Origin of the sequence: Kitasatospora sp. NPDC058032 (assembly GCF_042885845.1) — a bacterium.
GTDB lineage: Bacteria > Actinomycetota > Actinomycetes > Streptomycetales > Streptomycetaceae > Kitasatospora.
In genome coordinates this window covers 301,504-359,174 of the sequence record NZ_JBHVRK010000007.1, presented here as the reverse complement: position 1 = coordinate 359,174, position 57,671 = coordinate 301,504, and the positions used below count along the sequence as shown (strand labels likewise).

Genomic DNA, 57,671 nt, shown 5'->3' with positions numbered 1-57,671 from the left:
GGTCGGCATGCCGGTGAAAACCGGTGGCCGGGCGCGGCCGGCCGTCGCTACCCTCCGCGCATGCGCCTGTACCTCTCCTCGTTCCGCCTGGGGGACCACCCGGACCGGCTGCTCGCGCTGCTCGGCGGACCGGGCCCGGCCCCGGTCGCGGTGATCGCCAACGCCATGGACGCCGAGCCGCGGGAGGCCAGACTCGCCGGTGTGCGGCGCGAGTTCGACGCCCTCGGCGGGCTCGGGCTGCGCCCCGTCGAACTCGACCTGCGGGAGTTCTTCGACCGCCCGCCGGAGGAGGTCGGGCAGACGCTCGCCCGCTTCCCGGCGGTCTGGCTCCGGGGCGGCAACGTGTTCATGCTGCGCTACGCCCTCGCCCGCTCCGGTGCGGACACGGCGCTGCTCGACCTGCTGCGCCGCGACGCACTCGTGTACGCCGGCTACAGCGCCGCCCCGTGCGTGCTCGCCCCGAGTCTGCGCGGCTTCGATCACTGCGACGATCCGCGCGTGGTCCCCGACACCTACGGGGAGCCCGCGGTCCGGGAGGGCCTCGGTGTGCTCGACCACGCGGTCGTGCCTCACGTCGACTCGCCCGACCACCCCGGGACGGCGGCCCTGGGCCGGGTCGCCGCGGGCTACCGGGCCGACGGCACCCCGCACCTCGTGCTGCGCGACGGGCAGGTGCTGGTGATCGACGGTCAGGACGTCCGGGTGTACTGAGCGGTGGCCGGACCGGACCGGACCGGGAAGGAGCGGTCGCCGGGGAGCCCGCCTGAGCACCACCGAACCGGCGGCGCGCGGGCCACGGCTTCTTCCGTGCCACGGGGCTGGGCCCGGAGACCTCCTGAACGGTCGCCCCCGCGGGAGGGGCCGTCGGCCGAGCGAGGGCTGGGGCGACGGTTCGTCATGGTCCGTGAAAGGACGCTTAGTTCGGGACAACCGGCGCTCACCAGGAAAGGTGTGGACCAATCCAGACATTCCCTATGCTCTCACCCTGATCGACTGATCGGAACGCGGTGGGGAGCGGCAGTGCGCATCAATCTGCTCGGACGGTTCGAGCTGCAGGACGACCACGGCAGGGCCCTGCCGCAGCCCGGCCCCAAGCGGCGCGCGCTGCTCGCCGCACTCGCCCTGGACCTCGGCCGGACCGTCCCCGCCGAGCGGCTGGCCGCCCTGCTCTGGGGCGGCGCCCCGCCGGCCACCGCCCGCTCCGCCCTCCAGGGCCACGTCACCGGCGTGCGCCGACTGCTCGTGGCCGCCGCCGACGGCGCACCCCCGGCCGGCTCCATACCCGAGGACCCGGACGGGCTCCACCTGGTCACCCGCGACGCCGGCTACGCGCTGCTCGGCCACCCCGACGCCGTCGACGTCCACCGCTTCGAACGGCTGTGCGCCGCCGCCCAGGGTGAACCGGCCACCGCCGGGGGCCTGCTGCGCACCGCCCTCGCGCTCTGGCGCGGACCCGCGCTCGACGGGTGCGGCTCCGCGCGGCTCGCCGCCGAGGCCGGGCCGCGGCTGACCGCCGCCCGGTGGCGGGCCGTCGAGCGCCTCGCGGTCGAAGCGCTCGCGAGGCGGGGCGAGGGGAACGGGCTGATGCCGGACGCGGTGGGCGAGTTGAGGACGCTGGTCGCCGCCGAGCCGTGGCGCGGGAGCGCCGTCACCCTCCTGGCCCGCTGCCTCGAACGGGCGTTGGCGAGCGGCGAACTGTCGCCCGGCCCGGTCGAGTTCACCGGGTGCGCCGGTGAACTCGCCCGCCTCGACGCGGCCGCCGCCACCGCCGACGGCCGCCCGCTGCTGCTCACCGGCCCCGTCGGCGTCGGCAAGACCGGCCTCGCCTGCGCCTGGGCGGACCGCCGCGCCGACCTCTTCCCCGACGGCCGCCACACCGTCGACCTCCGCGGCGAGGACGGGGCCGCCGCCGTCACCCCCGCCGCGGCCCTGGCCGTGCTGTTGCGCGGTCTCGGCGCGGACGAGGGTGAACTCCCGGACGGCACCGCCGAACGCGCCGCCCTGCTCGGCAGGTTGACCTCCGGTCGCCGTCTGCTGCTCCTGCTCGACGACGCCGGCTCCGCCGAGCAGGTCGAACCGCTGCTGCCCGGCCACCCCGAGGTCCTGGTCCTGGTCACCGGCCGTGCCGAGCGGCTCACCGCCGACCTGGTCGCCCGGCAGGGCGCCGTCCCGCTGCCGCTCGGCGCGCCGGCCCCCACCGAGGCGGTCCGCCTGCTCGCGGCGGTGGCCGGCGCCGGCCGGGTCGTCGCGGGCCGGGGCGTCGACCGGGAGCCGGAGGCCGCCGCGCAACTGGTCGCGCTCTGCGATCAACTGCCGCTCGCGGTAGGGCTGATGGGTGCCCGGCTGGCGAACGGCGGTGGGAGCGTCGTCGCGCTGGCGGAGGAGCTGGCCCGGGCGCGCACCGCGGGCTCCGACGGGGTGGCGGCAGCCGTGGAGGTCGGGTGGCGGGCCCTTCCGGCGGAGGCCGGGCGGGTCCTCGCGCTGACCGGACTGGTGCCGGGGGCGGTCCTCGACGCACACGATGTCGCCGCGCTCGGCGGGGTCCCGGTGCCCCGGGCGTGCGAACTGCTCGCGGCCCTCGTTTCCGCGCGACTCGTCGAGCGGACCGGGCCCGGACGGTTCGACCGGCCGGGCCCGGTGCGCCGGTACGCGGCCGAACTCGCCGCCGGTCTCCCGGCCGGTGAACGGGCCGCCGCGTTGGGCCGGTTGCTCGGCCGGTGGGCGGAGACCGCCGAGGCCGCCGCCGGTGCGACGGCCTGGTTCCGCCGTGCGCGGCCCGCCCTGGCCGCCCTGGCCGGCGCCGGCGCCGCGCACGCCCTCGACGCGGAGGTGTGGCGGCTCGCCCACGCCTGCGGGCCCCTGCACTACCTCGACGGCGCCCACCTGGAGGAGTGGGAGCAACTGGCCCGGGACGGCCTGGCCGCGGCCGAACGGCTCGGGGACCGGGCCGCCCGGCTCCGGCTGCGGACCGACCTGGGCCTCGCCCTGGTCTCCCGGAAGCGCTTCACCGAGGCCGCCGCCGTCGCCGCCCGGGCCGTCGCCGAGGCGGAGGGCGTCGACGACACCGCCGTCCGCGACCAGTGCCTCACCGCACTCGCCGGCACCCTCGCCGCGTCCGGCCGGGGCTACGCGGCCATCGCCGTGCTGGAACGCGTCGTCGCCTCCTGCGAGGCCCGTGGCGACGCCGGGTCGACCGCCCGCGCGCTGGACCGCCTCGCCCACTGCCTGCACCGGGTGGGCGAGGCCGAGCGCGGCCTCGCCCACACCGACCGCGCCCTCGCCCTCGTCCACGGCAGCCCCGACGACCCGCTGCAGGGAACCCTCCGCTTCAGCCGGGCCGAGGCCCTGCGCGTCCTGGGCCGGACGGAGGAGGCGCTCACGGCGTCCCGCGCGGCACTCGCCGCCGCCGAGCAGCACGGTGACACCCGGCTCACCCTGCTCACCCTCGACTTCAACGGCGCCCTCCTCGCCGAACTCGGCCGCCCCGAGGAAGCCGCCCACTGCCGGCGCCGCGCCCTCGCCCTGCACACCGCCGAGGGCCGCCCCGACCCGGCCCTGGAACGCCGTCTCGCCGCCCTGGAGGAATGAGGGGAGGGCGGAGCGGTGCGGGCGGCCGTGGGCGGCCCGCACGGCGGGCGCGGACCTCGCCGACCGCCAGGACGGGGCGGCGAAGTCCGATGTCCGCCATCCGGGGGGAGTTCCTCCGGAGGTCAGTCGCGTCTGCGCGGACGCGGGTCAGGGCACGGCCATCTTGACCAGATGACCGCCCTTTCGATGAGAGACCTGCTGCTGCGCGCGCAACATGACGCGGCCTTCGCCGAACTGGCCCGCACCGACCCCGATGCCGCTGCCGCCGACTACGACCTCGCCCCCGAGGAACTGGAGAGCCTACGCCGTGGGGACTGGGACCTCTACCGCTATCTGGTCGGCAGCCTCAGATCCGACGACATGACACTGCCGCCGACCACCCTCGTCGAGCCCATGCACCTGACCTACCACTCGTTCGGGGAAATGGTCCGGGAAGGTACGGAGGTCGAAGCGGCGGAAAAGCGCAGGGAACTGGTGGAATCCATCGCGACGCTGAGCGGCGAGGAGCGTCGCGGCAAGCTCGAAGAACTGATGGAGTACGTGTGAAGAACTCCAACGCCCCGCGTCGGCCGGTCGACATCTACATCACCGGTCTCGGCATCCGCAACGTCTCGCAGATCACCCGCGAGGCCGAACAGGCCATGCGTCTGAGCAGAAAAGTCTTCACCGTGGACGCCGGGTTCGGCATCGACGAATACCTGAAGACGCTGTCTCCCGAGGTCCACAGCATGCTGGGCCACTACCAGGAGGGCGGGGACCGGCTGCGCACCTATCGGGCCATGGCGGCCGAGGTGGTGCACGCGGCTCTCGACGCCTCCCCGGTGTGCTTCGCGACCTACGGGCACCCCAAGGTCTATGTCTACCCCACCGACCTGATCGAGAAGGCCGCGCCACTGCTGGGCCTGACGGTCAGGACCTTGCCCGGCATCTCCGCCTTGGACACCATCATCACCGACCTTGATCTCGACCCGGGACCGCGCGGTCTGCAGATGTACGAGGCGACCGACCTCCTGGCCCGCGAGCGGCCGCTTCAGCCCGACGTCCCCTGCCTGCTGTGGCAGGTCTCGGCCGTCGAAACCGCGATGTACTCCACCAAGCGCGGAAACTCCGAACGGTACCGCCGTCTGCAGGACTACCTGCTGCGCACCTACCCGGCCGGCCACCAGGTGACCATGGTGCTCAGTTCCACCTATGCGCTCCTGGAACCCCTGAAGGAGACCTTCTCCTTGGGGGAACTCGCGGATCTTCTGGCGCGCGGCCTCCAGGTAGGGACCCTCTACATTCCGCCCGCGGAGGAACGGCCGGTACGCAACCCCGACATTCTTCGCGATGCATTCGACGCCAAGCACCTCCAGCGCATCACCGCGTCGGCTTGAGGCAGGGCAGCGGGCGGCTCACCGGCCGGGCAGGCCCTTCCGGTGTGCCGCCCGCGACGACGATCGCGGGATCCGGGTTGCGGACCCGGCTCAGGGATCGAGTCCCGAGGTCAGCGGCGGCCGGGGGTGGTGAGGAGGGCGAGGGCGAGGGTGAGGACGGCGAGGCCGGACCAGGAGGCGGCTGGGAGGCGTTCGCCGAGGGCGGCGACGCCCAGGACGGCGGCGACCGCGGGTTCGGCCAGGGTGAGGGCGGTGGCGGTCTGGGCGGAGGTGTGGCGCAGGCCGCGGCCGAACAGGCGGTAGGCGAGGAAGGTGGTGACCACGCCCAGGTGCAGCACCACGAGGGCTCCGCGCGGTGCGGTCAGCCAGTCGGCGGCGTCGCCGATCAGCGGCACCGGCAGGACCAGGACGGCCGCCGCGCCGAACATCGACCCCATCACCCCGGCGGACGGGTGGCCGTGGGCGATGAGCCGGCCGCCGACCAGTGAGTAGACCGCGTAGGAGAGCCCGGCGAGGGCGGCCAGCAGCACGCCGGGGAGGTCCATCGCGGTGCCGGCGCCGCCGAGTTGCGGGCCGAGCACCAGCAGGGTGCAGCCGAGGACGGCGGTCGACGTGGCGCAGGCCCAGCGGGCGGTGGGCCGGGAGCCGCCGGTGATCCAGGCCAGCAGGCCGGTGAAGACCGGTGCGCTGCCGAGGGCGATCACCGTGGCCACCGCCACCCCCGTGCGGGCCACGGCGGGGTAGAAGGTGACCGGGTACCCGGCCACCGCGAGCGCGCCGAGCAGCAGCAGCCGCCGTTCGCGGGGCGTGCACGTCCTGGGCAGGGAACGGGCGGTGCGGTCGGAGAGCAGGAGCAGCAGCCCGCCGAGGGCCAGTCCGGCGCAGCCGATGCCGGCCGCCGGGGCGGCGGCGGGGGCGAGCGAGCCGGCCGTGCCGGTGGTGCCCCAGAGCACGGCGGCGGCGAGGACGGGCAGCGGACCGGCGAGGGCGCCGGGGCGTCGGGCCGTCGGGGTCAGGGGTGCGGAGAGGGGCGTGGAGGTACGGGTCGGCACAGTCGTGGACTTCCGTTGTCGAATTCCTGGATCCGGATTCGGAACGGGCGCACGGCACGGACCCCCGGCGCCCTTGCGGGCCGGCCGGGGCCGTGGGATCGGTCTTGCCGGTGTGTGCGCCCGGTCAGGCGGACAGCGGTGGCAGCACGACGTGCCAGTACGAGGTCATGCGGCGATGCTACCGCCCGCCTCCGTCGGCCCGGCCGGGGCCCGGTCCCGCGGCCGGCGGTGAACGCCGGGCGGGGCGGCAGCCGTACTCGTCAGCGTGACGGTGATGACCACGGGACGTGGTGCTGGCAGGCTGGCCGCCATGGCGGAAGCGGTGGGTGAGACGGGGGTCCGGGAACTGGTCGCGGGGTGGCTCGCGGCCGAGCGGCCCGGCGAGGACGGGTGGGCCGACGGTGACCGGGGCGGCGGCGGGTGGGCGGTGCCCCCGGCCGACGGTGCGGTGGTCGTCGCGGCGGCCCGGCGGCTGGCCGTGGACGGCCTGGGACGGCGCGGGCCCCGGACGCCGGTGCCGGACGGGCTGCGGATCATCGCCGAGGCGCTGGTGGTCGACGAGCATCCCTCGGCGGCGCGGTGGACGCCGCTGGAGCGGGCGCAGGCGGTGGAGTGGGTGGCGCTGCTGCTGCACCGGGTCGGGGAGGACGGCGTGACGGCGTTGACGGCGGAGCTGGTGCGGGAATCCGAGCCGGGGGACTCCGGGGTGGGGGACCCGGAACCCGAACCCGGGCGGTCCTCAGCCCGCTAACGTCGCCAGCCGTTCGTCCAGCTCGCGGACGACGGCGGTGTCGCCGAGCCGCCCGTACAGGCCGCGTGCCGAGCGCAGGGTGCCGACGGCCTCCGGGGCGCGGCCGGCCGCCAGCAGGAAGTCGGCGAAGTGGCGTTCGGCCACCGCGTGCAGATGGACGGCGCCGGCGAGCCGGCAGCGTTCCAGCGTCTGCCGCCAGGCCGTCTCCGCCTCCGCGGACCGGCCGAGCAGCTGGAGGGCGTGCGCCTCGTTGATCATCGCGGAGAGGTGGAAGACGGCCATCGGGTGCTCGGCGAGCAGCGCGCGGGCCTCCCGGGCGCGCCGCAGCGCCCGCTCCGGCTCGCCCGCGAGGCCGTAGAGGCCGGCGGTGTTGCTGAGCGCGTAGGGGGCGTGCTCGGCATGGCCGTGCGCCTCCGCGAGGGCGATGGCCTGCTCGCCCAGCCGGACCGCCTCGGCCGGCCGCCCGCCGGCCGCCGTGGTCACGGCGAGCACGGTGAGGGCCTGCACCCGGACGGTGTCCTCGCTCCCGGAGGTGCGCTCGACGGCGCGGCGGGCCAGCCGGTGGGCCTCCGCCGTCCGGCCCCGGCCGCTCAGGGCGCGGGCCGTCACGGCCTCCATCGCGGCGACGGCCGCCGGGTCGCCGGTGCGGCCGGCCGCGTCGAGCCCGGTCCGCAGGCAGGCGAGCCGGTCGGCGGGTCGGCCGACGCTGTAGTAGAGCCCGTCGGTGCGGTAGGCGAGCTGCCAGGCGCGATCGGCGTCGCCGTCCTCGGCGGCGGCGGCGACCAGGCCGCGGACGGTGGGCTCCTCGGCCTGGAACCAGTCCAGGGTCGAGCGCACGGAGGAGAACCGCGGCCGCCCGGCGCGCCCGCTCCGGGGCGTGGGGACGGACCCGGTGCCGGGGACGGCTCCGACGCCCGGGGAGGGCTGGAGCAGGGCGGCGCCGTGGACCACCGTCGTGAGGTAGTGGTCGGCCAGGGCCGCGGTGGCGGCGGTCCGCTCCGTCGCGGGCCGTGCGTCGAGGAGTTCGGTGCCGTACAGCCGGATCAGGTCGCAACGGCGGTAGCGGCCGGGGGAGATCTCGGTGAGCAGGTGGTGCGCGGCGAGGGCGGCGAGCGCGCCGCCCGCCTCGGCGGGGCCGGCGCCGAGCAGCGCGGCGGCTGCCGGGACGTCCGTCTCGGTGCCCGGGTGGACGGCGAGCAGGGCGAGCAGCTGGGTGGCGGCGTCCGGCATGTGGCGGACCGTCAGATCGAGGGCGGACCGCAGACTGGTGCTTCCCCGGGTGTCCAGGGCGTCCAGCCTGGTCCGCTCGTCGGCGAGTTCGGGCACCAGATCGGCGATCGCCCAGCCGGGACGGGTCGCCAGCCGGGCGGCGGCGATCCGCAGGGTGAGCGGCAGCCGTCCGCAGAGCTCCGCCAGCCGGTCGGCGGCCTCGGGCTCGGCGTCCACCCGGGCGCGGCCGAGCAGGTGCTCCAGCAGGCGGCGGGCGTCCTCGGCGGGCAGCGGGCCGAGCCGCAGCGGGGCGGCGCCCTCGGTGGCCACCAGGTCCTCCAGGCTGCTGCGGCTGGTGATCACGGCGGCGCCGTGCGGGCCGGAGGGCAGCAGGTCGGTGAGGTTCCGGGCGTCGCGGACGTTGTCCAGCACCACCAGCAGGCGGCGCTCGCGGGTGAGTGACCGGTAGAGCGCGGCGCGGGCCGCCCGCTCGGCCGGCAGCTCGGCCTCCGGTACCCCGAGGGCGCGCAGGAGCCGGCCGAGCACGGCGGCCGGTTCGACCGGCCGGCCGGGGCCGAAGCCGTTGAGGTCGGCGAAGAGCCGCCCGTCCGGGAAGGCGGCGGACGCGTCGTGCGCCCACCGCACGGCGGTGGCGGTCTTCCCGGTGCCGGGCGGGCCGACCAGGACGGCGAGGCCTCCGGGGGATCCGTCGCTGCTGTCCGCACGCAACTGCTCGCCCAGCCAGCGGAGTTCGGCGGAACGGCCGACAAATCCGGCGGTCGGGCGCGGGAGTTGGTCGGGGCCGGGGATCGGAGCGGTCGACGGCGTGCGCCCCGGCCGGACCGCGAACACGGCGGCGGGTCGCGGGAGTTGCCGGGACTCGGCGGAGGCGCCGCGCGCGGTGGCCGGCTGCGGGGCGGGCTTGCAGCTCGGGAACAGCGTCGATGCGGCGCGCTGCGGTCGAACGGCGGCGGGCGCGGCGGGCGCGGTGCCGACTGCGCCGCCCCCGGTGCTCCCGCCGGGCCGGGGGAGCCCGATGATGCGGGTGGGGGCCGTGGCGGTGGCGCCGGTCGGGCGTCGCGCCGGCTCGTCGGCGAGGAGCCCGGACACCGCCGACCGCAGGGCGACGCCCGGGCCGACGCCCAGGTCCGCGGCGAGCCGGCGGCGGGTCCGGTGGTAGGCGTTCAGCGCGTCCCAGGGGCGCCCGGCCTGGTTCAGACAGAGCACCAGCAGGGCGGCGAGCGCCTCGTTCCAGGGGTCGGACTCCAGTGCCCGGTCGAGGTCGGACACCGCGTCCGCGCCGAGGCCGAGCCGCAGCAGCCGGTCGGCCCAGGCCTGCAGCGCGAGCGCCCGGTCCTTGCGGAGGCGGTCGGCGAGCGCGTCCCGGAGGTCGCTCTCGGGCAGGTCGGCCAGGGCGTCGGGACCGTGCCACAGGTCGAGCGCCCGGCGCAGCAGACCGGCCGCCGCCCGGTCGCCCTCCGGGGCGCTCTCCGCCGCGGCACGGGCCGTCAGCCGCTCGAACAGCGACGCGTCGACCGCGTCCGCCGGGCCGTCCAGCCGGTATCCCGGTGGACGGGTCGACAGGACGAGTTCGGAGCCGGCGATCAGCTTCCGCAGCGCCGCGATGTGGCCCTGCAGCGCCGCGCGGGCCCGGGCCGGAGGCTCGTCTCCCCAGAGCAGTTCGAAGAACCGCCCGACCGGAACGGTGCGGCCGAGTTCGAGCGCCAGCAGGGCCAGCGCGGCGCGCCGCTTGGCGGCGGCGGGCTCGACGGACCGGCCGTCGGCGGTCCGGAGTTCCACCGGGCCCAGCAGTCGGACGAACACGGATTCTCCCTGGTGAGAGTGGGTGGATGTGGGCCTCCACCCGATGCGGGGCGCAGTCTAACCACGCTGGACGTACGGTTTGTGACGGTTGGTGTGCGGTGCGGGGAAGGCGGGGAACCGCCGGTCCGCGCGGGCGACGGGCCCGGTCCGCCGCCACGGCGGTGGTGGGCGGGCGCGGCTCCGTCGTCTGCCATGGACAGACCAGGGGCGCCGTCCGGTTGCGGTGCGGGCGGCAGTGCCGCCGCCGGGCAGGGGTTTTCCGGGTGCGGACCAGAACGGTTCCCGGGCCGGGTGCCGACGGGCCGCGCGGCCGGGCGCGGTGACCGGGACACGTGGTGCGGCCGGGCCTGGCTGTGGCGCGTGGTGCGCCGGGGGGCTCGCCGGGCCGGGCGGGCCGCTGCGCGACGGGTCGGCGGGTGCGCCCGGCGGTGCGGGAGGTGTGCGCGATCGGGAGCGCGGTGCTGCCCGAACAGACATGCGCGCGGAACCGCCGGGGCGCGGTGTCGGAGCCCGGGCGCCGTGCGCGCAGGCCGTGTGCGCCCCTGGCGGGAACCGCCCGCCACCGATGGTCAACGGCTACGCCGCCGGGGACGGTTCACCGGCCGCCGTGCTCCGGCGGACGCGGCGGGCACCGGGGCGGGAACCCGTGAACCCGGCCGTTCGGACGCCCCGTGGAGCAGGACGCGGGGCCGTGTCGGTTCCGCGTGCTTCGACCGCCGGGAAGGGCGATCATGCTGCGAATGAACGGGCCGCTGCAGATCACGGTCCTCGACAAGGACGCCTACTACGAGCAGCGCGCGGTGGTCCGGACCCCGTACGGCACCTTCGTGCTGGAGGGGCGGATCGGAGCCTCGCTGGACGTGCGGGCGGACGAGTGGGAGCTGGAGCTGCAGCACTGCGTCCCCGGCGTCGGCTGGCGGCCCAACGTCCGGGTGCTGCCGTTCCCGTGGCAGACCTCGTCGGGCGGCGTGCGCAGCCGGATCGTGCGCAGCAAGGACTGCGACTGGCCGAACGGCGACCCCACCGAGCGCAACTTCGTCCTGCGCCTGTCCGCGACGGTGGCCGAACGCCCGGTCCGGGCGCCGGCCCCGGTGGAAGGCGTGGGACCGGCCACGCGCGGAGGGATGCGGACCAGTTCGGGGACGGTGGGCGGTGCGATCCCCGCCGTGCAGGGGACCGTGCCGGGGCCGGACGCCCAGCTCCGGACGGCCCGCCCGGCGATGGGCCGGGTGCTGCCGGCGGAGTCGACGGTGCCGGCGGTGCCCGTCGCCCCGGTGGCCCCGCCCGCGACGGCGGCCTCCGAGGCGTGGGGCCGTTAGGGCGTGCTCAGAGCTCCCAGGACCGGGGCCGCTCCAGCGCCTCCCACTCCGGGCGGAGCAGGGAGAGCATCGCGACATCGTGCCGTCGCCCCCGGTGGAGGCAGGCGGCGCGGCGGACGCCTTCACGGGTGAAGCCGGCGTGGGCGAGGACGGCGAGTGCCGGGGCGTTGCCGGTGTGGGGGAGCGCTTCGAGGCGGTGCAGCGGGAGTTCGCCGAACGCGAGGTCGGCCAGGGCGTCCAGGGCGGCGTGACCGTAGCCGCGGCCGCGGTGGTCCGGGTCGACGAGGAGGCGGACGGTGGCGGTGCCGTCGGACATGTTCTGCTCGGTCAGGGCCGCCGCACCGACCGGAGTGCCGTCCGGGAGCAGGACGAGGAAGCCGTCGTGGTCGGCGTCGTCGACGTCGCGTTCGATCTGCTCGCGCACCGCCGAGAGCGGACGCGGCCAGTGGCCCAGCTCGTGCGCGGCCACCGGTTCGGACCGCCACGCGTGCAGCAGCTCGGCGTCGTCCACGTCGAGCGGGGCGAGGGTGACGGTCGGGGTGGCGTTCTTGCTGGTCATGGGCGGATGGTAGATCATCTCCGGCCCGGGGCGGGGCCTCAGGGGTGACCGGGGGTCCCCCCGGGCCCGGGCGGGTCGAGGGCGACACCCGGGGTGAGGTGGAAGCGGTCGGGGGAGTCGGCCCGGGGGCGTTCGGCCGGGGGCATGGCGGCACGGCGCTCCAGCCAGGCGCGCAGCCGGGTGAGGGCGTTGCGGTTGCGCTCGGAGGGGTCGCCGCCCGATTCGCGCAGCAGGACGCAGGCCGGGCGGTCGCCGTCGGACGGGACCACGCCGACGACGGTGAACGCCGTGCCCGGCGGGAAGACCGCCTGCGCCGGGCCGTCGGCGGAGTCGAAGACGGAGGTGCGCCGACCGGTGGCCGACCAGACGAGGAACTCCACCGAGGAGCCGGGGAGTTCGGCGCCCGGTGCGGTCAGGCCGGAGAGCGGGGCGGGCTCGCGGAAGTGCCGGCCGGTCGGGTAGTGGGCGAGGACGGCGTCCGGATCCGGACCGGCGGCGGCACCGAGCAGCACGGCGCCGTGGTGGCTCGGCAGGCGGCGCAGACCGGCACCGAGGCAGCGCAGGAACGGCTGCAGCGCCGGGTCGCCGGAACGCGCGGCGGCCACCAGGGCGGCGCGGGTCGTCGGCACGCCGGTGTCGGTGTGGTGGAGCAGGACGGCGGCCAGGTCGGGCTTGAAGTCGTCCTGGGAGGTGGACCGAAGGCCCGGGAGCCGGGTGGCGAGCTGTTCGAGACGGCCGGTGCAGCGGTGGTAGTGGTCGCCGAGCAGCGTGCGGACGGCGTCGCGCTCGGCGGGGCTGGTCGCGGTCACCGGTGCCGGGGAGTCGTCGAGGCCGAAGTGGCGGGCGGCCGTCGGTCCGGGGCTCGGCGGGCGGGGGGACGGGGCGGAGGCCTCGGCCGGTTCGTTCGTCGGCTCGCTCGCCGGCTCGGGTCCGGGGGCCGGTGCCGTCGGCGCGGCGGTCGGGGGCGGCGCCTCGTGGTCGGGCTCGGCGGGCGGCTCGACCGGCGGGACCGGCGGGACCGAGGGGACAGCGGGGAGCGGGGGGACCTCGGGGGTGCGGAACGGAAGGGCCGCGCCGCTGGTGGCGGTCCGGGTCGGCGGGCCGGCCGGGTCGCCACCGGCAACGGTGGTGCCTCCGAGGGCGGGCGTCGGGGCGGGCGACTCCTCGGCGGCGAGCGGCGCCCGACGGGACGGCACGGCGGCCCCGGCGGAGCTGCCGGTGGCGGGGGCGGCGGTGGCCCGGACGGGGGTGGGCGGCGGGACCGGCAGCGGGCCCGGCTCGGGTACCGGGGGCACCTGGTGACGTGCCGTCGGTGCGGTCCCGGTCGCCGGAACCTCCGAGGCGGCCGGAACCACCGGAACCTCCGGTACCCGCTGAGCGGCCGGGAGTTCGGCCCGCGCCTCGGCCCGGGCGGCCCGTCCGAGTGCGGCCGACCGGGGGGCGGACGGCGCAGCCGTCGCCGGGCGCGGTGCGGCCGTCGGGCGCCCGATGCCGTACGACACCGGGGCCACGGCGGGCGGGCCGTTCAACGGCTGTTCGGCGCCGAGCCATTCCAGCTCGTGCATCCGGGCGACGAACCGGCCGACCCGTTCGGCGGTGGGTTCCAGCAGCCCGTGGACCAGCAGGCCGAACCCCTCGGCCCCGGCGGCCGGGAGCCGGTCCAGGAGGGTGCCGAGCTCCTCGAAGGCGTCGGCCGGCACCGGGCGGTCGCGCTCCCCGACGATCAGCAGCGGGCGGGCCGCCTCGGGGCGCCGGAAGCGCGGGGTGAGCACGTGCGGCGGTTCGGGGCGCAGCCAGAGCCCGGCGGGGACGGCCTCCAGGGCCCAGTACGGGAAGGCCCGGAACACCGCGGGCCCGTCGGTGCGCCAGTCGGCGCCGCCGTTGCGCCAGGCGGCGGGGGTGGCGGGGGCGCCGGGCGAGGTGGCCAGGCGCAGCAGGAACGGCTCCCAGCCGGCCCGGCCGTCGCGGTCCAGGACCCGCGAGGTGGGGCCGCCGGGGCCGAGGACGGGCAGCCCGATCGCGGCCTGCACCGGCCGGGCCGTGCGGGCGGCCAGTGCGCCGGTGAGCGCGGCGAGTTGGTCGGGGGCCGCCCACGGGGCGCTGACCAGCGGACGGTCGGTGCCGAGCGGCAGGGAGAGCACGGCCTCGGCGAAGTCCTCGGGCAGCAGGACCGGCCGGGCCGGGGTGCCGATGATCACCACGGCGTTGCCGGGCGGGGCGGCGGCCAGCCGGAGGTCGGGCAGCGGGGCGGTGGACGGGTCGGCGGGGTCGGTGAGCCAGAAGCCGGCGGGCAGCCGCAGGACGCGTACGGCGTCGGCCCGGCCGCCGACGACCGGCGCGCCCGCGGAGGGCGATCCGGGTCGGGGCGCGGGCGCGGGCGAGGTGACGGGCGCGGGCACGGGCGCGGTGACGGATGCGGCGGCGCCGATCGTGTCGTTGAGCCGGCGGGGCGCCTGGCCCGGTTCGCAGCGCCACCAGGAGGACGCCTCGACCGCGCCCGCCGGGTCGGTGACCTTGAGGTTGCCGCCCGGGGTGATCTCCACCAGGCCGTCCGGGGCGACCACGGGCACCCCGGCGCGTTCGGCGACGACCTCGGCCGGCCGCCGTCCGTTGGGCGCGAGCGCGGCCAGCCCGGAGGCGGCCAGCACCAGATGGGCGGCGCCCCGGGCGCGGGCGATCACACCGAGGTCGGCCATCCGGTCGCGCAGGATCTTCGCCGAGTCGGGCGCGGCGGCGACCACCACCACGGCGTCCGGGACGGGCCGCAGGGCGCCGATCGCCGCCGTCAGGTCGCCCTCGCGGGCGGTGGACGGCGCGATCACGAAGTGCGGGCCGACCGCGCGGAGCACCGACGAGCCCGGTGCCGACGCCGAGCCCGCCGCCGGTGCGGGCGCCGGGGCCGGCACGGTGGCCGGCAGCGCGGCGCGGACCGGCTCGGCGACGGGCGCGGGCACCGCGGCGGGCGCGGTCGCGGCGGGCAGGGCGCGCTGCGGCCCGCGCCGGAAGCCGAAGCGGCGGCGGGGCTCGGCCGGGGGTGCGGGCTCGTCGGAGCGCGCACCGGTGCGGGAGAGGCTCATCGTCCTGGACTACGGCCCCCGCCGCGTCCCCGGTTCACCGGTGTCCGGCCGGAGGCGCCCACCGCCGACGCCCGCCTACGCCCGTGCCGCCCGCTCGGGCTCGGATCCCGGTCCGGCCTCCGGCTCGGGCTCCGGCATCAGCCCCGTCTGCACCTGCACCGTCCGGCGCCGGGTGATGTGCAGCGCGCGGCCGGGCGGCAGCACCCGCGGCTTGACGCTGCCGAACAGCGTCCCCTCGCTCGGCGGGCAGGACAGCAGCGTGACCGGGGTGTTGACGTCCTGGAGCCGGCGCAGCAGCTGGTCGCTGTACGCCCGGCCGATCCCGTTGGCCGAGCGGGCGACGATCAGGTGCAGGCCGAGCTCGGTGCCCTGCGCCAGGTGTTCGAGGAGCGGGCCGAACGGGCTGCCGCTCGACTGTCCGGGGACGAGGTCGTAGTCGTCGACGACGACGAACAGCTCCGGCCCCGTCCACCAGTCGCGCAGCCGCATCCGGGCCGGGCTGATCTCCTCGCCGGGCAGTCTGGCCTCCATGGCGCGGGCCGCGCCCGTGACGACCTGCCGGAGCACGTCCACCGAGACGGCGTAGCCGAGCCGGTACTCCTCCGGGACGCTCTCGTAGAGCCCGCGCCGGAAGTCCACGAGCATGATCCGGGCCTCCGCGGGGGTGTAGGCGGAGGTGATCCCGGCGACCAGCAGGCGCAGCAGGTTGGTCTTGCCGCTCTCGCTGTCGCCGACCACCAGCAGGTGCGGCGACTCCTCGAAGTCGTGCCAGAGCGGCGCGATCGCGGTGTCCTCCAGACCGATGGCGACCCGCAGCCGGCCCTCGGGCGCGGGCAGCGCGGCGGAGTCCAGCAGCAGCGGCAGCATCCGCACCTCCGGCGCGCGCGGGCCGCTCCAGTGCTCGTTGACGGCGTCGACGAGGTCCGCGACGCCGTCGGCGAGGTCCTCGGCGCCGCCCTGTCCGTCGATCCGGGGGAGCGCGCCGAGGAAGTGCAGCCGCTCCTTGGTGAGGCCGCGGCCGGGGCTGTGCGGGACGGTCTCGGCGGCCCGCATGTTGATCATGGAGTCGATGGGGTCGCCGAGCCGCAGCTCGAAGCGGGTGCCGAACTGGTCGCGCACATTGCTGGAGAGCTCGCCCCAGCGGGCCGTGGCGACGACGAGGTGCACGCCGTAGTTGAGGCCGCGGGAGGCGATCGGGGTCAGCGCGGCCACCAGGTCCATGAACTCCTGGCGCAGGGTGCTCCAGCCGTCGATGACCAGGAACACGTCGCCGTGCCGGTCGTCGGCGAGCTCCGGGTCGTCGGCCGCCTTGCGGCGCCGGAAGGCCGTCATGGACTCCACGCCCAGCTGGGCGAAGCGCAGTTCGCGCCGCGCGATGATGCCGTTGACCTCGGCGATCGTCCGGCCGACCCGCTCCGGGTCGTGGCGCCCGGTGACGCCGCCGACGTGCGGCAGCCCGCGCAGCGAGGAGAGCGTGCCGCCGCCGAAGTCCAGGCAGTAGAACTGGACCTCCTGCGGCGTGTGGGTGAGCGCCAGCGCGGTGATCAGGGTGCGCAGCAGGGTGCTCTTGCCGCTCTGCGGGCCGCCCGCGACGGCGACGTGGCCGCCGGCGGCCGACAGGTCGGCGGTCAGCAGCTCGCGCAGCTGCTGGAACGGGCGGTCCACCACGCCCACCGGGACGGTCAGCGGGCCGGCCGCCGGGCGGCCGTCGGGTGCCAGGCCGTGCCGGGCGGTGGGGGTGAGCGGCGGCAGCAGCTCGTCCAGGGTGGGCGGGACGTCCAGCGGGGGCAGCCAGACCCGGTGGGCGGGCGGGCCGGCGTCGAGCATCCGCGCGGCCGCCAGGTCCAGCAGGTTCGGGGCGTCCTCCTCGGCCGCCTCCCGGGCCTCCTCGGCGGCCAGCACCTCCGGGTCGGGATCGCGCGGCGCGATGTACGTGGTGCCGTAGGCCACGATCTGGCCGGCCACGGCGGCCTGCTGGACGGCGCCGCGCCGGCGCCGGTAGGGCCCGGAGACGTAGGCGGCCTTGAACCGGGTGAGGGTGGCGATGTCGCTGCGCAGGATGCCGTTGCCGGGCTGGGAGGGCAGCTGGTAGGCGTCGGGCACGCCCAGCACGCCCCGGCTCTCCATGGCGGAGAAGGTGCGCAGGCCGACCCGGTAGGACAGGTGGGACTCCAGGGCGTGCATCCGGCCCTCGTCCAGCCGCTGGGAGGCGAGCAGCAGGTGCACGCCCAGCGAGCGGCCGAGCCGGCCGATCATGATGAACAGCTCCATGAAGTCCCGGTGCGCGGAGAGCAGTTCGCTGAACTCGTCGACCACCACGAAGAGCGTCGGCAGCGGGTCGAGCTGGGCGCCGCCGGCCCGCGCGGTCTCGTAGTCCAGCAGCGAGCTGTAGTTGCCGGCCGAGCGGAGCAGCTCCTGGCGGCGGTTCAGCTCGCCGTGCAGGGCGTCGCGCATCCGGTCCACCAGGGCGGCCTCGTCGGCGAGGTTGGTGATCACCGCCGAGGTGTGCGGGAGCTGGTCCAGGCCGAGGAAGGTCGCCCCGCCCTTGAAGTCGACGAGGACGAAGTTCAGCGTCTCCGAGGAGTGGGTGAGCGCGAGCGCGAGCACCAGGGTGCGCAGCAGCTCGGACTTGCCGGAGCCGGTGGCGCCGATCAGCATGCCGTGCGGGCCCATGCCGCCCTGCGCCGACTCCTTGAGGTCGAGCTCCACCGGCTTGCCGTCCGCGCCGACGCCGATCGGCACCCGCAGCCGCCGGCCGCGGGGGCGCTCGGCCCAGCTGCGGGCGACGTCGTGCTGGTGCAGGTCGTTGATGCCCAGCAGCGAGGTGAGGTCGAAGTCGGTGCTGAGCGGCTCGGAGACGTCCACCGCGTCGCCCAGCCGGTACGGGGCGAGCGTGGTGGCGTAGCGGCGGGCGGCCGGCAGGCCCAGCGCGTCCGGGCGGCCGAGCGGGGTGGTCTCGTCGCGCCGGTTGCGGTCGGCGGTGACCAGGTCCAGCCGGTCACCGGTGATCCGCAGCCGCAGCCGGAACGGCGCGTGCTGCCACTCCACCGCCCCGGAGACGTCCAGCAGCACGGCGTTGCGGTATCCGGCGAGCAGGGCGCGGCTGCCGCCGGGCAGCTTCACCCCGTCCAGGACGATCACGGTGAACGGCTCGTCCCGGCCGGGCTGGGTCTCCGGCTCGAACGGCGGCCGGTCGGTGAACTCCGGGCCCAGCAACTGTTCCAGCTCCACCAGGGAGTCGGCGACCAGGCGCACCGGGCCGGCGCCGTCCGTCTCGGTGGGGTGCAGGGCGTGCGGCAGCCACTTCAGCCAGGCCCACTCCTCGCGCAGTTCGGGGGAGACAGCGGCCGCGACGCGCAGCTCGTCCGGGGCGTGGAAGAAGGCGAGCTGGGCGATCATCGCCCGGGCCAGCGCGCGGGCCGGTCCGGGGTCGGCCGCCTCGGCCGGCTCCGCGGTGGTGGGCGCGAGGGGTACGGCGTCCGCCGGGTCGGCGTCCGGCGCGGGGTGCTCGCAGCGCAGCAGCACATGGGCGTAGCCGCGCACATGGACGGCGATCGGCTGGTCGGCGATCGAGCCGTAGGCGTGGATGAAGCGGCGCAGCGCGTGCGCGCACAGCGGTTCCAGGTCCTCGACGGGCTGGGTGGCCAGCGGGGCCAGCTTGACCGCCAGCCGCTGGGAGCCGGTCGCGATCCGGACGTCGCCGAAGTCCGGGTGGGCCGCCCGCCGCTCCCAGAGCCGCGAGGTCCGCACCAGCGAGCCGAGCGAGTCCGGCGCGGGGTGGCGCCAGGCGAGCGCCAGCCGCTGGTCCACGATGTGGCGGCGGACCTGGCGGCGCACCTGGGACAGGTAGCGCAGGTAGTCGCGGCGCTCGCCGCGCAGCTGGCGCTTGCGGTCGCTGGCGCTGCGGAACAGCTGGGTCACCAGCATGCCGACGGCGGACAGGCCCATCATGCCCATCGCCACATAGGTGAGCGGCCCGCCGCCGCCCTGCGGGTTGAGGAAGATCATCACCATCGAGAGCGAGCTCAGCGCCATCGGCGCCATGGCGATCATGTTGGACATGCCGCTCTGCGCCTCCGGAAGCACCGGCGGCTCCTGCAACTGCAGTTCACCGTCCGGCATCGCCGGTCCGGGGCGCCGGGGCGGACGATCGACCAGGACCACGCTCAACGGGGGCTCTCCTCTCACGGCGCCGGCGCCGACGCCGGTGGCGGCGGGCCCGACGGCCCGGGCCGCACCGCACTCGGGCCTACGGCCCGCGGGGCTCCGGCGGTTCACCGCGCGCCTGCGCCGCGGCGGGTGAACCGTCCGCCCGGCGCGGTCCGTACCTGTGTGACGGGAGCACGGGCAGACGGGAGACGCGACAGGTGAGCACCAGCACGGCGGCGACAGGACTGGTACGGCTGAGGTTCCGCGCCCCCGGCACCGCCTTCGAACTCGTCCTGCCCGGCGACGTGGTCCTCGCCGACCTGCTGCCGGCCGTCCTCGGCTACGCCGGCCCCGACGTCGCGGAGAGCGGCACCGAGCACTCGGGCTGGGTCCTGCAGCGCCTCGGCGGTCCGCCCCTCGACGAGGAGCGGACCCTGGAGGAGATCGGGCTGGCCGACGGCGAGGAACTGTTCCTGCGCCCCGTTCGGGACACGCTGCCCGAGGTGCACTTCGACGACCTGGTGGACGGCATCCGCACCGGCACCACCGCCCGCGGCGACTCCTGGCGGCCCGCGGTCACCCACCACCTCGCACTGGTCCTCGCCGTGCTCACGCTGGCCGGCGGCCTGCTGCTGCTCGCCCGGCCCGGCCCGGACGGCCCGCGCTGCGCCGCCGCCGCGGTCGTCGCGGTGCTGCTGCTGGCCGGCGGCGCCGCGGCGGCCCGGCTGGTCGGCGACTCCCCGGCCGGGACGGCGCTGGCCGCCGCCGGGGTCTGCCACGCCGCGGCGGCGGCCGCGCTGGTCCCCGGGGTCACCGGCCCGGCCCGGCTGCTCGCGGGCGGCTCGGCGGCGGTCGGCGCCACCGCCGTGGCGCTGGCCCTGGTCGGTTCGGGGCCGTTCTTCGCCGGGCTGCTGACGAGCGCCGTGTTCGCCCTCGCCGCCGGCGCGCTCGCCGCGTACGGGCTGACGGCCACCCATGTCGCCGCGGGGGTCGCCGCCGTGGCCGTGCTGTTCGGCGCGTTCGTCCCCGCGCTGTCGTTCAAGCTGGCCGGGCTGCGGCTGCCCGCCCTGCCGCGCAACGCCGACGAGCTCCAGGAGGAGATCGAGCCGTTCCCGGCCGACGACGTGCTCGCCCGCAGCCTGGTCGCGGACAGCTACCTGGTCGGGTTCTTCATCGCGGTCGGCTCGGCCTGCGCGATCGCGCTCACGGTGCTGGCGCTGGCCCAGGACGACGGGTGGGGCACCACGGTGATGGCCGCCGACCTGTCGGTGCTGGTGCTGCTGCACGCCCGCGACATCGGCGGGCTGCGCCAGCGGCTCGCGCTGCTGCTGCCCGGGGCGCTGGGGCTCGGCCTGCTGGCCGTGCGGGCGGGCTGGGACGCCGCGCCGGGCGGGCGGCTCGGGGTGTTCACCGTGCTGGCCGTCGTCGCGGGCGGGCTCTGCGCCGCCGCCTGGACGCTGCCCGGCCGGCGGCTGCTGCCCTACTGGGGCCGGGCCGGTGACCTGCTGCACTCGCTCGCCGCGCTCGCCCTGCTGCCGCTCGCGCTCCAGGTCTTCGGCTTCTACGGGGCGATGCGCGGTCTGGCGGGCTGAACCCGCCCGGCCCCCGCAGGACCGACCCGACCCCAGGCATCCGACCCGAGGCATCCGACCCGAGGTGTCCCGCAGCGAGGAGGACCACCGCGATGCAGTCCCGACGCGACCAGGTGCAGGCCCACCTGTTCGTGATGAGCCGGGTCGCCGCCGGCGTCCTGCGCGCCGAGCCGGACGCCCCCGACACCCCCGTCGGCCGGACCAACCGCGGCGCCGCGATCGGCCTCGCCGTCGCCCTGCTGATCGGTGCCGGAGCCGGCGTCTACGGCCTGGTCAAACCCGGCGGCGCGAGCGGCTGGAAGCAGCCCGGCACCCTGGTGGTGGTCAAGGAGAGCGGTGCCCGCTACGTCTACGCCGGCGGCCTGCTCCACCCCGTGCTGAACGAGGCCAGCGCGCGGCTGCTGGCGGGCGACCAGCTGAAGGTCGACCAGGTCTCGGCCCGCTCGCTGGAGGGCACCGGGCGCGGCACCCCGGTCGGCATCGTCGGCGCCCCCGACGGCCTGCCCGCCGCGAACGCCGTGGGCGGCGCCGACTGGCTGCTCTGCAGCATGCGGACGGTGGCCGCCGGGACCGGGGCCCCGGCGGCCAGGCCCGCCCCGCAGCTCTCGGTCGCGATCGGCACCCGGCAGAGCGGCCGGCCGGCCGGTGAGCAGGGTGTCCTGGTCGCCGGGCCGGACGGCGCCGTCCACCTGCTCTGGCACGGCCGCCGGTTCGCGGTGGACGCGGCGGGCGGCGCGGTGCGGGCGCTCGGCTACGGCTCCGTCACCCCGGTGCCGGTCACCGCCTCCTTCCTGGCCGCCTTCCCCGCCGGACCGGATCTGCGCGCCCCCGACGTGCCGGGGCGGGGCAAGGAGGGCCCGGCGCTCTCCGGCCGGCCGACCCGGGTCGGCCAGCTGTTCACCGGCACCGGCGAGGAGCGCTACCTGTTGGCCGAGCAGGGCCTGGTGGCCGTCACCCCGACCCAGTTCGCCCTGCTGCTGGGCGATCCGCGCACCCAGCAGGAGGCCTACGGCAACGGCCCGGTGACGCCCGCGCCGGCCGGCGCCGCCGACCTCGCCGCGCACACCGCGCCGGCCTCCGCCGCGGCGGCCTTCACCCCCGAGGGCCTGCCCGGCCGGCCCCCGGCGCCGCTGGCGCCCCGGGGCGAACAGGCCCTGTGCGCGGCGCTGCGGCCGGCCGACGCCGGCGGGGAGCTGGACGTGTCCGTCCTGGACGCCGCCCCGGTGCTCGGCCTGCCGCCGGTGCTCCAGCCCGGGGTGCTGCCCAGCTGCACCCCGGCCGACCGGATCGCGGTGCGCCCCGGCGGCGGCGCGCTGGTCCGGGCGCTGTCCGGGGCGGGCTACGGCGGCACGCTGTACCTGGTCACCGACGCGGGCGTGAAGTACCCGCTCGCCTCGCCGGCGGTGGCCGAACGGCTCGGCTACCCGAAGGCCGCGCCGACGGCGGTGCCCGGGCGGGTGCTGTCCCTGCTGCCGACCGGCCCCAGCCTGGACCCGGCACCGCTGGCGGGCGGCGTCGTCCAGCCGGCGGTGACCGGCGAGGGCCACTGCACGCGCTGATCCGGGACGGCGCGGGGCGGGGTGAACCGCCGCACCGGGCCGTCCCGTTCACCCTGGCGGGCCGGCCCGACCGGCCCGCGGCGAATCCCGCCGGCCGGGAGCGGCCGACGGCACCGGAGGAGGTACGCACGTGGCGCAGCAGACGACGGTCAGCCAGCAGGTCCTGCAGGACATCAGGACCCAGGTCGAGCAGAAGTACGCGGCGATGAGGACCACCGCCACCTACATCGAGGACATCAACACCGCCATCCGGGAGAGCTTCGAGGGCGCGGCCAGCACCACCTTCCAGAACAACATCAACGCCTGGCTGGAGCAGTACGCGAAGGTCAGCCGGGACTACGACGCCTTCCACGGGAAGTTCGGCGACACCAGCCAGATCTTCTCCACGACCGGTGACCACACCCTGACGGTCGCGACCAACAGCCTCGGCGGCGAGCCGGGTCCCGCGGCCTACGTCGAGGGCGTCCTGAACCCCGGCTCGGCCCGCTGACCTCCGTACCCACCCACCGACCGCTCGATCAGAAGGGGACCCACCATGGCCGAAGGCCACATGTCGCTGCACTACGCCGGCATCGACTCCGCGATCAACGATCTGGAGACGCACGCCAAGACCATGCACGACCAGATGGAGGACCTCAGGTCCTACCTCAGCAGCAAGATCAACGTCGAGCTGGTGGGTGACTTCTCGGTCGCCGCGGGCACCCTCGCGACGACGCTCCACAACGCCGACGTGGCGATGGGCGGAAAGATCGTCAACGCCCACAACGCGCTCACCGAGATCCGCAACGCCATCAAGGACGCGGACATGCGCGCGAGCACCCACTTCGACCACGTCCAGGGCTGACCGGCGTGGCGGACGAGGGGAACGGGGACAACGACGGCGGGACCGTCACGATCACCGACGGCTTCCTGGCGAAGTTCTCCAGCACGACCATCAAGGCGTTCCTCGACGACGTCAAGACGTCCCTGCCGGTGCGGGAGCTCAGGGCCTACGCCGACGGCACCACGCCGTTCCTGACGGGCAACAACTCCGGCAACTTCACGGCTCCGGGCACGCTGGCCACCACGCTCAAGGCCTATGACGACTCGGTCGCCAAGATGCTCGGGACGGTCGTCGGCCAGTTCGAGACGCTGATCATCGATCTCCAGCTCGCCGACCGCTACCTGAACAACGCGCTGGACGACTCCCTGGACTACGCGCAGTTCATGAAGCTGGCCGGGCGGACGCTGAACCCCGGCACCAAGTAATCCGGCGGGGGATCCCCCGCCACCACCGCGGAGTCGGCCCGGGAACGGGCCGGCCCCGCGCCACGTCCGGTCGGGCTCGGCCGCGAGAGGGGATGCCATGGGGCACATCTGGGAGGACGCGCTGACCTTCCTCGGGTCGACGGCCGACGCGAAGCCGGCCACCCGCGAGTCGGTGCGCGACGACGAGAAGCCGTGGCTCAAGCCGGGCGACCGGAAGCACGAGGCCGTCGACGGCTGGCAGGGCGTCAAGGGTGACGGCAGCCAGCTGTCCCTCGACAGCTGGGTGGCCTGGTACTTCACCTACACCATGAGTACGTCGAAGGTGTACCACGCCAGCTACGTCGTCGGCACCAACATCCACTACCCGAACCTCGACGGCGCGGGGGCCAAGTTCGCGGCGTGGACGGGCAGCAGGGCGCCGCTGGAACGCTTCATCGACGGCACGATCAAGGCCAACGACCGGCTCGACCCGGCCGGCTTCACCAAGGCGGCGGACAACCTCCGGGACTTCACCTACTTCCTCGACGGCTGGATCACCAAGATCGGGACGGACTGGGTGAAGGGCATCGGGGAGGAGGGCGGCGACTGGCAGGGCAGCGCGGCGAACGCCCTGCGCGCCCTGCTGCTGGCGTTCCGCAACGAGATCGACGCCGACAACCGGATCATCCGGATGGCGGACGTCGGCTCCTACCTGACGCCGTGCAAGACCGCGGTCGAAACACAGATCGCGGCGCTGTGGAAGGGCTTCCAGAACTGGTGGGCGTCGCCCCTGGCCTGGCCCACGAACGCGGTGACCCAGGCGATCCTGGACGGGCTCAAGGGCGGGACGGTGACGGTCGACCTGAAGGACCCCAAGTCCCCGGCGTGGCAGCACTGGGACGAGAAGACCAAGGGCACGGGCGACGACATGGGCAGTATCGGCAGCGTCGACAGCCTGACGTTCACCCTGAAGGGCGCGGCGTTCGGCGACCCCGCGACGGTCGAATTCTGGACCCAGGTGGACAAGCGGGCCCGGGAGGTGTGGGTCGCCAACGTCGTGACCCACCTCGACAAGGCGGCCGACGACGCGCTGAGCGCGATCGGCGTGGCCTACGGCTCCGCCTCGGGCGCCGCCGCGCCGCTGAAGCCGTTCCCGCTCATCATGCCCGACCCCAAGCAGCCGGCGAAGGACGATCCGACGAAGGACCCCACGAAGGACGGGGCTCCCGACATCAAGGACATCGGCGGCGGTCCGGACACCAAGGACGGGGGCCCCGACGTCAAGGACATCGGCGGCGGCCCCGACATCAAGGACATCAAGGGTGTCGGCGGCGGCAGCGGAGGCAACAGCGGCAACAGCGGCACCACTCCGCCGAACCTCAACCTCGGCAACAGCGGCACCACCCCACCCAACCTCAACCTCGGCAACAGCGGCACCACCCCACCCAACCTCAACCTCGGCAACAACGGCACCACCCCACCCAACCTCAACCTCGGCAACAACGGGACCGGCAGCAACGGTCCCAACCTCATCGGCAATCCCTTCCCCGACCTCAACACCGGTCCGCTGCCCGACAGCCTCCTGCCGGGCAGCACCGGCTCGAACCGGCCCGTGGTCGTGCCCCCCAACTCCGTGATCACCAAGGACGGGCGGATCGTCGACGAGAGCGGCAACCCCGTCCTGGACGCCAACGGCAACCCGATGGTCGCCGGCCCGGGTTACACCATCGGCCCGGACGGCATCCTGCGCGACGGCCAGGGCAACACCGTCTCGCAGTACCGGCAGCTGCTGGCCGACCGCTACTCCGCGGGCAGCGACGACAGCGGCGGCGGTGACAACCTGCTGACGCCCAACAGCTTCGGCAGCGGCGGCTTCTCCTACAACACGATGGGCCTCGGCACCGGCGGCCCGGGCGGCGGAAGCTCGCTCGGCCTCGGCGGCGGCCCGATGCTCGCCGGGATGGGCGGCGGCCTCAGCAACCGGGCGCTGGCCGCGGGCGGCGACCCGTCCGCGACCAAGGCCGCGGTCGACCAGGCCAACGCCGAGCGCGTCGCCGCGGAGCGGGCCGCCCGCGCCGCGGCCCAGGAGCAGGCCGCCCTGACCGGCCGGGGGACCGCCACCACGTCCGGCGGGATGCCGATGATGCCGGGCGGCGGCATGGGCGGCGCCGGCGCGGGCGGCGCCGGCAACGACAAGGACCGCCGCCGCACGACCTGGCTGGCCGAGGACGAAGAGGTCTGGGGCACCGACTCCGGTGCCGTGCACGGCGTCATCGGACGCTGACCGCAGCCGGGTGCCGCCCCGTCCGGCGGACCGGGCCGAACGGGGCGGCACCCACCACGAGGAGAGACGAGGAACAGCGCATGAGCAACCCGTTCGCGGACCAGATCGCCCAGGCGATGGCGGACATGCAGACCGAGCTGGCCAGGGCCGAGGCCATGCAGCAGGAGATGAACGAGCTCACCGGCTCGGTCACCTCCAAGGACCGGATGGTCACCGTCAAGGTCGGCTCGCAGGGACAGGTCGTCTCGATGACCTTCCACACCAACGACTACCGCGACATGGCCCCCGCCGAGCTCGCCAAGGTCCTCACCGACGTCCTCAACGAGGCCCGGGCCGACGTCGGCCAGCAGGTCGCCGAGCGCATCTCGCGCTTCGACGGGATCGGCGAGACGCTGCGGCTCTCGATGACCGGCGGCACCGAACTCGACGAGATCCTCGAACCGCTCTGGGCGATGCGTCCGGGCCACGACGCCGAGGAGCGCAGGAAGAAGACGGACCGCCAGGAGGAGTTCCGTGGCTAGCCAGAACACCACCGAGAAGACGGCGATGCTCAGGAAGAGCTTCGCCGAGTTCTTCGAGCTCAAGGGCTTCGTCGCCCAGCTCACCACCGAGGCCGAGCACATCAACGAGATCAACCTGAGCGTCGGCGGCAACGACGACATCGGCATGCAGTACCACGCCCAGGTCGACGACGGCACCAAGAACCTCTACGAGCTGCTCCTGAGGATCGGTTCCACCGTGGGCTCGGTCGGCGAGAACGGGGAGCTCCTCGCCGTCACCCTCGACCGGGCCGGCGACCACGCGAACGACCTCGCCAACGGCTTCTGATCCACCCGTAGCCGACGGCCCGACCCTACGCACAACCGGAAACGGCAGGCAGTTCCCGTGGCGCACTCCTCGATCGAGGTCAACGAATCGACCGCACGGTTCTTCACGATCATCACCGGCATGCCCTGGCCGGAGATCAAGGAGGGGGACCTGCGTGAGGTTCGGGACGCCTACGAGCAGCTGCACAAGGAGCTGCCGGAGCTGCGGGCGCTGATCGAGAAGGTGGCGATCGCCTGTGCCCGGCAGTTCAAGGGCCAGGCCGCCACCACGTTCGCGTACCAGATGAACGCGTTCATCGGCCGCTCCGGCACCGGCGGGAAGGCCGGGGAGGACTACGTCTCGGCGGCGGCCAAGACCGCCAAGGCGCTGGCGGACTGCGCCGGCGACGTGGCCAACGCGGTCGAGTACACCAAGTGGATGGCGATCGCCCAGCTGGTGCAGCTGCTGGTCGAGATCGCACTGGCGATCTTCTGGGCGCCGTTCAGCTTCGGCACCAGCCTGTCCGGACTGGTGCTCAAGAAGCTGCTCACCAAGGTCGCGCTGACGGCCCTGATGAAGTACCTGCTCAAGACCATCGCGATGCACACCTTCTCGGGCATCGTGGGCGGTCTGCTGATGGACGGCATCATCCAGAACCTCCAGATCGGCCAGGGCAACCGCAAGGAGATCGACAAGGAGTACACCAAGCAGGCGGTGCTCTTCGGCGTCATCGGCGGTGTCCTCGGCGGCCCGCTCGACCTGCTGGGCCTGGGCCTGGGCAAGCTGCTGGGACGGCTGCTCGGCAAGAGCGGCGGCCGGCTGATCGCGGACCAGCTCGCCGACTACCTGGTCGACGGCGAGCTGAAGAGCCTCAAGGGGACGCTGAAGACCGCCGCCGAGGCGGCCGCCGCGTCCGGCGAGAAGGGCGCGCTCGGCACGATCGGCAAGGAGACCTCGAAGGGGCTCGCCGACGAGGCCCTGAAGAAGGCGCAGGCCACGGCGTTCGCCCGGGACCTCGGCAGCCTCATGGAGGCGTCCGCCGAGCAGCTGCAGGCGGGTTTCGGGAAGACCGGCAAGGGCACGCTCGGCGCCACCTTCGTCAAGGAGATGGAGAAGACCTTCGTCAAGCACCTCGGCGAGCAGCTGGGGAAGAAGGAGGCCGCGGCGCTCGGCCGCGAGCTGGGCGAGAAGTTCGCTGAGAAGTGGGTGGGCAAGGCCCAGCAGAGCGTGCTGTCCCGGGGCGCGGCCAGCGAGGGCCTGAAGGAGGCGCTCGGCGATGTCCTCGCCCAGGAGCGCAACGCCGGAAAGGCGTTGACGGAACATCAGATCGCCGCGCTGGGCAAGCACCTGCCGGACCTCGCCGACGGCCTGACGCAGGGCAACAAGATGTTCCAGCTCGGACTGGCGCTGGGCAACTACATCCAGTCCGGCACCCAGAACGTGCTCAGCGAGGGCTTCTACAACCTCATCTTCGGCGAGAACCACGAGTTCACCGTCACCGCGGGCAGCTTCGTCGGCGGCATGATGACCGCGATGATGGGCCACGTCCTGCACCTCGGCACCTCGCCGCTGATGCACGGTTACGCCGACCTGGTCCAGCGCACCCAGTTCCAGGCCGTCAAGGAGGGCGCGGGCAAGCACTTCCCGCTCTACCACCCGATCAGCTTCGCCGCGCTCGCCAGTATGGCGTCCGGCAAGATCGTGCCCTTCCCGGTGCCGCGGATGGGCCACCCGGAGGCCTTCGAGTTCGCCAAGAGCTTCCGGATCGACTCGCTGGAGGACGTCGCGAAGGGCCTGTCGCACGTCTCGGGCCTGGACATCAAGACCCCGCCGGCCGACCGCGAGGTGGCCGAGTGGATGCAGCAACTGCTGCCCTACGTCGACTTCCTGGCCGAGGAGCGCGGCGGCGACCACCTGTCGTTGGCCGAGACGCTCACCCGCACCGTCGGCGGCAGCACCGACACCCTGGTGCCGGCCGACCACGAGACCGCCGGCGGGGCGGCCAAGAAGGGCGGGGCGAAGGCCGGGGACGGGATCGCCCCCGCGACGCCGGCCAAGGTCGAGTCGCAGGGCACCGCGGCCGCCGCGCCGAAGCCCCGTCCACAGGACTCCGAGCACCCGGCGCCGGACCGCAGGCCCGCGGAGGCGCCGGGCCAGGAGGCGCCCCGGAAGAGCACCCCGGGCCGGCAGCGTCCGACGCCGCCCGTGCCGACCGAGTCCGGCGGCGACGGGCTGGGCGCCCCCCGGAACCGGGGCGACGGGACGAACAACGCGCTGACCCCGAACCGCACCAGCACCACGACGGCGACCGCGAGCGCGACGGCGACCGCGACCGCCTCCACGCCGGGCGGCACCGTCGGCGACCGCGGCCGTCCGACGCCGGTCGCCACCACCTCCGGCGACCACCGGGCCCCGGCGCCCGATCCGGCCCACAACCCGGCCCACACCCCGACGCACAGCCCGGCCCCCGACCCCGACCTGCCCGCCGCGCCGCGCCCGCCGGCCGGCACCGACGAGGCCGGCCGGAGCCCCCTCCAGGAGCCCTCCCTCCGCCCGCCGCGCCAGACCGAGAGCATCGCCTCGGTCCTGCTCGGCCAGGACACCCCCCGCAACCGCGCCACCGACGACACCGGGGAACCGTCGACGCCCGCCCCCCGGGCCGACGACACCACGACGCCGCCCCGGACCACCGGTGACGACGAGGTGCTCCCGCAGCAGCCGGCGGACCAGGGGCTCCCGCCGAACCCCGTGCCCCCGCACGAGCCGGGCGCCCCCGCGTCGAACCCCAACTCCCTCACCGAGCTGCAGCCGAACCCGGCCTCCTGGCGGGTCAACCCGCCCGCCGGCCCCCGGGCGGCCGACGAGGCGCCGTCCCCGCTGCGCTCGTACGAGGTCCGCCGCGGCCGGCTGCTGAACGGCGACCCGGTCACCGAACTCGTCCTGCGACTGCACCTGGACGCCTCGACCGTGCCGCCGCAGGAGGGCGGGCGGGTCACCGCGCTGCGCGACCGCGTCAACCGGGCCGTCGCGCAGGCCTACAACGGCGGACACCGGCTGCCGGACGGCAACCGGCTCCAGGTGCGGGTGGAGTTCGTCGACTCGCCCGGCGCCGCCGACCACACGGTCCGGGTGCACCCGGGCACCGTCCGCCAGGACGAGGCGAACTGGGGCCTGCGGGCCGGCCGCGAGGTGATCGGCCACGAGCTCGGGCGCGTCCTCGGCCTGCACGACGGGCCCCGCGAACTGCACCGCACGCCCGACACCGAGCACACCGCCACCGACTGGCCGCGGCGGCTGCGCACGGTGGGCGCGACCATCGACGAGGCTTTCGCCCCCGACCACGCCCCCGACCACGCCCCCGCCGAGGCCGCGGCCCCGCCGCGCATCACGGACCAGGTCCGGGACGCCGCGCTGTACGGGCCGGACGGCGAGACCGGCACCGGCGGCTCGCTGCTGCGCCCCTCCGTCACGGAGGCCCACGCCGGGCAGCTCCGCACCAACGCGAACGAGACCGTTCAGCTGCCGGACCCCGCCGGAGGCGGCCGGACGTTCTTCCCTCGGCACTGGACCACCGACGAGATCGTCTACGCCGCCGAGCAGGCCCACCTGGACTCCCGCCGGCTCGGCACCGACGCCGCCTCGCCGCTCTGGATCGGCGAGTACGCGGGCGTGCTGATCACCGGCACCCAGCAGGACGGCGTGATCACCGGATTCCGGCCGCACCACGACCAGGGCGGGGAACTCCCGCCGCCCTACGCCCCGCAGCGGCCCCACCCGCGGGAGCGCACCGACCTCGGCGGGCCGTCCGCCCCGGGCGACCGGCAGTCGCTGCGCCCGGTCCACCACGGCGTCGACGAGACGGCGGGGGACACCCACGGCGTCCGGACGGAGCCGCTGGGGGCGGCGCACCGCAACGGGACCCGCCGGGCCCACACCTGGTACCTGGACCCGTCGGTGCCGCCGGACTCCCCGCTCGCCGACTTCCCCAGCCGCTGGCACCGCTCCTCGGACGGGCCGGCGCCGCGGCTCTACCCCGACCACTGGACGCGGCAGCGGACGACGGAGACGGTGGAGCGCGCCCTGCTCGACGGCGGGACGCGGCGCGAGGTGCTGCTGGAGGACCGCCGCACCCGGCACGTCGTCACCGAGGTCGAGGGCGTGTGGGTGGAGGGCCTGGTCCGGGACGGCCGGGTGCTCGTCCACCGGCCGACCGACCGGCAGCCGGAGTACACCGGCGGCACCGTCCACCGCTGGGGCGACGCCCCGGTCCTGGCGCACTCCGAGCCGGTCACCCGCCCCGTGACCGAGGGCGGTCCGGAGGTGACCTCCCGGCGGGTCGTGTTCGCCACCGGCGACGAGGGCATCGAGCTCACCGTCCGGCTGCACCTGACGTCGGACGAGGGCATGACGGCCGCGGACGTCACCGCGGTCCGCGAGCGGCTGCAGGCGGACGCCGACGAGCTGGTGCGCGGCCGGGACCCGTACACCCCGGTGTCCCTGCGGCTGGAGTTCACCGACGATCCGGCCGGGGCGTTCTCCAGCGTGCGGCTCGCGGCCGGCGAGCCGCCCGTGCTGGACCGGCACCTGGGTCCACTGCTGCGCCGGGTGGACAGCGTCGGCCTGGAGACCGCGGCGGCGACCCTCGCCCCGCCGCCGGGAGCCGGCCGGCACGCGCTGCCGCTGCCGGAGCCGGTGGCCGGCAGCCTCCGCGTCCCCGGCGCGGAGGACCCCGCCGGGCCGCCCGGCTCCACCGACCGGATGGCACAGCACCTGCCGGTGATGCGGGAGGCCTTCACCGACGAGGCGTGGGAGCGGCCGGTCCAGGGCGTTCCGCCGACCTGGACCGCCGAGGAGGCCCGGTACGCGGCCTACTGGGTCGCGGCCAACGGCGTGCCGGACGCCCAGGGCCTGGTGCGGGGCGAGTTCGCGGGCCGCCCCCTGCTGCTGCTCCTGGACGGCGACCGGATCTCGCACTTCCAGTTCTCCCTGCTCGGGGACGGCGGCCGGACGGCGCCGCCGCCCGGTGCGCACCGGGTGCTCGCCACCGCGGAGGTCCGGCCGCCCGTGGACGCCTTCACCCAGGGGCTCTCGGGCCGCCGCTGGCAGTCCTTCGAGGCCAACCGGGTCGCGCTGCCGGACGGGGACACCGAGACCGTGCTGCGGCTGCGGATCCACCTCGACACCGCGGACGTGTCCGGACTGTCGGCGGCGGACCGCGAGGCCGGGCTGCGCACCGTGCGGCTGCGCGCCGTACAGGGCGTGGACGAGCAGTTCAACCGGGGCCAGCGGCTGCCCAACGGCGACCTGCTGCGGGTCGAGGTGACCTTCGTGGACACCCCGGAGGAGGCGCACCACACCGTCAGCCTGCATTCCACCCTGGACCGCGAGGACCACCTCAACTGGGGCCTGGGGACCGAACGCCGGACCATCGCCCACGAGCTCGGGCACGCCCTGGGCCTGCCGGACGAGTACCGCGAGGCGGCCCGCGGTCCGCGGCCCGTCCACCTCGACGGCGGCCTGATGGCCAGTCAGCTCTCCGACGGCTTCGGCCGGTTCATGGTCGACCGGGACACCCTCGGCGAACCGGTGCGGATCCACCCCGCGCAGGGCCTGCCCGCGCGCTACCTCCGCGACCTCGGCGCGGTCGTCGACTCCGCGTTCGGCACGACCACCGCTCCGCTCACGCCCGGCGGCCCGCCGCCGCGCGCGCGGTTCGGCGAGGACGCCCTGCGCACGGCGCTGCACGGCGGCCCGGACGGCACCGGGGGACACCTGTACCCGGGGCCGGGGTCGAACCGGCCGCGCCCGCAGGTGGTCGAGGGCTCGGAGCACCGCAATGGCACCTTCCGGGTCTCGGAGACCGAATCGGTGCCGGTGCGGCGCCTGGAGTCGGCCGGCGACCTCGTCGTGGGCCGGGCGGGCGAGCCGCGGAACCGGACGCGCACCCTGTTCCCCCGGCACTGGACGTCCGACGAGGCCGTGTACGCGGCCGAGCAGGCCTACCACAGCGCGCTGCGCACCGGCCGGGTCTCCGAGCGCAACGGCGTGCACCACTGGACCGGTGAGTACGGCGGGGTGCGGATCGAGGGCGAGGTGGTGAACGGGGAGTTCACCGGGTTCCGGCCCGCCGACAACCAGCACCGGATCGCCGCCCCCGCCTTCGAACCGCCGAGCCGCGGCTTCCAGCGGTTCGGCGAGCGCACCGAGGACCACGCCCTCTTCGGCGACCGGCAGACCCTCACGGGCGTCCACCGGGGGACGACACAGACGGTCGCCGTGCAGCACGGCGTCATGGCGGAGCCTCTGCACGAGGTGCACGACAACGGCACCTACCGGGCGCGGGTGTGGTTCCTCGACCCGCGGGTCAGCCCGGGTGCGCCGTTCTCGGCCCTGGACTCGCGCTGGTTCCGCCGCGCGGACGGCGACACCACCGTGATGTACCCGGACGCCTGGTCGCCCGGCGACATCCTGAACGCCGTCCACGACGCGTACCAGGGCCGGCACGACACCCGGCTGCTGCCCGACGGGACCGAGTCCTGGACGGGCCGGCACAACGGTGTGGTGATCGAGGGCCTCACCCGCGACGGGGTCCACCTGGCCCACCGCCCGTCGCTCGACCAGCCGATCTCCCGGTGGCGGTCGGAGGACATCGTCGAGCAGTCGGCCCCGCGTGCGGTGGACTTCGGCGGCGGGTTCGTGACGATCGTGCGGCACGTCCGGTTCGCCGACGGCCAGTCCGGTCTGGGGCTCATCACGCCGGTCCGGGTGCGCTTCGGGGCGGACATGTCGCCCCAGGACCGGGCCGAGTACCGGGCCGCCCTCCAGCACCGGGTCGACCAGGAGCTGGTGGGCCTGCGCGACTCCCGGGGCGCGCTGGTCCGGGTGATCGTCGACCTCGTCGAGAGCGACCACCCGGGTGCCCCCGTCGTGAGCGGCACGCGGGTCCCGGGTCCGCGGACCCTGCTGCCCGAGCTCATCGGCGAGCACGCCCCGCGCGCGGACGTCGTCGAGCACGCGCGCCGGTCGGTGCCCGCCGAGAACTGGACGGCCACCGGCCGCCCCGCGGCACCGCCGCTGCGGGAGCCCGGCACGCCCGGCACCGACGAGCGTCCGGCGACGGTCAGCCGGACGGCGACGCGCGAACGCGACCTGGAGCGCCACTTCGCGCTCGGGGACGGCTGGACGCCCCCGGACTCCGGCCTGCCGACCGTGTGGACCCGTCAGGACGCCCTCGGATTCTTCCGGGACGCGATGCGGAACGGCATCCCCTTCACCTCCGACCAGCCGCAGCCCGCGGTGCCGCCGGGCCACACCGCGCACCTGGTCGAGTACCGGGGAGCCCAGGTGCGGCTGGTGCGGAACGGGCAGCGGGAGGTGGTCGGCGCCGAGGTGCTCGGCGGCATGGACTACCCGTCCTGGTTCGGCTTCCCCGTGCCGGAGCCCGTCGCGCGGCCGAACGCCCTGAGCCGCCCCGGGGCGGACGGGCACGGCGAGCCGCCGGCGCCCGCGCACACCGGCGACGCCGACCTCCCGGCCGTCCCGCAGCCGCAGCCGCACCCGGACGCCGAGGCGCCCGCGCAGTCGTCGGCGGCCGACACCACGACCGCCGACACCGCGGCGGCCCCGGCGAACGACACCGCCCCGCCGCAGGCCCCGGCCTCCGCCTGGCAGTTCCCGGGCCCGGGCGGCGACACGGCGGTGGATCCGCTCCGCCCGCCCCGCGTCTCGGGCGACCTGCGGCAGACGGTGCTGTCCAACGGCACGGTGCGGGTGTTCTCCGGGCTACGGTCCCCCGGCATCGAGCCGGGCGCGCCGATCGAGGCCTTCCCCTCGCGCTGGCACCGCCCGCTCGGGGACGCCGGCACCGTGTACTACCCGACGTCCTGGACCGCCGCCGACCTGGCCGTCCACGTGGACACGGCGGTGCGCACCTCGCAGCTGAGGAGCCGGCAGCCCGACGGCTCCACCCTGGTGGTCGGCGAGTCGGACGGCGTCTGGATCGAGGCCGTGTTCCGCCCGGACGGCAGCCTGCAGGCCCACCGTCCCTACCCGTGGCAGACGGACGCTCAGCACGCCGAGGGCGTCGACGTCCAGGTGCCCGAGCTCGGACACGTCCGGATGCGCCGGGACCGGATGGCCGACGGCACGGAGGTCCTGCGGGTCACCGCCCGGGTCCGCTTGGTGGGCGACGAGCAGAGCGGCCCGGCCGACCTCTGGCAGGCCCGGACGGCCCTGGAGGACGACGTCGCCGGCTATCTGGCCGGCCACCAGGACTTCAGCGACACCCGGCTCGACTTCCGGCTGGAGTTCACGACCGACCAGGACGCCACCGAAGTCCGGATCGGCCCCGGCGCGGACCTCACCGTCCGGGGCGCCCTGCCCCGGCTGCACGCCGCGGCGGGCCAGTACGACCTGGCCATGGTCCTCGAGCGGGTGCCCCAGCAGCCGCCGGACGCGCCGTGGACCGTGTCGGGCGCGGCGCTGGTCGACGTGCCGCGGCAGCACTTCGCCGACGCGGTGTGGGAGCACCCGACGGCGGGCCGCCACCTGCCGGGCGAGTGGACCGCCGAAGAGGCCCGCTACGCCGCGCACCGGATCCGGGCCACGACGCAGCCCGTCGAGGCCGGCCCGGTGCCGCCCGGAGGCACGGACCGGCCCGTGCTCCACCACGGCGAGTTCGCCGGGGTGAAGCTCACCGTACGGGTGCAGGACGGCCGGATCACCGACTTCTGGGGCCAGCCGGACCAGCGCGTGCCGCACCAGCTGACCGCGCCGGTGGCCGAACGGCGCGAGGTGCTCGGGACCCACGAGGTCGTGCCCCCGGCGGACGCCTTCGACCGTGGCATGGAGGCGCGGCGGGTCCAGGGCTTCGAGGTGAGCCGGGTCCGGCTGCCCGACGGCGACACCGAGGCCGTGGTCACCGTCCGGGTGCGCCTGGACACCGGGGACCTGCCACTGGTGGAACTGCGCACCGTCGAGCGGCTCGAACAGCTGCTCGACCGGGCCCGTGCCTCGGTGGCGGCGACCTACGACGTCGGCCAGCGGCTGCCCAGCGGTGACCGGCTGCGGGCGCGGATCGAATTCGTGAACGACCCCGATGCCGCGCACCACACCGTGAAGATCCACCCGACCTTGGAACGCGAGAACCACCGCAACTGGAGCCTGGACAGCAGGGGCGACACCATCGCCCACGAGGTCGGGCACCTGTTCGGCCTGCCCGACGAGTACCGCGAGGCGTCGAAGGGCAGCCGTCCGATCTACCTCGACAGCGGGCTGATGGCGTCCCGGTACCGGGACGACCACGGTCTGATCGAGGTCGACGCGGACTCCCCGTCCGACGGCCACTTCTCCCTCGACCCGCACCAGGTCCTGCCGGCGCGCAACCTGCGGCAGCTGGGTGCCGTGATCGACCTCGCCTTCGGCGCCGACCGCGGACCCGACCCGGCGGGCACCCGCCCGCCGCGGCCGCGGGTGAACGAGGACGCCCGGCGAACGGCGCTGTACGGCGACGGGCGTGACGGCGGCCACCTGTTCCCGCCGCCGGGTTCGGGCCGTCCGCGGCCGGAGCGGATCGCGGGGTCGGAGAACCGCAACGGTACGTTCCGGGTGAAGGGCGGTCCCGCCGAGGACGCCCCGGTCGACCGTCACCGGCTGGCCGGCGACCTCGCGGTCAGCCGGGCGGGTGAGACCCGGCGGGCCGCACGGGACGGCGACCGCCACCGCACGATGTTCCCGGAGCACTGGTCGTCCGACGACGCGGTCTACGCGGCGGAGCAGGCGTACCAGCAGGCGCGTCGCCGGGGTGACGAGGGGTTCACCGAGGCCGGGCCCGGCAGTTGGACGTTCACGGGTGAGTACGGCGGGGTGCGGATCGAGGGCCGGGTCGTGGTCCGGACCGAGTTCCGGCCGGAGAACCCGGCCGAGAACCGGCGCGGTGGTCCGGTCGAGGTGGCGGAGATCGTCTCCTTCCGCCCGGCCGACGACCAGGGCGGGCTCGGTGCGGCCCCGCACCTGCCGTGGCGCCCCTCCGAAGGGGCCTTCGGCCGGCGTGTCGAGGACCTGGTGCGCTACGGCGACCGGCACACCCTCACCGGCCTGCACCACCAGCCGGCGGACCGGGCCCTGGCGGTGCACGGGATCGACATCGGGGAACCCTCGCACACCAACCCCAACGGGACCTACCGCGCCCCGGTCTGGTTCCTCGACCCCGTCGCCGCCCCGGGTTCCAGGCTGGCGGAGTTCGACTCCCGCTGGCGCCGGCGCGAGGACTCCCCGGCCCACATGTTCTACCCCCGGGACTGGGACGCGCTGCGGGTCCTCGACGCCGTCCGGACGGCGTACGAAACCCGCGACCGGGCCCACGACCGCACCGTCAACGGCGCCGTCCACTGGACCGGAGTGGCCGACGGCGTCCGGATCGAGGGCATCACCCGGGACGGGCGGCACCTGATCCACCGCCCGGCGGACGACCAGCCCGGCGGGCCGCCGGCGGACGGGAACCGCTCCTACCCGCTCACCGAGCCGGCCCCGCCCGGCCCCGGCGAGCGCCCAGCGACCGTGCCCCGGCCGGTCGCGGACCCGGTGGCGGCCGACGCGGTCGCCCCGTCCCTGAGGCCCGACGCGGGCCGGGGCCTGCCGCGGGAGTGGACCCGGGAGGAGATGATCCACGCGGCCGTCCGGGGCGAGCAGATCGGATCCGAGCAGCGGGACGGGGACGTGCTGCTGCGGCAGGTGCGCTTCGGCGACGTCCTGATCACCGTGGTGCGGGACTGGGACAGCTACAAGGTCATCGACTTCCGGGCCGCGGACGGGCACACCCCGCCGCCCCAGGGCTCCCTGCCGCTGCCCCCTCGCGGTTCCGGGCTGTCGCCCGCCCCGGACGGCGCGGGCTCGCTGTTGCATGCGCCGCGCGACCCCGACGCCGGCGCCGACGCCGATGTCCCGGCAACCGCCCCGCCGGCGGCCCGGCACACCGCCTGGCAGCCCACCGAGCCCGACGGCACGCTCAAGGGCGGCCCGCGGCGCCCGTCCGCCCTCCAGGACGGTGAACGGCAGGAGACCCTGCCCAACGGCACGGTCCGCGTCTTCAAGGCGCAGCTGGACCCCTCGGTCGCGTCGGGCGCGCCGCTCGCGGCCTTCCCGTCGCGCTGGAGCCGGTCGCTGCTCGACCCCGGAACCGTGTTCTACCCGAAGAAGTGGACCGAGGAGCACCTCCGGGCCCGGGTCGCCGAGGCGCTGGAGAACACGCCGTTCGTGCGCGTGGAGAACGGCGTCACCTTCAGGCTGGGCCGGGCGGAAGGCGTCTGGATCGAGGGAATGTACCTGGCGGACGGCAGTCTCATGGGCCACCGTCCGTCCCCGCACCAGTCGGTCCGGGACCCGAGGTACGACGTCGGCACGGTGGCGACGGTCGGCCGGGGAGCCGAGGTGCAACTGTCCGGCTTCGGACCGGTCTCGGTCCACCGCGACCTGATGTCCGACGGCACCGAGGTCGTCCGGCTCACCGCCCGGGTCCGGCCGACGGGCACCGAGAACCTCTCCCAGCCCGACCTCGTGCGGGCCCAGATCGAGCTGCACCGGGCCGCCGGCCAGTTGCTGGCCGGCCATCAGGACGGCAACACCCGGATCGAACTCGGGCTGAGGTTCACCCGGGACGACGACGCCGCCGAGGTCCACTACGTCCCCGGCCGGGGCTTCACCCTCCAGCAGGCCGTACCGCGGCTGCACGAGGCCGTGACCGGACAGGGCCCGGACGGGATCCTGGCCGCGGTGCGGCAGCAGGCCCCGGAGCCGCCGCGGACCGTGTCCGGCGAGACGATGCTGCACGGGGTGCGGGCACTCTTCACCCCGGCGGCCTGGGACCGCCCGACCGAGGGCCGCCACCTGCCGCGCGAGTGGACCGCCGACGAGGCCCGCTACGCCGCGAGCGTGGTGGCGCGCTCCGCGTTCCGCGTCCCGGTCGGCCCGGTGCCGGACGGGGGCACGACCGCGCCCACGCTGCGGCACGGCGAGTTCGCCGGGGTGCGGCTCACGGTGCGGGTGGAGGACGGCCGGATCACCGACTTCTGGGCCCAGCCCGACCAGCGCGTCCCGGAGCAGCTGACCGAGGCCGGGCCGGAGCAGCGCCGAGTGCTGGCGACCCGTGAGGTCGTGCCGCCGACGGACCCCTTCGACCGCAGCCTGGAGGAGCGCTGGCTCCAGCGGTTCTCGGTGAGCCGGATCAGGCTCGCCGACGGTGACACCGAGTCACTGGTGACCGTCAAGGTGTACCTGGACACCGGTGACCTGGACATGGCGAAGCGGGCCACCAAGGAGGGCCTCAAGGACCTGGTCAGGAGCGCCCGCGCCGGGATGGCGGAGATCTACGACCTCGGCCAGCGGCTGCCGAGCGGCGACCGGCTGCGGGTGAAGCTCGCGTTCGTGCGCACTCCCGGCGAAGCGCACCACACCGTGCAGGTCCACCCGACGCAGCCGCGGCCCAACGCCCTCAACTGGGGCCTGGACACCCCGGCCAAGGCCGTCGTCCACGAGGTCGGCCACCTGCTCGGGCTGCCGGACGAGTACCGCGAGCGCTCCCGCCCCGGCCGGGTCCGCGCGGTCCACGGCGACGGCGGGGTGATGGGCGCGGCCGTGCGCGACCGCTTCCAGCGGGTCACGCTCGATGTCGAGAACCCGCCCGGCGGCGAGACCCGGGAGGACCCGCGGCCCGTCCTGAAGGCACGGAACCTGCGGCAGCTGGGCGCCGTGATCGACACGGCCCTCGGTGCCGATCGCGGCCCCGGTCCGGCCGGCACCCACCCGCCGCGGCCGCGAGTGAACGAGGACGCCCGGCGCGCCGCGCTGTACGGCGACGGGCGTGACGGCGGCCACCTGTTCCCGCCGCCGGGTTCGGACCGGCCGAGGCCGGAGCGCGTGCCGGGGTCCGAGAACCGCAACGGCACCTTCCGGGTGCTCGGCGGCCCGGCCCCCGAGGCGACGACGGTCCACCACCGCCTGGCCGGCGATCTCGCGCTCGGCCCGGCCGGGGGCTCCCGGGGCGGCGACCGCCACCGCACGATGTTCCCGGAGCACTGGTCGTCCGACGACGCGGTGTACGCGGCGGAGCAGGCGTACCAGCAGGCGCGTCGCCGGGGTGACGAGGGGTTCACCGAGGCCGGGCCCGGCAGTTGGACGTTCACGGGTGAGTACGGTGGGGTGCGGATCGAGGGCCGGGTCGTGGTCCGGACCGAGTTCCGGCCGGAGAACCCGGCCGAGAACCGGCGCGGTGGTCCGGTCGAGGTGGCGGAGATCGTCTCCTTCCGCCCGGCCGACGACCAGGGCGGGCTCGGTGCGGCCCCGCACCTGCCGTGGCACCCGTTCCCGGACGCCTTCGGACAGCGGGTGGTGGACCTGGTGCGCTACGGCGACCGGCAGACCCTCACCGGCTTCCACCACCAGCCGGACCTCGGCGGGCCCCAGGAAGGGGGCTTCACCAAGGTGGAGCGGGCCGGTGCCCGAGCGGGCGTCAGGACGGGGAACCGCTCGTTCCACTCCAACCCCAATGGGACCTACCGCGCCACCGCCTGGTTCCTCGACCCGTTCGTCGCCCCGAGGGCGCACCTGGCGCAGTTCCCCTCCCGCTGGTTCAGGCGGGCCGACCACCCGTCGACCATGTTCTATCCGTCGCACTGGCGGGCCGGGCGGATCCAGGACGCCGTCCAGACGGCGTACGCGACCCGCGACCACGCCGACGACCGGGTCGTGAACGGCGCCGTCCACTGGACCGGCACCGGCGACGGCGTCAGGATCGAGGGCATCACCCGGGACGGCCGGCACGTGATCCACCGCCCGGCGGACGACCAGCCCGGCGGCCGGGTGCGGGGGAACTCCGCCCCGCTCGCCGAGCCCTCGGCGCCCGGCACCGGCCGGCGCCCGGCCGTCGTCGCCGACGTCGGCACGATCGCGGTGCCCCCGCGCGAGGTCGGCGTGCTGAGGACCGGGGCCGGCCGCGGCCTGCCGGACGAGTGGACGGCCGGGGAGAAGCTCTACGCGGCCTACGCGGGCCGCCCGCTGGGCGACGAGACCGCGCTCGACGGCGGCGGCTCACAGGTCCGGGTGAGGTTCGCCGGTGTCGAGATCACGGTGGTGCGCGACTGGAACCGCCGGATCGTCGACTTCACGGTCGCGGACGGCCACGTCCCGCCGCCCCAGCGCGCCGTCCCGGTGCCCGAGCGCGGCACCGGCCGGCCGGCCCACCAGGGCGACGGGACCGAGGTCGTGCCGCACCACCCCGCGTCGGACGAGGACTCCGGCCACGACGGCTCGCAGGACGGCCACCCCCTCTCCGACGAGGGCGAGGCCATGGAGCTGTACCCGGACGCCGACGAGTCCATGTCGGCCGCGGACTCGCTGGACCTCCTGCTGTCCTCCGACGACGAGGACATGGGCTGGGAGGACGGCTCCGACGCCGGATCCGGCAGCCGGTCCGCGGACCAGGACGCGCGGTCCGAGCTGTTCATGGACCTCGACGAGGCACCGGCGCGCCCGCGTCCGGCCCACGGGGCGCCGGCGCCCGACCTCAGGTTCGCCGTGGTCCTCGACCCGGTCGAGGTCAGCGCGCCCACCGACCCGGCGCTGCACAGCAGCACCTCCACGCACCACCGGCGCTTCCAGGCCGCCCGCGGCTTCCTGCTGGACGGCACCCCGGCGGTCGAGGCCGTGCTGCGGATCCACCTCGACACCTCGCAGCTGCCGGCCGGGCAGGACCACACCGAGGCGCTGCGGAACCTGCGCGAACGCGCCCTGCGGAGCGTGGACGAGTACTACAACACCGGGCACCGGCTGCCGGACGGTGACGTCCTGGTGGTGCGGGCCGAGTTCGTCGAGGACCCCGGCCGGGCGCACCACCGGGTCCTGGTCCTGGACGGCGACGTCCGCGAGCACAACGACCTCTGGGGACTGGACTCGGAGGGGACTGTCCTGGGCCACGAGATCGGCCACCTGTTCGGCCTGCCCGACGAGTACCGGGAGCGGCGCCTCCACGAGGAGACGGTCGACGAGGACGGCAACGCCGCGGTCGTCCTGGACGAGGTCCGCCCCCGGCCGGTGTACACCGACGCCGGACTGATGGCGGGCACCCTGGCCGCCCGCGACCGGGCCCGCGTCGACATGGACGCCGGGATCACCCCGGACGGCACCCCGATGCACTTCGCGCTCACGCCGCGGAACCTGCGCGAGCTGGGCGCGGCCATCGAGCAGGCGCTCGGCCCCGTGCAGACGCTGCCGAACACCCACGAACTGCCGCGCCGGGCCGCCTTCGACCTGGACGCCCGGCAGTCCTCGCTGTTCGGCGACACCCGCAACCCGGGCGGCCACCTGCTGCCCCCGGCCGGCTCCGACCGGACGGCGCCCGAGCGGGTGGTCCGGGTGGAGCACAACGGCGTCGTGGTCGCCGACTTCTCCTCGTCCTCCGCCGTCCCCCGGGCCCGTCAGGTGGACACGCTCTCCGCCGCCGGCGACCTGCTGACCACCGAGCCGGCCCACCGGCGGATGTTCCCGCGCAACTGGACCGGCGAGGACGCGGTGTACGCGGCCGAGCAGGCGTATCTGAACGCGCTGGGCAACGACACCGTCGTGCCGCTCGACGGTGGCCGGCACCGCTGGACGGGGGAGTACAACGGGGTGCGGATCGAGGGCGAGGTCCACGGCGACCGGTTCCTGTCGTTCCGTCCGGCGCAGGACCAGCCGGACGTCGACCCGCCGCTGAGCGCCCCCCACCGCCCGGCCCCCGACGACCCGGGACGGGGCTTCGGATCGTTCGGCCAGCGCGCCGAGGACATCGTCCGCTACGGTGACCGGCAGAACCTCACCGGCCTGCACCACGAGCTGGACCCGGGCCACGTGGCGGACCCGGCGAACACCCTCCGGGCGCACGGCGTGCGGGTCGTCGAGACCACCCCGCCGATCCACAACGGCACCTACCGCGCCCGGGTGGCCTTCCTCGACCCGACCGTCGCCCCGAACTCCCCGCTCGCCGAGCTCCCGACCCGCTGGCGCTTCCGCGGCAACGCCGACGGCGGAAGCGGACGCACCATGTACCCGCGTCACTGGCGGGCCGAGGAACTGCTGACCCGCGTCGACGAGGCGCACGACGGCGTGCCGCCCGAGCAGCGGGTCTACCTGGAGGACGGCCGGACGTACTACTGGGTGGGCGAGGCCGACGGGGTCCGCATCGAGGGCCTCGCCCGCGACGGCGCCCACCTGGCCCACCGCCCGACCGACACCCAGCCCATGACGGAGTGGGACCAGCGGCGGGTGCTGCGCACCTCCCCGGACACCATGACCTGGATGGGCGACCGCCCGCTCGCCGTCTCCCGGGTCCTGTTCGACTCCGGGCAGGAGGGCCTGCGGATCACCGTCCCCGTGCGCACGGTCGCCGAGGGCCGACTGACACCCCATCAGCTCGCGTTCGCCGAGAACGCGATCCAGAGCCGGGTGAACGACTACGTCCAGCAGCGGGTGCTGGAGACCGCGGACGCGAACGGGCTGCCGCCGAGGCTGATCGCCGTCGTCCTGGACTTCGCCCCCGGCCGTCCGGACGTCTTCTCCGAGGCGTTCGTCCGCCCCGACGCGGTGTCGGGTGCCGCGGACGTCCTCGGCCCGCTGGCCGTCCAGGCCGGTGAGCACGTGTTCCACGGGATCACCCACGCCCTGAACGACTTCACGACCCCGCTCGCGGACCTGGTCGCCCAGCAGGGCGCCCCCCGCGTCCCCGCCGACCTGCGCGAACCCGGCCCGCTGCGGCCGGACGCGCGCCCGCCCGCCGTGCTGGCCGGCTGGGACCAGCAGACCGCGCTGCACCTGCGGAACCTGGACGGGCGGTTCAGCCCGGACGCCCTGGCCGCCGATCCGCACGACCTGCCCGCCGGGCACAGCCTGCCCCGGGAGTGGACGGCCCGCGACGCGCGGTGGGCCGCGGTCGCGATCCTCGACGACCACGACAGCCGGCACGGCCCGACCGTCACCGGCACCGTCCGGGGCACGGTCGGCGACGTCGAACTCGCCGTGCACGTGGTGGACGGGCGGATCGTCCTGGTCGCCGGCGTCGGCGACCAGCGGGACCTCCCGCAGCTGCACGTCCCGCCGCTCACCGCGGACGGCGCACCGTCCCCCGCCCTCGGCACCGCCCCGGCCGCGCCGCACCTCACGCCGCCGGACGGCCACCCGCTGCTGGACGCCGTCGCGGACGCCGCGCCCGAACTGGTCGGGGCCCTGCTGGCGCACCACGGCCTCCCGCCGGGCACCGGGCGCCCGGAGGCGCTCCGGCTGATGGCCGCCGAGGCGGCCGGGTACCTCCAGCGGACCCGCCCCGAGGACCTGCCCGCCGAGGTGCTGACCGCCTTCCGCCCCGGGCTCGCGTCGCACCCGGCGACCGCCCAGGAGCTGCGCGCCCTGCGGCACGCCCTGGCGGCCTCGGACGGCACCCACGACGCCGGGCTCGGCGACGCGCTCGCCCCGCTGCTGGCGCACGCCCTGCACATCCGGCTGGAGGTGACCGACCAGCAGGGGAACACCGCGCACCACGGCCCGGACAGCGAGACCGTCGTGCGCATCGCCGACGAGGGCGCGGAGCGGCACGACACCGCGAGCCACGACACCGACATGCTGTCCGAGCGGGAGTCCTCCCCGGCCGGGACCGACCACGGCGAGGACCTCACCATGCTGGTGGACCCCGCCGAGACCGAGCTGGCCCAGGTCACCGCGGCGCGCGAGGTCCGGGCCCCGCTCGACCTCTTCCGGCGATCCGTCTCCGCCTCCTACCTGCGCGGCTACGAGGTGCGGCGCGGCTTCCTGGAGAACGGCGACCCCGCCACCGAGATCGTGGTGCGCATCCACATCCGCCGGGAACCGGCCGAGGAGGGCATCGAGGAGGGCTACGGCTACGACGCCCCCGTCGAGCAGTTCACCGACGAGCAGATCGGCCAGGTGATCGACCGGGTCTGGGAGGGCGTCAACCAGGCGTACAACACCGGCCACCGGCTGCCCAACGGCGACGTGCTGCGGGTGCGGCCCGAGTTCGTCGACCACTCGGCCGACGTGAACCACCACGTCCACATCGTCGACCTGTTCAGCCGCAGGCTCCACGAGGACAACGAGACCTGGTCCCTCGAATCGACCCCGGACACCCTGGCCCACGAACTCGGCCACCTGCTCGGGCTCGACGACGAGTACCGCCGCCACCAGAACCGGCACACCGTCTACACCGACGCCGGGATGATGGGCTCCGACCGGGTCGAGCACGGCCGGATCTCCGCCGACCAGCTCGCCGGCATCGGCCCCCAGCAGGTCGACGGCGTGCCGGCGCCGGCCCCGCGCAACCTGCGCGAGCTGGGCGCCGCCATCGACGAGGTGTTCGGCACCCAGCCGTCCCGGCTCCCCTCCACCCACCTCGCCCCCGACGGCCGGCCGCTGCCGCCCCGGGCCGCCTTCGACCTGGACGCCCGGCAGTCGTCGCTGTACGGCGACCGCCGCACCGAGGGCGGCCACCTGTTGCCGCCGCCCGGCTCCGACCGCCGCCGGCCGTCGGCGCTCGTCGAGCAGCACCCGAACGGCGTGCTGCACGTCGAGTACGAGGCCGCACCGCCCGGCCCGCGCCGCTCGGCCGACGTCCGCACCAGCAGCGCCGCCGGCGACCTGCTCACCACCGACACCGCCCAGCGGCGGCGGCTGTTCCCGCGCAACTGGACCGAGGACGACGCCGTCTACGCCGCCGAACAGGCCTACCTCGACGCGCTGCGGCACAACGCGGTGGTCCCGGCCGGCGGCGGACGCCACCGCTGGACCGGCGAGTACGCCGGCGTGCGGATCGAGGGCGAGCTCCACGGCGACCGCTTCCTGTCCTTCCGGCCCTCCGAGACCCAGCCGGAACCGGCCGGGCCGCCGGCCCCGCCCGCCCCGCCGACCCGCCCCCGGCGGACGGCCACGCCCTGGGACGGCCTGTCCGACCTGGACCCGCTGCCGCCGCGCGACCCGGACCTCGACTACGCGCCCGCGCGGCCCGACAGCCTGCTGCGCTACGGGCAGCGGGCGCAGGACGTCTCCCGCTACGGCGACCGGCAGTCCCTCGCCGGTCTGCACCAGGAGTTCGCCCCGCGCTCGACCGTGGACCTCGCCACCTGGCACCGGCTGCGCGGCGTCGAGGTGATCGAGCGCGGCGCCCCCCACGTCAACGGCACCTACCGGGCCCGGGTGCGCTTCCTCGACGCGACCGTCGCCCCCGACGCGCCGCTCTCGGAGTTCCGCAACCACTGGTTCGAGCCGCAGGGCAGCTCGGTGCGCACGATGTTCCCGCGCGAGTGGGGCCGCACGGGCGTGCTCCAGGCCGTCGAGTCCGCGCACGCCTCGGCCTTCCACCGGGTCCGGATCGACGAGCGGACCTACCGCTGGATCGGCGAGGCGAACGGCGTCCGCATCGAGGGCATCAGCCGCGACGGCCGGCACCTCGCCTACCGGCCCACCGACCTCCAGCCCGGCGCCCACACGGAGGCGTGGGACCAGCAGCAGGTGATCGCCACCGGTGCCACCCGGCAGATCGCCGCCGGTACGGGCCAGTTGATCGTCCGGCGGGTGCTCTTCAACTCCGGGCAGCACGGCGTGGACATCGCCGTCCCGCTGCACGTGAGCCCGCAGGAGGGGGTGACGGAGCAGCAGGTGCGCGCCTTCACCGACCGGGTGAACCAGGACGTCCAGCAGGCCTGGGCCCAGGGCAACCGCGGCCGGCAGCCGCTGCTGGTCAACGTCACGGTGGTGCCGGTGGCCGAGCCCGCGGGCGCCTTCCGGAGCCTCACCGCGCAGGAGGCCGCCGGGTCCACCGTCTCGACGCTGGTGGGCCGGCTGCTGCCCGGGTTCGGCTGGAACCGGCCCGGCGGCGCGCTGCGGCAGCTGTTCGACCTGGCGGGACCGGTGACCAGCTACTCCGACCGGGTGCTGCCGACCACCGGTCCCGCGGCGCTGCGCGAGCCCGGTCCGCGCCGGCCCGGGGAGCAACTTCCGCCGATAGTGCCGCAGTTCGATGTCAGGACGCTCCGGCCGCACTTCACCGAGAGCGCCTGGAACGATCCGCGCGGGCCCGGCCTGCCGCGCGAGTGGGCGGCCGACGACGTCCGCTACGCGGCGGGTGTCGTGCTCGACCGGGCCGGACGGACCGGTCAGCTGCCGGCCGACGGCGTGCTGCACGGCACCGCCGGCGGCGTCACCGTGCACGTCCGGCGGGAGGGCGGCCGGATCGCCGAGGTCTGGGGCGAGCCGGGCCAGGAGGGCTCCCGGCAGCACTCCACCCCGGCCGACAACGGCGCCCCCGGCGGGCGCAACGCGGTCCGGCCGGAGGAGGAGCCGGCCGGCGCGCCGATGCTGCGCGCGCTCGTCGAGGACGATCCGCGGCTGCTGACCGGGCTGCTCGGCGCGGACGAGGCCGCGCGGCTGGCCGCCGACCCGGCCGGCGCCGAGCGGGCCCTGCGCGAGCTGGTCGAGCAGCGGTTCCGGGAGAACCCCGAGCTGGGCAGGGAGGCCTACGAGCTGTACGCGGCGTGGGCCGGCCGGCTGGGCGAGGAGGTGGCGGACTGGCCGGTCTTCGTGGAGGACCTCCACCGGGAGATCGCCGCCTGGCGGGAGCAGGGCTGGGACTCCGTGCGCGACCCGCGCGCCGTGCGTGACGCCTTCGCCGTGCTCACGGCCGCCGCGCTGGACCTGCGGGTCACCCTGGTGGACGTCCGCAACGACCGTACGACCGTCTCCGAGTTCGGCCCCGCGAACGGCCGCCGGATCACGCTCGACCACACCGAGCAGGAGGGCTACTCGACCGTCGCCGCCGCGGAGCACCGGCAGGAGCAGCAGCGGCTCGACCGGCTCCGCAGGGAGCAGGCCGAGCGGGAGACCGAGCGGCTGGAGTCCGAGCGCTTGGAGTCCGAGCGGCTGGAGGCCGAGGAACGGGAGCGGCTCCGCCGGCGGGACGAGGAGGACTCGTCGGAGGAGGAGCCGACCGAGGAGGAGCGGCAGCGGCTCCAGGAGAGGACGGCGGGCAAGCGCAAGGCCCCGCGGCCGGCCGGCGACGGCGAGGACGTGCGCGAGCACCCGGTGCGCGACAACCGCGCGTCCACGACGCGGGTGTCCGACGAGGACATGCCGGAGATCCTGCGGCAGATCCAGGAGTTGGAGAACGCCGAGTCCGGCAGGCAGGGGCAGGGCTCCGGCACCCGGGCGCCGCTGGTCCGCTCCGAGGAGGAGAACACCGGGCCGGTGACCAAGGGCGGCGACGACTCGGAGCTCGTGGTCAAGCCCAAGGAGGAGTCGGAGATCCAGGAGATCCCGGCCCCGCCCAAGGGCGAGGACGTCGTGCTGCCGGCCGTGCCCAAGGCCGACGAGCGGACGCCGCTGCTGCCCCCGCGTGCCGTCGCCGAGTCCGGCGTCCTCTCCGGCTCGCACATGGTGACCAGCCTCGGCGAGCCCAACTCCGTGCTGGTCACGAACCTCGCCGCCCGGATCGTCGAGGTGCTCCCGCCGGAGACCGTCAACCGGCAGGCGCTCGCCCGGACGCTCGCCGAGAGCCTGTTCAGCGACTCCGGCCTGCGGGCCCAGGTGTCGTCCCTCTCCCGCGGGGAGGTCTTGCACATCCCGGTCGGCACCGACTCCCGGCACGGCACCGTCACCCTCCGCGGCGAGGTGGCGGACCTGGTGCACCGGGCGGGGGAGAAGGCGAAGGCGAAGTTCGAGTACGAGGGCGGCAGCGACCGCATCGTGACGCTCGGCACGACCACCGGCGGACGCAAGCGCCTCGGCCTCGGCCTCCAGGGACGGTTCGACTTCTTCAAGCTGTTCCGGATCCAGGGCTCCGGCGGCGTCCAGGGCGACCTGATGTCCTGGGAGGGGCTGACGACCCGGGCGCGGTTCTTCTCCCGTTCCAAGACCACCGAGGTCACCGAGATGTTCGACGGGAGGCTGCTCCTGGAGGTGGGGTACCAGCCGACCGGGCGGCGGGGAACCGAGGACCTGTCCCGCCGGCTGGACCCGGCGGCCGACAACGTCCTGGCGACGCCGGTCCAGGTGGGCATCCCGCAGCGCGAGACCCGGGCCTCCGCCGCCGACGCCGACCCGGGCCACCAGGCCTGGCCGGAGAACTTCGCCGAGGGCCACCGGACGCAGGCCCGGCTGCACCTGTCCCACGTCATGCTGGACGTGCACGCCAAGGGCCTGCCGCAGCTGCGTTCGGCGCCGCGCGAGGACGCGGGCGGGGGCGTGGAGCTCCAGGAGCTGAACACCCCGCCCGGCCGGCCCGTTCAGCGGCAGGTCATGGCGGGCGTCGTCGACCTCCTCACCCAGCACGCCGACGTCCGGGCGGCGTTCAAGGGCGACGCCGCGACGCTCTCCGACCGGCTGGTGGCGGAGTTCGGCTACCAGCGCCTCCAGCAGGACTTCAAGGGCATGACCAACGGCGAGTCCGTCGTCGTCCGGCTCCCCGGCAGCGATGTGCGGATCGAGGTGAGGGCCGCCAACCGCGAGCTGAACCTGCTGGCCCTCACCAAGGAGACCGAGTTCAACACCGGTGCGGGCTCCGTGATGACCAAGCTCAAGCGGAAGGTCCTGAGCGGGCTCCGGCAGCTCCAGGGCGGCGGCCGGCTCGGCTCCGACGAGCTCAACGTCGGCGGTGTCTTCGGCATCCGCAAGGGATCGGACTCGATCCACATCTCGGGCCGGACGCTGGAGACCGCGGTCACCACCAAGACCAAGGAGCCGGGCGCGATGCTCGACGGCGACGGCTACCTGGAGGTGGTGGTCCACTCCGGTGACCGGCGGCTGGGCGACGCCGTCGAGGTGCCGGTCGGGTTCCGCACGATGATGCCGCAGTCGGACCTGACGACGGCGCCGCGGACGACGCCGCCCACCGACCGGCAGGCGGGGCCGGCGTCCGAGCACGAGCTCACCGGCAGCCGCCTGCCGGAGTCCACCGTCGTCCGCGACCTCGGCTCCGTCGGGGAGCTGCGGGCCGACCTGGAGCGGGCCGGCAAGGAGTACTACGGGAGCCTCTGGCCGGACGTCCGGGACGAGGTGATGCAGCTCGTCACCCAGCCCGCGCTGGCGTCCCGGCTCGGCGCGATGACCCGCGGGGAGGAGTTCGAGCTGAACTCCTTCGACCGGAGCAAGCCGGGCGCCCTCAAGGACTCGGTGCTGGGACGCGACCTCAAGGTCACCATCAGGGCCACCCTCACGGACTCGGAGTTCCTCCGGCAGAGCAACAACGCCGACCTCAGCCGCCAGAACGAGACCAGCACGTTCGGCTCCGAGCGCCGGCAGAGCGGGAAGCACAAGGTCAAGCAGGGCAGCGTCACGTTCCCCGTGGCCGACAACCCGCCCTACGGCAACACCGACCTCGGCCTCCAGGAACGGGCCCGCGTCGGCTCCCGCGACTCCGCCGCGGACAAGCTCTACGCCAACAGCAAGATCCGCGACGCGCAGAACGTCCACCGCGGGACAGTGCGGTTCACGCTGACCCTGGAGGGCAGGGGCGGACCGCGCGAGGTCGGCGGGGACATCGGCACCGAGTTCAGCGTGCCGTCCCCGAAGGCCGCGCTGGAGACGGTCGTGCCGACCGTCCTGCCGCGCAATGAGCTCGGCGCCTCCACCGTGGTCTCGTTCAAGGAACTGGCGGACGGGAGGAGCGGCGGCGCGGAGGTGCTCAGCGAGGTCCGCGACGCGTTGAAGAAGCGCTTCGCCGCGCGCGGCGGCGTCACCCGGGAGCTGGAGCGCACCCTCGCCGAGGAACTCGGGCCGAGGACGCTGCAGGCCAACCTGTCCCAGCTCACCCGGGGCGGGGTGCTCAAGGTGCCGGTCGAGGGGCCGGGCTGGTCGGCCGAGGTCGTCGTCCGGGCCAAGCTGAAGGAGGCGCCCCTGCTGCGGCGGGAGGTCAACGACGCCGAGATCGAGGTCGGCACCCAGAACCGGACCGGCCACGGCGTCTCCCGCGACGAGCGGGAACGCACGACGGGCACCGTCGGACTGACCGGCAAGCCGGACCGGGACGGCAAGAGCGTGCTGACGGTCGACTACTCCTACCGTCACGACTCCGCGACCGGGATCGCCGTGGAGACCGCCGGCAGCATCATCAACCGGGCGAAGAACGTGTCCCGGGCCGCCGTCTCCGACGCCGACGCCGTGTTCGAGGTGGAGATCCGCGGCTGGACGGGCGGTCTCGTCCCCAGCACGACGAAGCTCGAACCGATCACGACGAAGACGGAGGTCATCACCCCGCGGTACGGCCCGGTGGAGGCGCCGCGCGCCGTCCCGGACCGCATCTGGCAGACGCACCTGCTGGGCTCCTCCGACGTCGTCACCAACGTCTTCGTGCCGGACGGCGCGCGCACCGGCCCGAAGCCGCTCGACTTCGGCAAGGCCGTCCTGCGCGGGGCGGGCGACCCGGGGGAGTTCGGCGGGCGGAACCTCACCAAGTGGCTGGACGGGTTCGGCAAGTCCGGCCTGCGCCACAAGCTCTACGACGTGCTCACCCCGAACACCCTGCACGACCAGCTCAAGGCCATGATGTCCGGCCGCGAACTGGTGGTCTCCGACGGGGGCGTGACCATCCGGATCGGCGCCTCCGTCAGGCGGCTGGCCCACACCGGCACCACCACGACCACCGAGTTCAACACCGGCACGCAGACCGAGCACACCCACTCGGCGGCCGACGGCGCGACCGGCGGCGGGACGGGCTCCGGCCACCAGCTGCGCGCGACGGTCGGGGTCTCCGGCGGCCCCTGGTACGCGGGCGGCTCGCTGACCGGGTCCACCGGCCACGACACCCAGGAGACCTGGTCCAACCGCGCGGGCTCCGGCAACACCACCAAGGTGAAGCCCAAGAACGCGAGCATCTTCACCGGACTCGCGGACCTGCACTTCCGGGTCGAGTGGAAGGAGCCGATCGGTACCGAACCCCCCTTCGTGATGGCCACCAAGCACGCCTACTTCCGGCGCCCGGTCGGCATGGAGACGGTCATCGACATCGCCGAGACCAGGACGCACGCCCCGACCGGGGACACGCCGAACCCGGGCAACGTCTTCGACTCCGCGACCGCGCCGCGCGGGGCCGCCCTGCGCACGCTGGCCGATCACGGGCCGGGGAGCGGCGTCGTGCGGATCCCGCCGGACCGGGTGTGGACGCACGGGCTGGTCGACACGGACGTGGTGCGGGCGGTCGGCATGGGGCCGGACGCGCGGCGGCAACTGACGGAGGGCGCGGAGGAGTTCCTGGGACCGGACACCTGGGACCGGGTCCGGGGCATGGTGGACCGGATGATCGATCCGGTGGCGCTGGCGAGCCGTCTCAGCACCCCGCTCACCCCGCTCACCCCACTCACCCCGCTCACGCCCGTCGCCCGGACCGGGGACGCCGGGCAGGTTCCGGCGGCCGGGGAGCCGACGCTCACGCACGGCCCCGGCAACTCCACGCTCCTGATCGGGCCGACCGACCTCGCCGGCGACGTCCGGGTGGAGGTCAGGGTGAGGATCAAGCAGCTGGACTTCCTGCGGACCGATCCGGAGTCGGAGTCCAACCCGACCAACGCCCTCTCGGTCACCGACGGCGTCAACGCCCAGCGCACGGTCCAGCTGGCCGGCCGCGTCACCGGCGGCGGCAAGGGCGACCTCCACACGTTCGTCGGCGGCCGGGGCGGCGGCTACCTCGACCTCGCCTACCAGCACCGGACCGACCTCGCGACCGGCGAGGGCGGCCAGCTCGGGAACAACGCCAAGATCAAGACCGACACCGCGCGCTACCAGGGCTTCGCCGAGGTCGAGGTGACCTACCACAGGGGTGAGCAGAAGCTGGCCCGCAAGGAGCTCATGGCGATCGAGATCGACATCCCGGTCGACAGCGTCAAGGGCGACACGGAGGTGCCGTCCGGCGGCTACCTGCGCTTCCACGACGACGCGCGCGACGGTGAACTGCGCCTGCACGGTGCGCCGCAGACGGCGGTGCGGTCGGTGGCGGACGCGCTGGGGCTGGACCCGGACGTCCCGGCCGACCGAGCCCGGATCCTGGGCGTCGGCCACGCCGCCCGGGAACTGCTCGCCGGCTCGCTCACCGTCGGCGGGGACCGGGCCGCGCGGTGGCTGCGGGGCCTCGACCGGCTGCTCCACCTCGCCGAGGACGAGTCCTCCGGCGGCGCCTTCGACCACCTCCGCAGGGTGCTCGACGGCCGGCCGGTGCCGGCGGAGGACCGGCGCCGCCTCCAGGAGCTGGCCGAGCACGTCGGTGAGGACCTCGACCTGTCGGCGGCCGAGGTGAACGCGCGGTGGGACGCCCCGGGCCCTCACCAGCCCGTGGACCTGAGCCTGCGCGAGCCGGCCGCCGGGGAGGACCCGACGATCCGTCTGGCGGTCGACGCCCACAGTGCCGGCGACATGAACCGGCTGCTCGCCGACGTCCGGCGGCAGGTCCTCCAGGCCGAGGGCGACGGGCCGCGGAGGGTCGAGATCGTCCTGGAGGTGTCGGCGGAGCGGGCCGGTCGGGAGACCGACCGGCTGGAGCGGAGGCTGCGCGAGGTGCTCCGCACGTCGCCGCACGAGGTGGAGGTGGTCATCCGGGCCACCGCGGCCCCGGTGGCCCGGGCGGAGGGGTCCGAGCCGGGCCACTCCTCGGGCGGCGTCCGCAGGTTCCGGGTCGGACCGCCGTCGCGGGACGCGGGGGAGGACCTGTCGGTGCAGACCCCGCCGGTGCGGCGCGCGCCGGTGGAGACCCCGCCGGTGCAGACCCCGCCGGTGCGGCGGGCGCCGGTGGAGAACGAGCCGGAAGAACAGCACACGACCACGGAGCAGGCCGGTCCGCCGAAGCAGGTCCCGCCGCAGGTGCGGACGGTGGAGGACGTGCCGACGTCGGAGCGGTGGCAGATCTCGGAGGACGAGACCACGACGTCGGAGTCGTTGTCGTCGCGGAACGGGTTGTCCGACGACACGCCGGACCTGCTCCAGGAGACCGACGGCTGGCTGCCGGGCATCGGGCCGTCGCTACGCGCCCCGCGCCGACGGCCGGTCCTGCCGGTCGAGGAGTCGTCCGTCACCGTGGCGGAGGACCTGTCGGGCGAGCACGAGCGGGAGGTGTCGGACAACTCGTGGGTGACGGCCCCGCTCTACGAGGGCGCGGACGACTCGGAGCTGCTGGAGCTGCCGGAGGTCCCGCACCGGCGCGATGTGTCGGGCGTCTCCTGGCGGACGGCCCGGCTCTACGAGGGCGAGGAGGAGTTCTACGAGCACCCGGGCTCACGGCTGGGGGACGAGTCGGACAACGATTCGGTCGACTCGGATCTGCTGGGCCTGCCGGACCCCGAGCTGAACCGGAAGCCGCTGCCGGACGTCCCGGAGGCCCCGGACCTCGGGGAGAGCCCGGAGAACCTGGAGAACCCGGAGAACCTGGAGAACGACATCTTCGCCGCCCTGACGCCGACCGGCGCCGGGTCCGGCTCCGAACAGGACGGGTGAACCGTACGGCCGGGCCCGGCCGTAGCTACGGATTGGGAGCACCCGACGTCCTGTCGGCCGGGTGATCCCGTCGACCGGGGACGGCATGCGAGGCCGAGGAGCTGTGGTGAGCACGAGTACGGGCGGGAACAGGACTCGGGGTGGGGCGGCGGGTATCCAGCTGCCGTCGATGGACTGGGAGATGGAGGAGGGGCCGGCCGAGTCCGGTGGCCCGCAGGCCGCCTCCGCCGCCGCCTCCGGAACCGGGACCGGGACGGCGGAGGCCCCGACCGAGCAGGTCGCCGTGCCGGAGTACGGACCGGTGACCCCGGCGGACCCGGGCTCCGCCGCCGCGCCCGACCCCGGCTACGGGCCCGGTGCCGAGCCCGGGGGCCTGGAACCGCTGTCCGGGGAGGCCGACTACCCCGAGGCCGTCGAGCCCGTCGAGCCGTCCGGCCGCCGGCGGTTCAAGCGGCCCGCACTGGTCGCGGCGGCCACGGCCGGCGTGGTGCTGATGGGCCTGCCGTTCCTGCTCACCGACGGCCCCGACCGCGCCGAGGACAAGAAGGGCGACGGCCGCGGGGTGAACCAGGCGGACCACCAGCTCGTCGACGGCCCGGAGATCGGCGAACTCCCGGTGCCGCCCGCGCCCACCGACCCGCCGGTGACCGGAGCCCCGACCCCGGCGCCCACCGACCCGGCCGCGACGGGGGAGAACCCGGCCACCGCCGCCACCCCGCCGGCGAACACGACGGGCACCGTCCCCGGCCTCGCCCCGGGCGGCGGCACGGCCGGAGTCCCGGTGAACCCGGGCGCCCAGCCGGGCGGCGGGACGGCCCCGGCGGGCAGGTCGCCCGCGAACGGGACGACGCAGCAGCCGAACGGGGGCGGCAAGCCGGTGCAGCAGCCCGCCGCCGGTCAGCAGCCCGCGCCGCAGCAGCCCGCTCCGAACCAGCCCGCGCCGCAGCAGCCGGCCCCCCAGCAGCCGCAGCAGCCCGCGCCCCAGCAGCCGGCGCCCCAGCAACCCGCCCCGCAGCAGCCGGCGCCCCAGCAGCCCGCCCCCCAGCCCTCGGCCCCGCAGCAGCCGGCCCCGCCGCCCGCCGCCGCGAAGGCGACCTACAGCGCCATCGGCGGCTCCAACTGCGGCACCTCCTCCGTCGCCTACGCCCAGCACGGCTGGTGGGAGCAGGGCACCACCGGCTGGATCACCAACTCCGCCGGCGGGTACAGCGGTTCGGGCTGCAACGGCAAGTACGTGTCGATGCCGATGTCCGGCTCGGCGACCAAGGACGACGGCAGCAACGCGGTGGTCTGGACGTTCTCCACCGCCCCGGTCGCGACGGGTACCTGCAGGATCTCCGTCTACGTCCCGAACAACTCCGACCTCAAGGCGGTCGGCGGCGCTCCCGCCTACTACACCGTCCAGAACAGCTCCACGCCGAACAGCGGCACCATCGGCGATTTCTCGGTCAACCAGACCACCAGTCGGGGGAGTTGGGTGACCGCCGACAAGACCTTCGCGGTCACCGGCGGCAAGATCTCCGTGATGCTGCACTCGCGCGGCCTCGACTGGGCGGGCACCGCCACGGACAAGGCGCACCTCGCGGCCTCCGCCGTCCGCGCCGACTGCACCGCCTCCTGACGCGCCTCCGCCTCCGCTCCACCCCTGCCCCGCCCCGTCCGTGCCCGTCCCCCGACGACCGATGAAGACCCCCAGGAGAGGAAGGCCATGTCGCGCCATGTGCTGACGGTGTGCCCGGAGCAGCGGGGCGGCCCGTACCGCACGATCGGCGACGCACTCGCGGCGGCCCGCAGCGGGGCGGTGATCTCCGTCCGCCCCGGCCGCTACGAGGAGAACCTGGTCATCACCAAGATGGTCACCATCACCGCCGAGGAGCCGCGCGGCAGCGTCCGGATCACCGCCCGGCGCGGCTGCGTCGTCCAGGTGGTGGCCGAGGCCGTCCAGCTCACCGGCCTGGTCGTGCAGGGCCAGGACGAGGAACTGCCCGCCGTCGACGTGCCGCGCGGGCAGGCCGCGCTCTCCGACTGCGAGGTGGTCGGCAGCTCCTGGACGGCCGTCCTCACCCGCCAGCAGGGCTCGCTCGCCATGCGCGACTGCCGGGTCACCAACCCGGCCGGCGCCGGCATCGTCGAGACCTCCACCGGCACCAGCGTGATCGAGGACTGCGTGATCGAGCACCTCGGCAGCTCGGCCGTGGTGGTCGGGGAGCGGGCCAACCCGCTGCTGCGCAACTGCGTGCTGCGCGACGCCCGGGGCAACGGCGTGTGCGCCAACGGCGAGGCCCGCGGCACCTTCGAGGACTGCGAGATCTCGGTCACCGACAAGCCCGCCGTCGCGCTGGAGGAACGGTCCACCACCCGGCTGGTGCGCACCGCCGTCCGCGACACCACCATCGGCGTCTACATCAGCTCCGCCGCGCGGGTCGTGCTGGAGGACTGCACGGTCAGCGCCACCACCGGGCACGGCATCGCGCTGGCCGGCGGTACCGACCCCGAGCTGCTGCGCTGCACCACCGCCCGCACGGCCGGCCACGGCATCCACATCACCGGCCGCTCGCGCGGGAAGTTCGAGCAGTGCGAGGTGTCCGGCGCCGAGGGCACCGGCATCTGGGTCGGGGAGTCCGCCGGACCGGTGCTCACCCGCACCGTCGTCCGGGACTGCGGTGCGGCCGGCGTCGAACTCGCGGAGGAGAGCGCCGCCGACATCGACCGGCTGGAGGTCCGGGACGTCACCGGCCCCGGCCTGTCGATCGGCGGCGGCGCCAACCCGAGGGTGCGGCACCTGACCGTCACCGGCGCGGGCGCCGACGGCGTCGAGGCGCTGCGCGACGGCCGGGGCCGGCTGGAGGGCGTCGAGGTGGTGGACGCCGGACGCGCCGGGGTGCGGATCGCCGACGGCGCGGACACCTTCCTCGGCGCGGCCGTGGTGCGCGGCGCCAAGGGCACCGGGGTGCTGGTCGGCAAGGTGGGGCGGGCCGCGCTGCGCGACTGCGAGGTCATCGGCTCCGGGGAGGACGGCCTCGCGGCCGACGACGGCGGCGAGCTGACCTGCACCCGGGTCCGGACCCACGGCAACCGTCGGCACGGCGTGCGGATCGGCGCCGGCGGCCGGGCCGTCCTGGCCCAGGTCGACGCGGTCGAGAACATCGGCGACGGCGTGCGCCTCGACTCCACCGACGCGGTCCGGCTCACCGGCTGCACCCTGGCCCGCAACCGCGGCTCCGGCCTGCGGCAGACGGCGCCCAACGAACGGCTCGCCGTCGAGCAGCTGACCAGCGAGGAGAACGGTCTGCCCGACGCGCACGGCACCGCCACCGCCGCCACCGGCAACGGCACCGGGCGCACCGACGGCCCGCCCGCCCCCGCCGGGGACGCCGGACCCGGCGCCGGACCCGGCGCGGAAGCCGCCCGCCCGCCCGTTCCGGCGGCGCCGCCCGGCCCGCTGGAGGTGCTGGAGTCGCTGGTCGGCCTGGCCGGCGTCAAGGAGCAGGTGGCCACCCTGGTCAACCTCAACAAGCTGGCCCGTCGCCGCGAACTGGCCGGCATGCCGGCCCTCCCGATGGGCCGCCACCTGGTCTTCGCCGGCCCGCCCGGCACCGGCAAGACCACCGTCGCCCGGCTCTACGGCGCCATCCTCGCCGAGCTGGGCGTGCTGCGCAGCGGGCACCTGACCGAGGTGGCCCGGGCCGACCTGGTCGCCTCGATCATCGGCGGCACGGCCATCAAGACCACCGAGGTGTTCCAGCAGGCGCTCGGCGGCGTGCTGTTCATCGACGAGGCGTACACCCTCTCGGCCG

General features: G+C 75.5%; 22 protein-coding genes (1 of these 22 running past the window's edge). 17 read left to right on the top strand and 5 right to left on the bottom strand.

The annotated features are described in order from the left end of the window. Positions 1-60 precede the first annotated feature (60 nt). The 4 genes from ACFVUH_RS14900 to ACFVUH_RS14885 all read left to right on the top strand — a co-directional run bounded on the left by ACFVUH_RS14900 (position 61) and on the right by ACFVUH_RS14885 (position 4,964). Positions 61-711, top strand: coding sequence for a Type 1 glutamine amidotransferase-like domain-containing protein (locus ACFVUH_RS14900; RefSeq protein WP_355365402.1), 651 nt, complete (start codon positions 61-63; stop codon positions 709-711). A gap of 309 nt (positions 712-1,020) precedes the next feature. Then, positions 1,021-3,588 carry a BTAD domain-containing putative transcriptional regulator gene (locus ACFVUH_RS14895; RefSeq protein WP_387913524.1) on the top strand — a complete coding sequence of 856 codons (2,568 nt, stop codon included), beginning with the start codon at positions 1,021-1,023 and terminating at the stop codon, positions 3,586-3,588. Between the two features lie 171 nt (positions 3,589-3,759). Further along, a complete protein-coding gene (locus ACFVUH_RS14890; protein WP_387913523.1) occupies positions 3,760-4,134 on the top strand; it encodes a hypothetical protein in 375 nt (124 codons plus the stop codon). Then, positions 4,131-4,964, top strand: coding sequence for an SAM-dependent methyltransferase (locus tag ACFVUH_RS14885; RefSeq protein ID WP_387913521.1), 834 nt, complete (start codon positions 4,131-4,133; stop codon positions 4,962-4,964). Before ACFVUH_RS14890 ends, ACFVUH_RS14885 begins: the two co-directional genes overlap by 4 nt. Positions 4,965-5,074: 110 nt before the next feature. On the opposite strand, the gene ACFVUH_RS14880 is transcribed toward ACFVUH_RS14885, so the two are convergent. After that, positions 5,075-6,016, bottom strand: coding sequence for a DMT family transporter (locus ACFVUH_RS14880; RefSeq protein WP_387913519.1), 942 nt, complete (start codon positions 6,014-6,016; stop codon positions 5,075-5,077). Between the two features lie 274 nt (positions 6,017-6,290). Between ACFVUH_RS14880 and ACFVUH_RS14875 the strand changes: the two genes are divergently transcribed. Beyond that, positions 6,291-6,767 carry a hypothetical protein gene (locus tag ACFVUH_RS14875; RefSeq protein ID WP_387913518.1) on the top strand — a complete coding sequence of 159 codons (477 nt, stop codon included), beginning with the start codon at positions 6,291-6,293 and terminating at the stop codon, positions 6,765-6,767. Here ACFVUH_RS14875 and ACFVUH_RS14870 read toward each other — a convergent pair. Next, positions 6,756-9,800, bottom strand: coding sequence for a BTAD domain-containing putative transcriptional regulator (locus tag ACFVUH_RS14870; RefSeq protein ID WP_387913516.1), 3,045 nt, complete (start codon positions 9,798-9,800; stop codon positions 6,756-6,758). The two genes, ACFVUH_RS14875 and ACFVUH_RS14870, sit on opposite strands and share 12 nt — an antisense overlap. Before the next feature lie 740 nt (positions 9,801-10,540). Between ACFVUH_RS14870 and ACFVUH_RS14865 the strand changes: the two genes are divergently transcribed. Continuing rightward, complete coding sequence (locus ACFVUH_RS14865; RefSeq protein ID WP_387913514.1) at positions 10,541-11,119, top strand: hypothetical protein; 579 nt, start codon at positions 10,541-10,543, stop codon at positions 11,117-11,119. A gap of 7 nt (positions 11,120-11,126) precedes the next feature. On the opposite strand, the gene ACFVUH_RS14860 is transcribed toward ACFVUH_RS14865, so the two are convergent. The 3 genes from ACFVUH_RS14860 to eccCa form a co-directional block, all read right to left on the bottom strand. Continuing rightward, entirely contained in the window at positions 11,127-11,678 is a 552-nt protein-coding gene (locus ACFVUH_RS14860) for a GNAT family N-acetyltransferase (RefSeq protein ID WP_387913512.1), read from the bottom strand. A gap of 38 nt (positions 11,679-11,716) precedes the next feature. Beyond that, entirely contained in the window at positions 11,717-14,755 is a 3,039-nt protein-coding gene (locus tag ACFVUH_RS14855) for a hypothetical protein (RefSeq protein WP_387913511.1), read from the bottom strand. A gap of 75 nt (positions 14,756-14,830) precedes the next feature. Beyond that, positions 14,831-18,925: a type VII secretion protein EccCa gene (eccCa, locus tag ACFVUH_RS14850; protein ID WP_387913509.1), complete on the bottom strand. Its 4,095-nt coding sequence runs from the start codon at positions 18,923-18,925 to the stop codon at positions 14,831-14,833. Between the two features lie 197 nt (positions 18,926-19,122). Here eccCa and eccD point away from each other — a divergent pair, with 197 nt between their 5' ends. The 11 genes from eccD to ACFVUH_RS14795 form a co-directional block, all read left to right on the top strand. Beyond that, positions 19,123-20,496 carry a type VII secretion integral membrane protein EccD gene (gene eccD / locus ACFVUH_RS14845; protein WP_387913508.1) on the top strand — a complete coding sequence of 458 codons (1,374 nt, stop codon included), beginning with the start codon at positions 19,123-19,125 and terminating at the stop codon, positions 20,494-20,496. Between the two features lie 92 nt (positions 20,497-20,588). Then, a complete protein-coding gene (eccB, locus tag ACFVUH_RS14840) occupies positions 20,589-22,055 on the top strand; it encodes a type VII secretion protein EccB (RefSeq protein ID WP_387913506.1) in 1,467 nt (488 codons plus the stop codon). Positions 22,056-22,185: 130 nt separating this feature from the next. Then, positions 22,186-22,545 carry a hypothetical protein gene (locus ACFVUH_RS14835; RefSeq protein WP_355365372.1) on the top strand — a complete coding sequence of 120 codons (360 nt, stop codon included), beginning with the start codon at positions 22,186-22,188 and terminating at the stop codon, positions 22,543-22,545. Between the two features lie 45 nt (positions 22,546-22,590). Further along, entirely contained in the window at positions 22,591-22,899 is a 309-nt protein-coding gene (locus ACFVUH_RS14830) for a hypothetical protein (RefSeq protein WP_387913504.1), read from the top strand. A 5-nt stretch (positions 22,900-22,904) separates the two neighbouring features. After that, positions 22,905-23,303 (top strand): hypothetical protein, encoded by a 399-nt coding sequence (locus ACFVUH_RS14825; protein WP_387913503.1) that lies wholly within the window; start codon positions 22,905-22,907, stop codon positions 23,301-23,303. A gap of 97 nt (positions 23,304-23,400) precedes the next feature. Then, on the top strand, positions 23,401-25,566 hold the full coding sequence (locus tag ACFVUH_RS14820; protein WP_387913501.1) for a hypothetical protein: 2,166 nt from the start codon (positions 23,401-23,403) through the stop codon (positions 25,564-25,566). A gap of 80 nt (positions 25,567-25,646) precedes the next feature. Then, a complete protein-coding gene (locus ACFVUH_RS14815; protein WP_355365360.1) occupies positions 25,647-26,087 on the top strand; it encodes a YbaB/EbfC family nucleoid-associated protein in 441 nt (146 codons plus the stop codon). Next, the gene (locus tag ACFVUH_RS14810) at positions 26,080-26,394 is read left to right on the top strand and encodes a hypothetical protein (protein WP_355365357.1); all 315 of its coding nucleotides are present in this window, start codon (positions 26,080-26,082) and stop codon (positions 26,392-26,394) included. Before ACFVUH_RS14815 ends, ACFVUH_RS14810 begins: the two co-directional genes overlap by 8 nt. A gap of 57 nt (positions 26,395-26,451) precedes the next feature. Next, positions 26,452-53,874 (top strand): EndoU domain-containing protein, encoded by a 27,423-nt coding sequence (locus ACFVUH_RS14805; protein ID WP_387913499.1) that lies wholly within the window; start codon positions 26,452-26,454, stop codon positions 53,872-53,874. A 106-nt stretch (positions 53,875-53,980) separates the two neighbouring features. Then, positions 53,981-55,495 carry a hypothetical protein gene (locus ACFVUH_RS14800; RefSeq protein ID WP_387913497.1) on the top strand — a complete coding sequence of 505 codons (1,515 nt, stop codon included), beginning with the start codon at positions 53,981-53,983 and terminating at the stop codon, positions 55,493-55,495. A gap of 87 nt (positions 55,496-55,582) precedes the next feature. Continuing rightward, positions 55,583-57,671 carry the 5' portion of a right-handed parallel beta-helix repeat-containing protein gene (locus ACFVUH_RS14795; protein WP_387913495.1) on the top strand. 1,289 nt of this gene lie beyond the right edge of the window, so the window shows 2,089 of its 3,378 coding nt (coding positions 1-2,089); its start codon is at positions 55,583-55,585; the stop codon falls past the right edge of the window.

Excerpts from the sequence above, each read along its gene's own strand:
- ACFVUH_RS14815 (WP_355365360.1), top strand. The coding sequence starts at position 25,647 with ATGAGCAACCCGTTCGCGGACCAGATCGCCCAGGCGATGGCGGACATG.
- ACFVUH_RS14820 (WP_387913501.1), top strand. The coding sequence starts at position 23,401 with ATGGGGCACATCTGGGAGGACGCGCTGACCTTCCTCGGGTCGACGGCC.
- ACFVUH_RS14865 (WP_387913514.1), top strand. The coding sequence starts at position 10,541 with ATGAACGGGCCGCTGCAGATCACGGTCCTCGACAAGGACGCCTACTAC.
- ACFVUH_RS14875 (WP_387913518.1), top strand. The coding sequence starts at position 6,291 with ATGACCACGGGACGTGGTGCTGGCAGGCTGGCCGCCATGGCGGAAGCG.
- eccB (WP_387913506.1), top strand. The coding sequence starts at position 20,589 with ATGCAGTCCCGACGCGACCAGGTGCAGGCCCACCTGTTCGTGATGAGC.
- ACFVUH_RS14855 (WP_387913511.1), bottom strand. The coding sequence starts at position 14,755 with ATGAGCCTCTCCCGCACCGGTGCGCGCTCCGACGAGCCCGCACCCCCG.
- ACFVUH_RS14900 (WP_355365402.1), top strand. The coding sequence starts at position 61 with ATGCGCCTGTACCTCTCCTCGTTCCGCCTGGGGGACCACCCGGACCGG.
- ACFVUH_RS14860 (WP_387913512.1), bottom strand. The coding sequence starts at position 11,678 with ATGACCAGCAAGAACGCCACCCCGACCGTCACCCTCGCCCCGCTCGAC.
- ACFVUH_RS14890 (WP_387913523.1), top strand. The coding sequence starts at position 3,760 with ATGACCGCCCTTTCGATGAGAGACCTGCTGCTGCGCGCGCAACATGAC.
- ACFVUH_RS14830 (WP_387913504.1), top strand. The coding sequence starts at position 22,591 with ATGGCCGAAGGCCACATGTCGCTGCACTACGCCGGCATCGACTCCGCG.